The organism is Exiguobacterium sp. s34 (assembly GCF_018617435.1).
Classification (GTDB): domain Bacteria; phylum Bacillota; class Bacilli; order Exiguobacteriales; family Exiguobacteriaceae; genus Exiguobacterium; species Exiguobacterium aestuarii.
Map to the genome: position 1 here is coordinate 1 of NZ_JACSKE010000010.1, position 43829 is coordinate 43829.

Genomic DNA, 43829 nt, shown 5'->3' on the forward strand with positions numbered 1-43829 from the left:
GACGAAGCTTGCGCTTCATTCAAAAATTGTAAAACTTATTTTTGCCTCATCGTTCAGTTTTCAAAGTTCGTCTGTCGCTCTTGGCGACTCTTAAAATAATACAAGTCATCGACACAGTTGTCAACCACTTTTTTTATTTCTTTCCGCTGCCATCAGCGGCAACGTTTATTACTTTACCGCACACCTTTCATTAACGCAAGGGTTTTTTATAAAGTTTTTTCAAAAAAGTTTTTAAGTGAGAGGGTTCTTCTGTTTTAATGCCTATTCTATAAGGCTTCATATACAAAAAAGAAAAGAGGAGCCAGTTTGCACATACGTACAAACTGGCTCCTCAACCATCATTTATTGTTGGTGACGCATCGTAGGGAAAAGAAGAACGTCGCGAATCGATGGTGCATTCGTCAATAACATGACAAGCCGGTCGATCCCGATTCCAAGTCCACCTGTTGGCGGCATTCCGTACTCAAGCGCCTCAAGGAAGTCGTTATCGAGTTCATGGGCCTCGTCGTTACCTGCTTCTTTTTCAAGCAATTGCGCTTCGAAGCGTTCACGTTGGTCGATTGGATCGTTCAACTCCGTGAATGCATTCGCGTGCTCGCGACGAACGATGAACAATTCAAAACGATCTGTGAAACGCGGATCGGTTTCATTCTTCTTCGCTAACGGCGATACTTCAACCGGGTGTCCCGTCACAAATGTTGGTTGAAGCAATGTTTCTTCAACTTTTTGCTCAAAGAACTCATTGACGATATGACCGAACGTCATATGATCCTGAACTTCTACGCCATGCTCTTTTGCAAGGGCACGTGCTTCTTCGTCGGACATTTGCTGCCAGAAGTCGACACCTGTTTCTTCTTTAACAAGGTTCACCATGTGTGCACGTTTCCATCCGATCCCGAGATGGATTGTATCTTCACCATATTGGACATCCGTCGTACCGAGTACTTGTTGTGCGACATGAGCCACTAATTCTTCCGTCAAATCCATGATGTCGTTGTAATCTGCATACGCTTCATACAATTCAATCATTGTGAATTCAGGGTTGTGACGTGTCGAGATCCCTTCATTACGGAAGACGCGTCCGATTTCGTATACACGTTCAAGTCCACCAACGATCAAACGTTTTAAGTGAAGTTCAATCGCGATTCGCATGTAGAGTTCCATGTCCAACGCATTATGATGCGTCAAGAACGGACGTGCCGCTGCTCCACCCGCAATCGTGTGCAACATCGGCGTTTCCACTTCTAAATATCCTTTTTGGTTCAAGAAGTTACGGATTTCAGAAATGATACGACTACGCAAAATGAACGTCTGACGTGAATCCTGGTTTGTAATCAAATCAAGATAACGTTGGCGATAGCGCTGTTCCACATCTTTCAATCCATGATATTTATCCGGAAGCGGGCGAAGCGCCTTCGTCAAGAGTTCAAACTCTTCCACATGAATCGAGAGTTCACCCACATTTGTTTTAAAGAGTTTCCCTTTGACACCGACGATATCACCGAGGTCTGATGATTTGAACAAGTCAAACGGCTCATCCCCGACATCATTTTTCCGAACGTAAATTTGAATCTGACCCGTCACATCTTGAATGTGGGCAAAGAATACTTTCCCTTTCCCACGCTTCGTCATGATCCGACCGGCTAACGTGACTTCTACGTCCTGTTCTGCCAAAGCCTCTTTTTCAATTGATTCATACTGTTCATGTAATTCACCTGCGTGCGCAGAACGATCAAAGCGGTGACCGAATGGGTCAAGACCGCGCTCGCGCATATCGGTCATCTTCTCAAAACGAACCTGCATTTGATCATTCATTTCTAACTCGTGGCTCACTATTCCATTCACTCCTCTATCCATATTGGGTTTATCCCTAACAAAAAACTGTCGACCCGATGGCCAACAGCACAGCCGAAGCCGTTCATTCGTTGTGGTGCACTTTTTCGCCAAACAAGCTTACCATAAATTAGTTCTTTTCTCTAGTTCACACTTCTGACAGTTGTCGTTCGAGTTGATCAACAAATCCATACAGGACCGCTGCGAAAGCCTCGCGTGATTCCGTTTCATTGATTTGTTTACGAATCGGACCACTGCCTTTCAGTCCTTTCAAATACCACGCCGCATGTTGACGCATTTCACGAACAGCCGTCAGCTCACCTTTAATTGCGCTCAATCGGTCGAGGTGCAACATGCAAATATCAATTTTTTCACGAGCTGCTGGTTCCGGTGGAAGTTCTCCTGTTTCGAGGTACTGAACCGTCTGATAGAGCATCCACGGGTTCCCAAGTGCAGCGCGCCCAATCATAACGGCATCCACACCGTATTGGTCAATGACACGCTTCGCGTCTTGTGGTGTGGCGATATCACCGTTCCCGATAATCGGTACGGTTGCTACTTTCTTCGCTTCACCAATCCAGTCCCAGTTCGCAGTTCCTTCATATTGTTGAGCTCGCGTACGTCCATGAATGGCAATGGCTGCCGCCCCACCTGTCTGAGCCGCTTTGACATTGTCCAAAATAAAGATGTGATCATCGTCCCAACCAAGGCGCATTTTCACCGTGACCGGTTTTTCGACTACATTCGTGACGGCATTGACCATCTCATACACTTTATCCGGATCAAGTAACCACTTCGCACCTGCATCACATTTCGTTACTTTTGGCACAGGACAACCCATGTTGATATCGATAATGTCCGCATTCGTATTTTGATCGACGTATTGTGCCGCTTTGACGAGTGTGTCTTTAGAGCCACCAAAAATTTGCAAGCTGAGCGGTTTTTCTCGTTCATCGACATAGAGCATGCGCATCGTCCGAGCATTCTCTAGTAAAATCCCTTTATCACTAACCATTTCGGCACACACAAGCCCCGCACCAAATTCTTTTGCAATCAATCGGAATGCCGGATTGGTCACTCCAGCCATCGGTGCCAGGACCGCACGGTTTTTAATATCTATATTTCCAATCTTAAAGCCTGTCAAGACAACACATCCTTCATTTCACCAAATTCGTGAGCAACTGTAACCGAACGACATCTTGGCGGTCTACCATCGGTAAATCTACTAGCCACGATGCGACTGTTCGTCCTCGGACGACGAGTTCTGGCGCAATCTCAGCTAACGGAGCGAGTACAAACGCACGTTCCTGCATCCGTGGATGTGGAACCGTCAAGTGTTCTGATTGTATATCTTCCCCATTATAAAAGAGGATGTCAAGGTCGATGGTGCGAGGTCCGTTTTTAAAGAGACGCTCTCGACCTAGTCGTCGTTCAATTTGTTGAAGCGTATCTAACAAGTCGGTTGCGGACTGATGAGTCTCTACTTCAACCACCATATTATAAAATGACGGTTGATCGGTATAACCGACAGGGGCCGTCTCATACACCGAAGATTGCTTTGTGACCGCAACTCCCATTTTCCCCATTTCATCAATCGCGGCAGACAACTGCGAAGCCCGCTCACCAATATTCGCTCCTAGCGCGATATAAATCATGACGTTCGTCTCCTTGTCATCTCGATCGCCACCGAGTCGTAATGTCCTGGAATTGGTGGGTCCGGCTTAATTACTTTTACCGTAACACTTTGAATCAAATCATGATGTGCCAACACAGCCGTCGTGATTCGTTCTCCAAGTGTTTCGAGTAAATTGACCGGTTCCCCCGTCACGATTTCTTCTGTGACTTGATATAACCCCGCGTAGCTGACCCCATCCTGTAAATTATCTGACTTCCCAGCAGGGGCAAGGTCCAATTCACACATTAAATCCACGTGAAACCGTTGACCGAGACGGTTCTCCTCTTCAAATACACCATGGTATCCATAAAATCGCATGCCGTTCACAAAAATCTTATCCATGTCCGTTCCCCCTCATCATCGCATCCATCATCTTCGCTGCACGCATATTCTCTTTCACGTCATGGACGCGTACCCACTCGCACCCTTTCATGATGCCTAGACATGTCGTCGCAATCGTCCCTTCAACGCGTTCTTCGGTTGGTAAATCGAGCGTTTGGCCGATAAACGATTTACGAGACGTGCCCAGTAACACCGGATAACCAAGACGCGTGATCACATCGAGGTGATTCATGAGTTCTAGATTTTGCGCCACGTCTTTCGCAAATCCAATTCCTGGGTCTAGCCAAATATCCTCGTCTTTCACGCCCGCTGCGTGAGCAATCGCAATCGATTCCTTCAAATCATTAACCACGTCTTCCATAAAATGATGATAGTCCCGATTTTCTCGGTTATGCATCAAAATAATCGGAGCATGATATTCAGATGCGACACGCGCCATCGACCGATCTCCCCATTTTGAGCCCCACACATCATTAATGATTGCCGCGCCTGCTTGTAATGCCGCTCTCGCCACTGCTGGCTTATATGTGTCAATCGAGATAGGCACATCAATTTCTTGTACTAATCGTTTGATGATTGGGACGACACGCTCAATTTCTTCTTCCGCAGAAACGAGCACCGCGCCGGGTCGCGTCGATTCACCACCGACATCGATCGCATCCGCTCCTTCTCTTACGAGTTGTTTTGCATGGCGCACAGCTTCTTCGATTGCCGTATACCGCCCTCCATCTGAAAACGAGTCCGGTGTCACGTTTAAAATACCCATGATTTTCGTCATGCTTCAGCCTCCTATCCAATTGAACGAACAAGTTCCGCCCACACTTCTTTAAATCGTTCCCCATCTTTACCAGGGTATCGGAGATTTCTGTAATGCGTCACCGGTGCGACTTGTTGAATCGAATTGGTCATCCAAATCTCTTTCGCATCGTTTAATTCATCAAATGTCACCGACCGCTCCACTACAGAGAAACAATCGATCAGCCATTGTCGCGTCACCCCAGCGAGGGCCCCGCTCGAAAGGGGTGTCGTATACAACACATCATCAGACCCGATCCAAAAGATATTCGACACGAGTCCTTCCACAACGTAGCCTTGTTCATCCGCAAATAACCCTTCCGCATCCGAGTCTTGTAAAGCCCGCTTCCCGAGGATATTGTTCATGTAGTGATGCGACTTTAAGCGAAAAGCTGCTTCAGGACGACTTCTTGGGAAAGGGATTGGTTCGACTCGCTTCTCCTGTGGCACAACTTCTGAGGAGAGCGGTTTGGCAATCAACGTGACGTTCGGGGTTTCATAACGCCCGGCATACAGACCGAGCGGTGCGACTCCTGCCGATACATTCAATCGGATATACAAGTCCGGAGATTCATTTTGACGGCACAAGTGCTGAATCGCCATCTCGATTTCCTTTTTCGTGTAGGGGAAATCAATCCACAACTCGTCTAGACTTCTCATCAATCGTTCCCAATGTGCATCGAACAAGAACGGGATGGCATGATACGTTCGAAACGTCTCGAACAAACCCATCCCATATAAGAATCCGTGATCCTCGACCGGAATCAATGCATCCTCTCGCTCAACAAGGTCCCCGTTATGCCAATACCACATGACGGTACTCCTCGATAAAGTTTCGAATCATCTCTTTTCCATGCTCGGTCAAAATCGCCTCAGGATGATACTGCACCCCTTCAATCGGGAGCGTCTTATGTCGAAGCGCCATGATTTCCTTCGTTTCCGTCTCCGCCGTGACCACCAAACACTCAGGTAATGTAGAACGTTCCACGGACAACGAATGATAACGGGTCACGATTGTCTGTTGAGGAATATCTTTGAAAATCGATTTCCCGTCGTGTTGAATCTTCGATGTTTTTCCATGCATAAGCCGCTCCGCATGGACGACTTCTCCTCCGAACGCTTGTGCAATCGCTTGATGACCGAGGCAAACACCTAAAATCGGAATACGACCTGCGAACGCTTGAATCGCTTCGACGCTAATGCCCGCCTCGTTCGGTGTACAAGGTCCCGGCGAAATGACAAGGTAACTCGGCGACAATCCCTCAATGTCTTGAATCGTCACTTCATCGTTTCGATAAACGACTAGTTCTTCGCCGAGCTCCCCAAAATACTGCACTAAGTTGTATGTGAATGAGTCATAGTTGTCGATGAGTACAATCATGTTGTTTCCTCCGTCATTTGCTTCGCCGCCCATAGCGCCTTCGCTTTGGACAGGGATTCTTCATATTCCGAGACTGGGTCCGAATCGATGACGATACCAGCTCCCGCTTGGACGTATGCAACGCCATCTTTCACGACCATCGTTCGAATGGTGATGTTGAAGACGAGATCATCGTCCCAACTTAACCAGCCATATGACCCTGTGTATAATCCTCGGCGAACCGGTTCAAGTTCTTCGATGATTTCCATCGTTCGAATTTTCGGTGCACCAGTGATTGTACCACCAGGGAACATCGCCGCGAGCGCATCCGCTCCTGACACATCATCACGAATGGTTCCTCGCACATTCGAAACGATATGTTGTACGTGTGAATACTTTTCAATCACCATCAATTCATCCACATGAACACTACCGTACGCCGCGACTTTACCGAGATCGTTGCGTTCCAAGTCGACGAGCATGACGTGTTCTGCTCGCTCCTTTTCATTTTCAAGGAGTGTGTTCGCCAATTGTAAGTCTTCGACATCGTCTTTTCCACGTGGACGCGTACCCGCGATCGGGCGCGTTGAAATGTCAGATCCATGTTTCTCAAGCAATAGTTCCGGTGAAGCGGAGACCATTGTCAATGCATCGTCTACAAAATACCCCATATACGGAGATGGATTCATTTGACGGAGCGTATCGTATACACGACGTGGGTCGGCGCGTAACGGTTCGGATTGGCGAACGCTCAGGTTCACTTGGAACACGTCACCTTCCACGATATAAGACTGAATTCGTTTGACCGCCTCGACAAATTCGTCCTGAGACATCGAGCGCGATCGCTCGACAGAGAATTGTTCCGTCGGTTTGAATGCGTAGTGTGATTCGACATTCCACATGGCTGCCAATCGATCGGCCTTACGTTCGGCATCGCCTTCTGCTGTGACCATCAAGTAAAGAGTCGAACTTTCTTCGTCGAACACAGCCACTTCGTCAAACAAAAGGAAAGAAACGTCCGGCGTCGATAAATCATCTTCTGCCTGTTCAGGGAGCCGCTCAATCGTCCGGGCTACATCATAACTGACATAGCCGATCATGCCACCGAAAAACGGGGGCGCTCCTTCCGGTCGTTCGGCCTCGAACCGTTGCCGCACTTCACTGACCAAATCGAGCGGCTTTCCATACAACGTTTCAGTCGTTTCTCCTACCTGTAGGAGACCGACACCATCTTTTACATGGAAGCGACCGAACGGTTCGATTCCCGCAATCGTATATCGTCCTGCCCTCCCACTTTCTAGCCATGCATGGTACGGCTGGTCTGCTGTCAACGTCATGTATGCCTCATACATCTTTTCTTTTGTCATCCGCTTCGTTCTGAACGCTGTCGATCTCACTTGTCATTCCTCCGTCTATTCATTCATGCCTTTTATTGTACACAAGAAAAGGCAGCAACCGAAAGAGAATGTCTCTCGATTACTGCCTGAAATGTTATACGCGACTCTCGTTTGATTCTTCATCAAATTGATAGAGTGGTGTGCTCAAATAGCGTTCGCCATTTGACGGGATAATCGCTAAAACGTTTTTCCCTTTGCCGAGGCGCTTCGCCGTATCAAGCGCCGCTGCAATCGCAGCCCCTGAAGAAATCCCACCGAGGACACCGTTCGTGCGCGCCGCTTGGCGAGCGTATTCAAACGCCTGATCTGTCGTGATTTGAAGGACACCCTCATAGATTTCAGTATCAAGAATAGACGGGACGAATCCAGCACCGATGCCTTGAATCTTATGAGGTCCTGGTTTCCCACCAGACAAAACTGGTGAATCAACCGGTTCAACTGCCAAAATTTTCACGTCTGGATATTTCGCCTTCACAACTTTACCGGCACCAGTGATTGTACCACCTGTACCAACGCCTGCGATGAGAGCATCCACTGAAAGTCCTGATTCCTCAAACGCCTCTACAATCTCAGGTCCCGTCGTCATTTCATGCACGTTCGGGTTCGCTGCGTTGTTGAATTGTTGTGGAAGGAAGTAACCATTTTGTTCGGCTTCTTCAGTAGCACGACGAATGGCTCCACCCATGCCTTCAGATCCCGGTGTCAAGATCAGCTCGGCGCCATATCCACGAAGAAGGTTGCGACGCTCCATGCTCATCGTCTCAGGCATAACGAGAATAGCTTTATACCCTTTCGCGGCACTGACCATAGCTAAACCAATTCCTGTGTTTCCGCTTGTTGGCTCGATGAGTGTATCACCAGGCTTTAAGATTCCGTCTTTTTCAGCGGCTTCGATCATCGCGAGGGCGATCCGGTCTTTGACACTTGACCCTGGGTTCATATATTCAAGCTTTAGATACACATCGGCATCTTCTGGTCCAGTCATTCCGTTCAACTTCACAATCGGGGTCTTTCCAATCAAGTCTGTCACTGAGTTTACGATTCGCATTACATTTCCTCCTTCATAATTCCGACTATTCCGATATTGTTATCATACCCTATCGAATTGAAAATATGCAATTTGGAACGTTGCTTACGATTGTGCCTGTTCTTTCATTGTTTCTAACTGCTCAGCTGAGAAATGATACTTTTCACCACAGAAGTGGCAAACCGCTTCAGCTCCGCCGTCTTCTTCGATCATTTGGCGAATCTCTTCTTTGCCGAGACCGACGATGGCGCTTTCCATTCGTTCACGGCTGCATGTGCAGTTGAACTGAATCGGATTCGTGTCGAGCACATCAAGGCTATCGCCGAGGAGTAATTGAAGCATTTCTTCTGGTGTTTTTTCTTCACCAATTAATACAGATACCGATGGGAACGTTTGAAGTGCTTTTTCGAGCGCTTGTACCGTTTCTTCAGAAGCGTTCGGCAGCAATTGAACGATGACTCCACCTGCCGCAAGAATCGATTCATCTTCTGGTAAGACGAGAACACCTGCTCCAACCACTGATGGTACTTGTTCAGATGTTGCGAAGTAGTACGTGAAGTCTTCACTGATTTCACCTGTTTGAATCTCTGAAGAACCGCCGACGTAGTCTTTTAACCCTAAGTCTTTAATGACCGAGACCGTTCCTTTACCGACCGCATCGCCGACTTTCAGCTTCGTCAGTCCTTGCTCGTTGACGAACGTCCCGCCATCGACACGAGGATAAGATACGTATCCACGGACATCTCCTGCTGTATCTGCGTCTACGATGATTTTCCCGATTGGACCATCACCTTCAACTTTAAGCGTGACGCGCGCTGCACCTTTTTGCATCGCTCCGATCATCGAACCGATTGTCATCGTCCGTCCAAGAGCTGCTGAGGCAACCGGTGTCGTCTGATGACGAAGTTGTGTTTCGTACACTGTCTTTGTCGTACGTGCTGCAAATGCGCGCACTTCTCCATTAAAGCCGAGGGCTCGAACGAGATAATCGTCTTTCATTTGATCGAGTAATACTTGTTGTTCTGAATGAATCATATGTGTTAACTCCTTTAGTTTACTTTTGATTGCGCTCGTAAATGAGACGGAGACCTTCGAGTGTCAGGAACGAATCTACATGGTCAATCGTTTCTGCATGTTCACTGATCAATCGTGCCAATCCTCCAGTCGCAATGACGGTCGCTTCACCAACTTCACGCTTCATGCGATTCACGATGCCATCTACTTGGGCCACATATCCATAATATGTTCCCGACTGCATCGCTTGAATCGTATTTTTCCCGATAACCGTTGGCGGGGTTGCCAGTTCAATCCGTGGTAATTTCGCAGCACGCTGATAGAGGGCTTCCACTGAAATCATGATACCCGGTGAGATGATGCCGCCGTGGTAGCGACGCTTCTCATCGATGTAACAATACGTCGTTGCCGTTCCAAAATCAACAATTATGAGCGGACCGTCATACTTGGCGATTCCGGCAACCGCGTTGACAATGCGGTCGGCCCCGACTTCACGTGGGTTCTCGACGTGAATGTCTAACCCCGTCTTCACACCTGGACCCACAACGATTGGACGTACATTGAAGTATCGTTGTGACATTTGTTCAAGTGGGAAAATAACAGGAGGCACGACAGAAGACAAGATGACACCTTCGACTTGATCGAATGAGACGTTCGAATGATCAAACAGCGACTTCACTAGCATGCCATATTCATCAGTCGTTTTCGTCCGATCCGTAGAGATTCGCCAATGGTGCACGAGGTTGTCACCATCGTACATCCCGAGAACAATATTTGTATTTCCAACATCAATCACTAAAATCATGATATAGTTCCTCACTTTGTTGTCAATTGCAGTTCGCTCGAATTATAACACGAAAAAAGACGAATGCCTCGTCAAGGGCATTCGTCTCATTCATTAACGTGATTCGTTATTCGGACGTTCCGTTGGAGTCGCCTCTGGCTTATCGCCTTCAGGTACGACATCCGGTTGGCTGTCTTGAACAACTTCAGGTTGATCGACGACTTGTCCGTGTTGAACGGCCGCGTCATCTTTCTTCGCTGCGTCATCCGAGTCCGTTGATGCATCCACGTCTTCTTCCGGCTCATGCGGGAGATATTCGCGTGTCTTAATCAAGTGACGAATCTGTTTCGAGTCAAGCGTTTCGACATCAAGTAATGTCTTCGCAACGAGCTCGAGGTCTTCGCGACGTTCCGTCAAGATCTGCTTCGCTTTCGCATAGCAGCGGTTGATGATTTCGCGAATCTCTAAATCAATCTCTTGGGCGATCGCATCCGAGTAGTTTTGCTCCGTCTGGAAATCGCGACCAAGGAATACTTGTCCACCATGGTTTGAACCGAGCTGGAGTGGTCCGAGCTTATCGCTCATCCCGTAATCCATGACCATCTTACGCGCAATACCTGTCGCACGCTGGAAGTCGTTGCTCGCTCCTGTCGACACTTCACCAAAGATGACATCTTCGGCGACACGTCCACCAAGAAGGCCGACAATCTTGTCTTCGAGTTCAGGTTTTGTCATGAAGTAACGATCTTCTTTTGGAAGCATGACGACGTATCCTCCTGCGTTACCGCGTGGGACAATCGTCACTTTGTGTACTTCATCCGCATTCTCGAGCTCGAGACCGATGATCGTGTGACCCGCTTCGTGATAAGCGACAATGTTACGTTCTTTTTCAGAAATGATTCGGCTCTTCTTCGAAGGTCCTGCAATGACACGGTCAATTGCTTCTTCGACATCGACAACCGAGACTGCCGTACGGTTTGAACGTGCCGCAACGAGTGCCGCTTCGTTCAAGAGGTTTTCCAAGTCAGCCCCAGAGAAACCTGGTGTACGTTGTGCGATCGACTTCAAGTCTACAGTTGAATCAAGTGGTTTGTTGCGTGCATGAACTTTCAACACTTCTTCGCGTCCTTTTACATCCGGACGGTCGACCGTGATTTGACGGTCAAAACGACCTGGGCGAAGGAGGGCTGGGTCAAGGATATCCGGACGGTTTGTCGCCGCAACCATGATAATCCCTTCGTTGTCACTGAATCCATCCATCTCAACGAGCAATTGGTTCAATGTTTGCTCACGTTCATCATGACCACCGCCGAGACCGGCACCACGTTGGCGTCCGACCGCATCGATTTCATCGATGAAGATGATACATGGAGCATTCTTTTTCGCGTTTTCGAACAAGTCACGGACACGTGACGCCCCGACCCCGACGAACATCTCAACGAAGTCCGAACCTGAGATCGAGAAGAATGGTACTCCGGCTTCCCCGGCTACTGCACGGGCCAAAAGTGTTTTACCTGTCCCTGGAGGACCAACGAGCAAGACCCCTTTTGGAATACGCGCACCGAGTTTCGAGAACTTACGAGGATCTTTCAAGAATTCAACGACTTCGATGAGTTCTTGTTTCTCTTCGTCTGCTCCGGCCACATCTTGGAATGTGACACGACGTTTTTCTTGGTCGTATAGTTTCGCCTTCGATTTCCCGAAGTTCATCACACGACCACCGCCACCGCCACCTTGCGCCTGGTTCAACAAGAAGAAGAACAAGATGAAGATGATAATGAACGGTAGAATCGCGAAGACGATGCTGAACCAGCTACTGTTCGATTCAGCCTCTTCGATTTGAATATCCGTATTCGCTCGAAGCTGCGTCAATACATCCGCATATTCAGCTTCATTCGCTGGAATGTTTGTTTCGTAACGCTGGTCGTCATCTCCTGTAAGATCGCCTGTAATCGAGATAGCCCCCGGGATTTCTTGTACGGTTGCCGTCTCAATCCGATCATCTTCCACATATTCTAGGAATTTCGAATACGAGAGCGTTTCACTCTGACTATTCGGATTCTGCAAATATTGAAGGAACAAGATCAAGGCTAGGAAAATCACACCAAAAACCAATGTGTTTTTCACTGCACGATTCATTCTCTGCCTCCTATTCCGAGAAACGATGTTCTCGCCCATTCAGTATATGCCTATACTTTGGGGATTTCTTTTATCTTACCACGACACATTTTCAAAAGAAAAACGTTAGCCCCCGTAAACGCTCGGTTTGAGCACACCGACGTAAGGAAGGTTACGATATTTCTCTTCATAATCTAAACCGTAGCCGACAACGAATTCGTGTGGAATCACGAAACCGCTATAGTCTGCTGATAAACCATTTTTACGTCCTGTCGGTTTGTCGAGAAGCGTGACAATCTTCACAGATTTCGCTTTACGGTATTTGAGAAGATCGACGAGATAGCCAAGCGTCAACCCACTATCAATAATATCTTCTACAATCAAGATGTCGCGTCCTTCTACAGATGTATTTAAATCTTTTTCGATTTTCACTTCACCTGTTGAAGAAGTACCTCCGTGATACGTCGATACGTCCATGAAATCCATTTCGAGATGGATATCCATTTCTTTGACGAGATCAGACATGAACGGCATTGCGCCTTTCAATACACATACGAGAAGCGGAAACTCTTCTTTATAGTCTTCGCTAAGTGTTCCAGCGAGTTCTTTCACCTTTTCTTGAATCTCTTCACGCGAGATTAAAATTTTCTCCATATCGTTCATTAATGACATCTTGAAATCCTCCTCTTTCTGTTTCGACACAATCATCATTTTACCATTAATCGTAGGCAAATCGCATCCGACTTGTCTAGAAATTCTGAAACTCTTACCCCGACAATCGCGAGAATTCGTCCTGACGCGTCTTCAAGTAAGGGCAACGTCGGGCGAACCATCCGCTCAATCTTTTCGTCGATTAAGATGCGGGCTACTTTTTTTGTCCCTACGGCCAATCGCATCCGATCACCTGGTGCGATCGACCGAATCCTGAGGGGATAGGTGATCTCGTGTAACGGAATGCCTTCCCTTCCCTCTTCGATGGATAAAGAGATTGTCCGTCCTCCAAATTGAACCACGGTCGGCAACGAATCAATCTGAACGGGATGAAGTGAGTCTGGCGCAGAACGCTGTACAAGGTTAAGTACCCCATTCCGCTTCGTCATGAACCACTCTCCTGTCAGGTGATAGGTTCCGGTATCCTTCTGACTCTGAAGTAGCTTCTCCATCGCCTCACTGACATTCAACTCGTAACGAGAGGATAATAATCGACCGACCGTATATCGTTCCAGACATGGTAAACGCCCAAAATCCTCGAGTTTCACATGAAACGCTTTCATTTCGAGGGCCACGTATGCTTCAATCCATTGCTCACACGACTCATAACGCGCATCCCAATCGGCACGGGCCAGTTTCGCCACTTCGCTGACCTCTTCCACAATCGACGGCCATATCTGTTTCAGGCGCGGCACGATCTCATGACGGATCCGATTCCTTAAGTAGGTACGCTCTTGATTCGTAGCGTCTTCTCGCCAATCCAGTCCATTTTGTTGTGCATACTCAATCAATTGAGCTTTCGACTCTTGTAACAATGGGCGGATGAGTGTGCCGTTACCAAATTGTCGAGTCTCGGGAATACCTTTCACTTCGATCATGTTTCGATGTAGTTGAATGAGCACCGTTTCCAACTCGTCATCTGCATGGTGTGCTGTGGCTAACGTATCATATCCGTATTTGTTCATGATATCTTCGAAAAATTGATAGCGAGCTTCCCGATACCGTGCTTGCGACCCGCCCTCTTGAAAATGGAGACGCGTCCCATGAAACGGAACATGGTAGGTTTCCGCGACACGGGTGACAAATGTGTACTCTTCGTCCGACGCTTCACGTAAGCCGTGATGTACATGTGCCACCGCGACATCCCATCCCCGCTTGACGAGACGATCTAGCAAGACGATGGAATCCACCCCACCAGACACTGCGACGAGCACTTTTTTCATGAATTCCCTCCTTGATATAACAAAAGAAGCCATCTCGTTTGAGATGGCTTCTTTTCGCTTAGGCTAAGTGACCCGTACGGGATTCGAACCCGTGTTACCGCCGTGAAAGGGCGGTGTCTTAACCACTTGACCAACGGGCCTAAATAAAATGGTAGCGGCGGAGGGAGTCGAACCCACGACCTCACGGGTATGAACCGTACGCTCTAGCCAGCTGAGCTACACCGCCATGTTATTGTTGTGTCCTAAGCACATTTTCTATAATAACCAGTCACCATTCGAGTGTCAATTCTTTTTTGAAATTTTTTTAATAAAAAAATCGTGCATAGTGTCGTCTTCATCACTATACACGATTTCATTACGTTTTTACATCATGCTTCTGATGCAACTTGGCGATATTTTTTCTTCCATGCGATTCGGAAGTACGCCCACAGTAACGCGAAACATCCAGCAGCCACAAACGCTAAATACATTGTCGCTGTCTGCAAATATTGCGCACCGTCTGCCGACAAGATTTCTTTATATCCAGCAACTGTATACGTCATTGGAAGAAGCGCATTGAACGGTTGTAACGCGCGTGGAATCAATTCGAGCGGGAACGTTCCAGCAGAAGTCGTCAATTGCAAAATCAACAAGACGATTGCGACGAAACGTCCTGGGTTCCCGAGTGTCGTCACGAGTAACTGTACGATAAAGAGGAAAGTGATACTCGTCAACCAACTGAATCCGAAGAATTTCAATGGTTCGTTCACTTCGAGCCCTAATAGTTGTACCATTGCCACATCCAAAATTAACGCTTGAAGGAATCCGACAACCATGAGCACACCAGACTTCGATAATACCCATGATAGACTACGTTTCGGACGGCCCGCCGGATCATACAATGGATAGACAATTGATAAGAGGAGCGCCCCTACGAAAAGTCCGAGTGACATGAAGTATGGAGCGAATCCAGTACCGTAGTTCGGCACCTCATGAATCGAGTTGTCGACGAGCGACACCGGACCAGCCATCATCTCGACATTGTCATCTGTCAATCCGATGTCTGCATCTTTCGCACCTTTTACTAAAGCGTCACGAAGTTCATCGCTACCTGATGCGAGATCTTTCATTCCGTCCGCAAGCTCTCCACTACCATCTGAAAGCTCTTGTCCACCGTCCGCGAGCTGATTTGCACCATCCGTCAACTTGCTTGTTCCGGCTCCGGCACTCTTCGCACCATCGGCAAGTTCACGACTCCCGGTTTGAAGTTTCTGTCCACCGTCCGCTAATTGGTTAGCACCACTCGCCAACTCACTTGTTCCAGAGCTCGCACTCTTCGCACCATCAGCAAGTTTCACACTTCCTTCAGAAAGCTGTCCGGTAGCAGCTACAAGTTTGTCACTCCCTGTTGCAAGTTCGGTTGTCCCCGCTTGAAGCTGTGTCGCACCTTGATTGAGTTGCGCACTAGCTGATACGAGTTCCTGTGAGCGGTCGGCTGCCGTTTGCGTCCCTTGCTCGATTTGACTAGAGCCACTCGCTAACGCTCGAGCCCCTTCCGCCAACTTCGTCTGACCCATATTCAATTCAGAAAGTCCTGACGAAAGCTTTCCTGCACCTGCTTCTGCTTGCGAAAGACCTGCAGCTAAAGAAGTTTGTCCATCCTTCACTTGTGTCGCACCAGCAGCTAATTGATCAAATCCAGCCGCTGTCGCTTGTTTACCTTCGCTTAATTGCGCAGCGATGGCCTGAAGCATCTCAGGTGACGCGGATTGACCAGATTCGGCGAGCGCCGTCAATTGTCCAATCAACTCATCTTGTTTCGTCGTCAACTCGGATTTCATTTGTCCGATTCCGTTGATCACTTCGGTTTGACCCGCGACAAGTGCCGCATTCCCGTCTTTTGCTTTCGTCAAGGCACCCGCCAGTTGGTTTGCACCGTCAGTTAAGGCAGACGCCCCTTCACTTGAGCGCTCGATGCCTGCAGCGAGGTCTTGAACACCTTGATTCAATGTTTTCGCACCTGTGTGCAATTCATCCAATTTGGACGCGAACGTTCCTGTCCCTTCGACAAGTTGGCTCGTTCCGTCTTGTAAGGCAGATGCGCCGTCATTCACGCGATGCACCCCATCCGACAACTCGGATGACCCGTTATATACTTGCTGACTTCCATCCGCAAGTGCCGATGAACCTTCTGCCAACTGAGTCACACCGTCATTCAACTGAACTGCCCCGTTCGCGAGTTCACGCTGTTTCGAGGCGAGGAGTTTTGTTCCGTCCGCAAGCTCAGATGAGCCATCCGCCAACTGGGTTATCCCCTCATTTAACTGGACTGCCCCATCTGCGAGTTCGCGTTGCTTCGAGGCGAGTAGTTCTGTTCCATCTGCCAATTTGACGGCACCGTCTTTCGCTGAAGTTGAGCCGTCTGCAAGTTTCGTCGCACCGTCTGCAGCCTCACCGAGTCCATCTGCCACGTCGTTCAGCCCATCTTTTAACGCGCTGACATACTGTTTCGACACCTCGGTCGACAGTTCGGCTTTCACTTGTTCCATTGCGGAACCACCGATTTGTGCGGCTAAGAAGTTATACGATTCATTTGCGATATACTTCAATTCAAGCTGCTCTGGATTTTCATCTAGCGCAGTCGTCGCCTTCTCTGAGAAGTCTTTCGGAATCTCAATTGCCATGTAGTAGTCATGATCTTTCAATCCGGACTCCGCTTCTTTCTTTGTCGTCTCGACAAATTCAAATGCCTCTGAATCTAGTAACTTGTCAATCAAATCTTCCCCGATTGCAAGTGACTCCCCTTCAAAGGTTGCCCCTTTGTCTTCATTGACGATGGCGACCGGTAAGTCTTTCATCTGTCCGTACGGATCCCAGAAAGCCCACAAGAACATACCGGCATACATTAACGGTACGAGTGCGACTGCGAGAATCGGAACCAACACACGTGGGTTCTTAAAGATACTCCGCCACTCCGCCGTCCATAGTTTCCATCCATTCATTTTTTCTCTCCACCTTCACTTATAAAACATAACTATTTTTTCATGTTCCCTATTTTGCTCTCTTCCTTTAAAAAAATCAACTATATTTAGTTATTTTTTATAAATTTTTTAAAACAAAAAAAAGCCGTGAACAAAAATGTTCACGACTTGTCTTGTTACAAGACCTATATGGTTACGAGTAGAAGCTAATTGGTATCGAAGGATTACCCGCGTTTGGCTCCACGTCCACCGCGTTTCGAATCTGTTTGACGTTTCAACGTCGAAAGACGCTCATCACTATCTTTCAAAAATTTGCTCATCAACGTATCGAATGTTTCTGGTTCACGACGTTGTTCACCACGACGAGCGCCGCCACGTGGGCCGCCACCGCGTGGACCGCCACCACCGCGCGGACCGCCTTGACCTGGGCCACCTGGACGTGGGCCACGAGAGAAACGCTCACCGGCTGGACGCTCTGGACGTTCAGGGCGTTCACTTACAGGACGATCGACTGCTTTCTTGATGGATAACCCGATTTTCCCATCATTTTCGACGTTCAACACTTTTACCGTGACTTCTTGACCGACTGTCAACACTTCGTTAATGTCTTTGACGTAAGAGTCTGCCACTTCACTGATGTGTACTAATCCTGTCTTGCCGTTTGGGAGCTCGACAAACGCTCCGAAATGCGTAATCCCTGTAACCTTACCTTGTACCTTGCTTCCTACTTCAATTGACATAAAATAATGTACTCCTTTTTTGATTGATTCTTTTCAATTATACGAGTCGTTTCCTCAACGGTCAACGAACCGACTTATTCCTCAGGGGAGAAGTAGAAAATAATCTCGCCATCTTTGGAGAAGAGGAGCTCGTTTCGCGCTAAGTTCGCGATATAATCCTCATCCTGCAAACGTTCCACTTGTTCCTTCAACTCATCTTGCTCAGCTTTCTGTTCGCTTAACTCCACTTTCGCTTGCGCATAAGCTTGTTGTTGGTCCGATACATAGCCTACCTTTGAAAAGTAACTTTGTCCAATCAATACCATGACAAATAAAAATAGGAGTGAGGCTGCCGCCAAACGACGTCGAAGATGAACTCTTCGGCGATGTGTGTCTTTTTCCAGCTGTTCTCTACGCTCATCTAGCGCTCGAATGCGCCGTTGTCGATCCATCGGGTTACGTCCGTTCATCGCCTCATCCCCCTCCTCTTAATACATTAAGTATACTTTTTTTTACGAGTCGATACTACCGTCCATCTTCTCTTCTTTAAGTAAACGATACATTTCTTTCGCATCTTCTTTGCGTGCATGTTCCGCAATGGAATCAATAACGATTGTGACTAGTTTGTTTCCGAATCGAATTTGCAACTCATCTCCGACTTTGACATCGGTGCTCGCCTTCGCAACTTGTCCATTGAGCTGAATCCGCCCTTGATCCGCTACTTCCTTTGCCAGTGTACGTCGCTTGATCAAGCGAGATACTTTCAAAAATTTATCTAATCTCATAAACCTTTCTCCTTTGCCTCGTTCCAAAGAGCATCCATCTGTTCGAGTGTCATCTGCTGAAGCTCACCATTCGCTTCTATATACTCGAATCGACGTTTGAACTTTCGGTTCGTCTGTTCTAACGCCTGTTCGGCATTTAGCCCAACATATCGCGCGATATTGACGATGGAGAACAATACATCGCCAAGTTCTGATTCGTCACCAAGTTCCTCATGCCATTCGTTCAGCTCTTCTTCCAATTTTTCGAAGGCGCCCGATACGTCATCCCATTCGAATCCGATTTGGGCAGCTTTCTTTTGAAATTGTTCAGCCCGCATTAATGAGGGTTGGTCGACGAGCACACCATCGAGATGCGATTGTTTCTTTTCCCCTTTTTCGGCTTGTTTAATCGTATTCCAATTTTTCACCACGTCGGAGGCATCTTCGACCGTGACATCTCCGAAGACGTGAGGGTGACGGCGTACCATCTTCTCACTGATTGCCCCGATCACATCACGAATATCAAAATAACCTTCGTCCGCACCGATTTGGGCATGTAACATGACCTGAAGTAACACGTCACCAAGTTCTTCGATGATTGCATCATCATCTTCTGCATTGATCGCTTCGATGAGTTCATACGCTTCTTCTAGTAAGTACTTGCGAAGCGACTCATGCGTTTGCTTGCGGTCCCACGGGCAACCTTCTGGTCCACGTAGTGTAGCGATGATTTGTTTGAGCGTTGCAAAATCTTTTGCCAAATAGGCTTCATCCGTGAGTGGCGGAACATAGAGCGTCGTCAAGTTGTTCACTTCTGCCATACGGTCCATCTCGAACAACGGGATGTGTTCGATTCGCTCTTGAGTTGTCCCTGCAGCTGTCACGAGGGTAACGGGATGCTCATCCGGATAACGTTCCATCAGTTGCACTTTTACATCTCCCGCTACAAATCCATCGTACACTTGTCCAATCAAGACATGCTGTGTCACTTGAAGACGTTCGAGGTCAAGCGCAGTCGCATCCAACAACTGAAATCCATTGATTGGATCGATTTGAAGTGCCTGAAACATCGCGTCTAGAAAACTTTGCCCGCCCAGCACATGAAGATCCGCTCCGCGTTCCACCAAAAGTTCGACAGTCCGTTCGGCGACGAACGGATGACCTGGTACGGCGTACGTGATAGCCATCTCTTCACTCTTGTTCATCAACGTCTCGACAATTTGATCGTACACGTCTTCAAACGTATCACTCGATTCATAAATCGAATCAAACGACTCGAACACAAGCCCTTCTGACTCCAATTCACTTACGACTGGATGTTCTTTCGTTCGCAACCAAACGAGCGGCTGCTGTTTCAAATGGCGGTACACACCGAGCGGCAATTGATTCAGCTCACCAGATCCAAGACCGACCACTGTGATTGTATAACCCATACTAGTTCTCCTTTTTTTCGAGCAAATCGAGTAGGCGTCCTCCGAACGGGATCAATTCCCATTCCGTGAGGGACAGCATTCGAGTGCTCCATAATCTCCATATATAAAGGACGGCTCCACTACACACCATTCCGATTAACCATCCGAAGGCTGCGATTCGTGAATCGACCCACATCTGTCCAATCCAGTTTAACACGGCAATGAGGAAGAACATGGGGACCAGCGCTTTCGAAAGTGATTTGTAATGCTTCGACCGAAACGAGCCGAGCGGAATCGAACGGTCGAGCGCTCGAAAGTTATAAAACGCCATCGCCAAAAAGCCGAGTGAGGTACCGATGGCCGCCCCTTCAATCCCATAGATGGGAACAAGCCCTACGTTTACGACACCCTTTGCTAAAATCCCAACAATCATACTGCGAGCCGCAATCCATTCTCGGTCGATTGCTTGAAGGCAGGTCATGCTTGCAATCGCTAACGATGCCGCGAATGTACTCGTCGCCAAGAGCACGAGCGCCCGCGTGCCTGATCCATCTTCAAATAAGGCCACATTCAAGAAAAACATGACTCCCATCAACCCGACGGTCGCCGCACCCGCAATGGCTGTTGTGACCCGAATCATCGAACGGAGCCCTTGCGTCGTTTTTTGCAAATGTCCCGCTCGATAATGTCGGACGAGTGTTGGCACGTTAGCCATGCCGATCGTCGTTGTAAATAAGATGGCAAATTGGACAAGTGGGTACCCTCGATCGAATACACCTTTGCTCACCTTCGCCTCGTACGTCCCCCCCATCAAATTAACAATGGTAAAGGAATCCACTAGCTGCATCCATAAAATCCCGAGCGAGGCAAACCCGACCGCAAATCCCGTCGTCAACAATAGGCGCAACCCATTTTGAAAAGTGGTGCGCCGTACTTTTACAGTTCGTAAGCCACGCGCCTGATAGATTAAAAAGGCAATCGCCACAACTCCACCGACGAGCGTCGCGCCATATGCGTATTGACTGAGGACGTAGGCATCTTTCCCAAGACGTACCCCGACCCATAATAGCGATAGCATGACCGTCACGCGTACGAAATTTTCTAACACTTGCGACCATGCGCTCGGTCGTAAATCGTCTCTCGATTGAAAAGCACCTCGTAATACAGCAGACGCCGGCATGAGCAAATAACTCAAACTAATGACGCGAAGTGCCGGGGCCAACTGTTCATCCCCTAGTAATCTGGCAAGTGTCGGTGCGAACAGCCACACGGTTATAACAAGTGTTATCGATAGAAGAAGCAACGCATAAAAACTGCCCCATAACACTTCTAATTTCTGGTTCGACCCCTTCGCGCCCACACCGATTTTCGCAATGACGACCGGCATCGCATAAATTCCGAGTGATGCTACGATCGCAGCGAACGGATAGACGGTTTGATACGCATAGAGTCCGAAGTCACCCGCCAAGTTTTGATACGGGACACGATAAGCGAAACTGATCAGCTTCGATACGTAACCGGCAAGAGCGAACAGGACGACACCTTGCGCAAACTTACTTGGCGACCGCATCGCCCACCAACCGCTTCATCAGTTCTTCTAATACAGTATCGGCATCATTCAAGAGCTCTGTTAATGGCATTCGACCGCTGAGTGACAATTTCAGGGCACCGTCTTCTTGACCGATTCCTAGTTTACGACCGAGCGGCATCGTCCATTCCATGAAGGACGGTACATCAAGGGCAGTCGTCGAGTCTTTCGATAAGACAATTTCAATGCGCCCAGATGTTTGCTTGATTCGACTCACTTTCGCCAGTTCTCCATAAATCCGTAGACGCGTCAGTTGAATGAGAAGCGCGACCGGCTCTGGGAATTCGCCGAACCGCTCAATCAATTCGTCTTGTAAGGCAAACAGTGCATTTGGTGTATCTACATATTTGAAACGCTTGTACATCTCAATCTTCAATTCGCTATCCGACAAATAGTCATCCGGGATATAGGCATCCGCTTGGAAGGAGATTTCTGGCTTGAAGACAACTTGTTTCGCTTGTCCACGCATCCGATCTTTCCGTTCTTCAATCGCTTCGGAGAGCATTTGTGAGTAGAGATCGAAACCGACCGAATCGATGAATCCAGATTGTTGCGCACCTAGCAAGTTACCAGCACCTCGAATTGACAAGTCGCGCATCGCAATCTTGAAGCCGCTCCCGAGTTCCGTGAACTCTTTAATGGCTTGAAGACGACTTTCTGCCACTTCGGTCAAGCGCTTATCTTTCCGATATGTGAAGTAAGCATAAGCGATGCGATTCGAACGTCCGACGCGACCCCGGAGTTGATACAGTTGGGATAGCCCCATCTTGTCAGCATCATGAACGATGAGCGTGTTGACGTTTGGAATATCAATCCCTGTCTCGATAATCGTGGTCGACACTAAAATATCTGCCTCCCCTTCTAGGAAGCTGATCAACTGGCTCTCGAGTTCACTCTCGGTCATACGTCCGTGTGCTGTCGCGATACGTGCTTCCGGTAACAAGGCCCGAATCTCCTCCGCTTTCCGTTCGATACCTTCGACACGGTTGTAAAGGAAGAAAGCCTGTCCTCCACGAGCGAGTTCACGCTCTAACGCTTCACGTAGGACAATGCCGTCATATTCCATGACATACGTCTGGACCGGGTATCGGTTCTCTGGCGGGGTTTCCAACACAGACAAATCGCGGATTCCAATCATCGACATATGAAGTGTTCGCGGAATCGGTGTGGCCGTCAACGTGAGCACGTCGATATTCGTCTTCAGCTGTTTTAGACGTTCTTTATGTTTGACGCCAAATCGTTGCTCTTCATCGACGATGACGAGGCCGAGATTTGCGAATGCCACGTCTTTTGACAACACTCGGTGTGTTCCGACAACAATATCAATCGTGCCTTCCTTCAAACCTTTCTTCGTCGCCGCCATTTCACTCTTCGAGCGGAAGCGACTCATGACAGACACGTTGATTGGAAATTCACTGAACCGCTCGAGCATCGTTTCATAATGCTGTTGAGCGAGGACGGTCGTCGGGACGAGAAACGCGACTTGTTTCCCAGCGAGCACTGCTTTGAATGCCGCCCGGATCGCCACTTCTGTTTTTCCATACCCGACATCTCCACATAAAAGACGATCCATCGGACGCGAGCGTTCCATGTCTGCTTTAATCTCAGCAATCGAGCGGACCTGGTCTTCTGTCTCAGCATAAGGGAATGAGGATTCAAACTGACCCATCTCCTCATCATCCGGCGGAAACGCAAAACCGACTGAAGCTTCTCGTGCCGCGTACAATTTAATGAGTTCATCGGCAATGTCTTCAACCGACTTGGCGACTTTCGATTTAACTTTCTTCCACTCAGTGCCCCCAAGTTTATAAATCTTCGGTTCTTTGCCTTCAGCACCGACGTATTTTTGGACAAGGTCGATTTGATCGACCGGTACGTAGAGTGCATCATCCCCGGCATAAACAAGGTGAAGATAGTCCTGGTGAATACCTCCGACCTCGATCGTCTTAATGCCTAAGTACTTCCCGATTCCATGATGTACATGGACGACATAGTCGTTCGGCTTCAACTCTTGATAGCTCTTAATTCGTTCTGCGTTCGTTAAATTCTTCGTCTGACGCTTCCGTTTCGTCACACGTTTGAACAATTCTTCTTCCGATACGACGACGAGACGACTCGTCGACAATTCGAACCCACCCTCGATTTGACCGATGATGACCGATACACGTCTCGGCTCTAATTCACCGTCTACATTCGTGAACGTTGAATGAATGCCGTAGTCTGAAAGGAGCGCCTCAATCTTGTCAGCACGCGACTTGTCTCCCGCAAGCACGACAATCCGTTGGTCCCCTTGTTGCCATCGCTCTACTTCCTGCTTTAACAGGTGCATCTGTCCATGAAACGCCGGTAGTGGACGACAGCTCAAATGGACCGTCGCGGTTTCTGGAATCCCAGAGCGACGAGATGGAAGTAGCGAGAACGCCACTTGTTTCAAGTCACGAAACACTTTGTGCATCGGGACAGCAAGCGTGTAATTGCTGACGGCCTCCCCTTTTTCGATGAGTGAAGAGAACCATTCTGCCTCTTCCCGGTCTTGCACGTCCGCAGCATCATCGATTCGTGCCACTTCGTCTAGAATGAGTACGGCGTCTTTGCCTACGTAGTCTAAGAGAGTGGATGTATAAAGTAATGGTGAATACTTTCCAACCTTGTTCGGGAAATCGCCACGTTCTAAGCGCTCGATGTCGGTTACGACGCCCTCCTCAAGTGCTTGACGAATCACTTCGTTCTCAATCAACTCCACAGTTCGGTCATATTGTTTCCGGAGTGAACGTCCGGCTTGTTTCAACTGATCTTCGGTGGCGATGAACTCGGTAGCAGGCGTAATACACACTTCCCCTACCACACCGAGCGAACGTTGCGTTTCGGCATCGAATGTAAAAATCGAATCGATTTCGGTATCAAATAAATCAATCCGATACGGACGCGCTTCCGTGAGCGGGTAGACGTCTAAAATACTGCCTCGTACCGAAAATTCGCCAGGTGTCGTCACGGTCGCGGTTCGCTCATATCCCATGTCCGTCAATTGCTTCGCAAAGTCTGCCAATTCAAGGTCACTTCCCGGCTTCAACATGACGCGACTATGTTGCCATGCTTCCGGACTCGGCATATAGCGTCGTAATCCACCGAGCGGCACGACAACGACGCCTCCTGTTTGGTCAAGGAGACGAGTACGGGCATCGATTCGAGCGGCCAACAGCTCAGGACTAGATGTCAGCGACAGTTCACCGGCCAGCGTTTCATCAATCGGATAAAGTAATGTTTTTTCCGGTCCGATGAGTGATTCGAGTTGATCGAACATTTTTTGTGCTTGATACATATTATGCGTCACGACGACGAGACGTCTCGATGACGATTTAACAAGTCCTGCGAGGACGAGAGCTTTCGCACTTGTCGTCAGTCCTGTTACTAGTTGACGGTCTACTTTTTGTAGCCGCTCACGAATCACGTTCGTCTCCGGGAGCGCCACCATAAATCTCTCTAAAGCATTCATTTGTTTTCCTCCAACTCATACGACAAAAAAGGGTGCTATGACCCTTTAGTTGTATCGATTCATCAGCGCTAGCCAATCTGTGTCTACAAAATCAGTGGCTGCGGTTACGGCTTTGTCGAGTGTTTCGTTCAATTCCAGCAAGTCCTCTTTCCGATAGTTCATCAACACCCAGTCGACGACTTTAATCGGATGAGGAGGACGACCAATTCCAAGCTTCAAGCGCTTGAATTCGGCGGTCCCTAAGTGCTGAATGAGCGATTTGATTCCGTTGTGACCACCCGCACTCCCTTTTGGACGGAAGCGGAGTTTTCCTGGCACCATATCCAAATCGTCATAAATCACAAGTAAATCGTCAATCTCAATTTTATAATAATCTAAAATTGGACGAACGGCTTCACCCGACAAATTCATATACGTAAGGGGTTTAACAAGTACAACGCGTTCACCATTGATTCTTCCCGTTCCCATAAGGGCATTAAACTTCGCTTCATTCAACGAGATCCCATGTTTTTCAGCAAGACGATCAATCGCCAAAAAACCAACATTATGTCGGGTCATCTCAAACTTTTTCCCAGGGTTTCCAAGACCGACGATGCATTTCATATTCTTTCCTCCTGAACAAAAAAGCCCAAAGGCGAATGCCTCCGGGCCTCGTTTTTTAATCGAATAGGGTACTGACCGATTTGTGCTCGTGGACACGCATGATCGCTTCCCCAAGCAAATGGGCAACCGACATCTGCTTGATCTTGCTCGAGCAAGGACGACCCGTCAAATCGATTGTATTTAAGACAACCAACTCTTTGATCGATGAGTTGTCGATACGCTCCATCGCTGGACCAGAAAGGACTGGATGCGTACAAGACGCATACACTTCTTTCGCGCCCGCTTCGACGATTGCATCCGCTGCAAGTGTGATCGTTCCAGCTGTATCGATGATATCATCAATCAAAATTGCTGTTTTCCCTTCAACGCTTCCGACGATGTTCATTACTTCAGCGACGTTCGCTTTCGGACGACGCTTATCGATGATGGCGATCGGAGCTTTCAAACGTTCTGCCAATTTACGTGCACGTGTCACGCCACCGTGATCCGGAGAGACAACCACGATATCTTTCGCTTGAAACTCTTCAGTTTCAAAGTAAGTCGAGATGAGCGGTACACCGAGTAATTGGTCCACCGGAATATTGAAGAATCCTTGGATTTGCGCTGCATGCAAGTCCATTGTGATGACGCGTGTCGCACCTGCTACCGTCAAAAGGTCAGCGACAAGCTTCGCTGTGATCGGCTCACGTGAGCGCGCTTTACGGTCTTGACGTGCATACCCGTAATAAGGCATCACGATATTGATTGTCCGGACAGAAGCACGTTTGAGTGCATCGATCATGACGAGCAATTCCATGAGCGTTTCGTTTACAGGTGAGCTTGTTGATTGGATGACATACACATCATCTCCACGAACACTTTCCTCGATGTTGATATAGAGTTCACCGTCGCTGAAACGTTTGACTTGGCAATCACTGAGCGGGACACCGATTTCTTTCGCGATTTCTTCAGCAAGCGGGCGGTTCGAGTTTAAGCTAAATAGACGAATTTCTCGTTCGTATACAGTAGACATGTTTAGGATTCTCCTCCATCGTTTTCCATAATGATTGGCAGCTAGTTATCGTTTTGTGTAACCTTCTTTATTCGTTTGGCGTTCACGTGCAATCGCGAGCGCCTCTTCCGGTACGTCATTCGTAATCGTCGAACCAGCTGCGACAATCGCACCTTTTCCGACTTTTACCGGGGCAATCAAGTTTACGTTGCAGCCGACGAACGCATCGTCCTCTACAACTGTCTCGAACTTGTTCTTGCCGTCATAGTTTACCGTGATTGATCCACAACCTAAGTTGACACGTTCACCGATTGACGCATCCCCAATGTAGCTCAAGTGCGAAGCTTTCGCACCGTCACCGAACGACGATTTTTTAATCTCAACGAAGTTTCCGACGCGTGTATTCGCACCAAGTACAGCTTGTTGACGCAAGTGAGCGAACGGTCCGACCTGAGCCGCTTCACCGATTTTGCTATCTGTCACAACAGACTGGCGCACGACAGCATGATCTTCAATCACACTATTGCGGATGTCTGAGTTCGGTCCGATGACACATTCTGAACCAATCGTAGTTTTCCCGAGGATGACCGTACCCGGATAAATGACCGTATCCGAACCAATCACCACATCTGGAGAAATGTACGTTGATGCAGGATCCATGAACGTGACTCCTTCACGCATGAGACGTTCGTTCGTGCGTTTACGCATGATTGCTTCTGCCTGTGACAAGGCAACGCGATCATTGACTCCGATTGTCTCATCGAACGTAGGTGCCGTATGTGCCGCGACGACTTCGCCAGCTTCTTTTGCAATCGAGATGACGTCAGGCAAATAGTATTCGCCTTGTGCGTTATTGTTTCCGACTTGTTTGAGCGCGTCGAACAATAACTCGTTATCGAACACGTACGTTCCCGTATTGATTTCGTTGATGGCAAGTTCGGTCTCGGAAGCATCTTTATGCTCAACGACTTTCGTCACGTTCCCATCTTCGCCACGAATGACACGACCGTATCCTGTCGCATCGTCTGCAATCGCAGTCAGTACAGTAACTTTCGCTTGTTGCGCTTCATGATGAGCGAGAAGGGCTTCTAACGTCTCTGCCGTCAGTAACGGTGTATCTCCACAGACGACAAGTGTCGCTCCTGATTTACCCGCAAGCTCTGCTTCTGCCATTTGAACAGCATGCCCTGTGCCAAGTTGTTGTTCTTGGACTGCATACTCTACCCGTGTGCCGAGCGTATCTTGTACCGCTTCCGCCCCATGGCCAACGATTACGATTTGACGACTGACACCGATTTGGTCTAATTGATCGACAACATGCTCGACCATTGGTTTTCCTAGAACCGGATGAAGTACTTTATAAAGCTTCGACTTCATTCGCGTTCCTTTTCCTGCTGCCAAAATGACTGCAAAACGCTCCATTCTTGATTCGCTCCTATCTCACAACAGCTGTGATTGGTCTGTATAGTTCGGCTTTTCTGCAACTAAATCCTATTTACACCGTTTCTACTATATCGAAACCATGCCTTCGTTTCAATAGTTGTACCATTCCTTAACCATTGAAACGCAAAAAAACAGCGGTAGGCAACCTAACCGCTGTTTGCTGTCATTCATTCGTGCCGTAAGACACGTGCTGGGGATCCAGCACATCCACTTCCATATTGGAATAGGTTTCCAATACAGCCGCTTCAACTTTCTGTCGCATCTCCCCATTGATTGGATGCGCAATATCCCGAAAGATCCCTTCTGGTGTCCGTTTGCTCGGCATGGCGACAAATAGACCGCTACTTCCTTCGATGATTCGAAGGTCATGTACAACGAATTCATGGTCAAGTGTGATTGAGGCCAACGCTTTCATTCTGCCTTCTGTCGCGACTTTGCGAATTTTTACGTCTGTGATCTGCATGTTTCGCATCCCCTTTTTCATCGTTGTCTATGCCATGGTGTGGTCTTCTGTAAGGTTCAGTTGGTTTCGAACGAACGTCATGACTCGATATTGATAACTCTATACCCTCTAATCATAAAACGAAATCAAAATTTTGCCAATCATTTTAGGAACTGTTCCACATTCCCCCGTGAAATGGTGACGAGACCTTCATCCGGGTCAACGTTCGTCAATTTCATTAAGCTAACATATTCGCTGACCATCTTTTTCTCGGCACCTTCTGCTTCCATCAAGACACCGACACCTGCAAGATTCGCCTCGAATTCGTTCAAGAGACTCATCATCCCCCGAATCGTTCCCCCCGCTTTCATGAAGTCATCGATTAAGAGCACATTCGCCCCACGTGGCAGACTACGACGTGCGAGCGCCATTGTGCGAATCGCTTTCGAAGAACCTGACACATAATTGATACTGACGGTTGACCCTTCTGTTACACGACTATCTGAACGGACGATGACAAATGGAACGCCTAATTGTTCTGCGACAGCATAGGCAATAGGAATCCCTTTCGTCGCAATCGTCATGACCACATCCACTTTACGGTCAGCGAACACGGACGCAAAGACTTGGCCCATCGGTTTTACCTGACTCGGATTGCCGAGTACATCCGTTAGGTAGAGGTACCCTCCTGGTAAGAGACGTTCAGGCTTTGATAGTTGCTCACAGAGCGTATCAATCATCTCAAGCGACTTTTCTTTACTCCATCCTGGAATAAACATCACACCACCCGCTGCACCAGGGACGGTAACAAGCTTTCCAATCCCATCATGGGACAGCATCTCACTCACAATGACTAAGTCCTCACTAATGGACGACTTGGCAGCTTTATAGCGACTTGAAAACATCGACAACGAGACAAGCTGATGCGGATGGTCAAGCAAATAACGGGTCATATCAACGAGACGACCACTTCTACGAATTTTCATACGGATTCTCCTTCACATCTTCAATAATAAACGAATGTTCTAATGAGAATATATCACTTTCATTCGTTTTTGTTCAATGTCTTTTGCCGAGAATCCGAACGACGAATACTTCTGGGCAAAATCCTTTTAGACCGTTATAGATTCGATGCGCCTTTTGCTCATGTTCAATGAGTGCAAAGACAGTCGGTCCACTACCGCTCATCAGTACACCTTCTGCCCCACAATGCCGCATCGTTTCTTTGATTTGGTTCACTTCTGGGTGAAGCTTGAGTGTCACACTCTCGAGTGAGTTTCCAAGATTTTCGCAAATTCCATGAAAGTCTTTTTGACGGATTGCCTCGACCATCGCACTTGTGTTCGGATGATGAACTTCATCCATACGCACGGCGCGATACACATCGGCGGTCGATACCCCTAGTTTCGGTTTTCCAAGTACGACATAGCATGGAGGCGGTGCCGGAATCATCTCTAACTGCTCACCGCGCCCTCTAGCAATGGCTGTTCCGCCGATGACGCAGAATGAAACGTCCGATCCGATTTCCGCACCGAGCTCTGCTAGTTCCTCTAGCGACAAGTTTAACGAGAATAATTCGTTCATCCCGCGAAGCGTCGCAGCCGCATCACTCGAGCCACCAGCAAGTCCAGCTGCTACCGGAATTTGTTTATCGAGTACAATCTCAACGCCTTGTTGAATATTAAACCGTTCACGCAACAACTCTGCAGCCCGATACGCCAAGTTCCGATGATCATTTGGCACATAGGCGTGCTCCGATTGAATCCGAATTTCATCCGAATCTAAAACCGTTAACTCTAAGCGGTCTGCTAAATCGACTGTCGTCATTACCATTTCTACTTCATGATAGCCGTCCGGACGCTTCCCGAGGACATCGAGCGTCAAATTAATTTTTGCCGGCGCTTTCACACTAATCGTGCGCATCACGTTCACCCTTCCCATTTGTCTCCTGTTCGACATTGTACCGTAAACAGGCGCACAAAAAAAGAAGCAGCTGCCAATGCATCCGCCCCTCATTTATAAATCAATTGCCGAATTCAATTTTAACTGTATCCGTTAGGACATCAGCGTAGCTATACGAGACACGTTCCACATTGTGCAGGTCTTCATCCAATTTCACAACGAACACCGCAGGATATGTCTCAACGAGCGTTCCAAACCGAGTAACGACTTTCTTACGACCGCCGTTTGCTTTCAACGTCAATCGTTCACCAACATGCGATTCGAGTTTCTGTCTGATTTCTTGTAACGTCTTTGGCATACGCTTCACCTCACTGTTACAAGTATAGCATAATTGAATATGAAAATAAAGTTTAATATTATAACGACTCGTTTTAAGGTCGTCAACTATTTTTAAGTGGTAAAATTGTGTCAGACAATCGTGCGAATTCTTCTAGGCTTAGCGTCTCTCCTCGACGTTTCGGGTCAATTCCTGCCTCGTGAAGCGCACGCTCAAGCTCGACTTTGTGTTCTTTTCCAATATAATTTGTTAAGTTGTTTAGGATGGTTTTACGGCGTTGCGCGAAGCTTGCTCGTGCAACATCAAAGAAAAAGCCCTCATCTTTCACTTGTACGGCAGGTTCTTTGCGCATCCGAAGTGTAATGACTGCCGAATCGACGTTCGGAGCTGGAATAAACACATTTTTAGGTACGACAAAGCTGACTTGCGCCTCGGCATAATACTGAATCGCAATCGATAGCGAACCGTATGCTTTCGTTCCCGGTTTTGCCCCGATGCGCTCTGCCACTTCTTTTTGAATCATCATGACGAGCGAACGGAATTTCACACCACTCTCAAGCAATCGCATGATAATCGGTGTTGTGACATAGTATGGTAAGTTGGCGACAACCGAGATGTCTTCAATGCCTTCTTTTAAAAATTCTTGTTCGACAATCTCGCGTAAATTCATTTCTAAAGCGTCACCGTGGATGACTTTAACATGAGGATATGGGGACATCGTATCTTCAAGAATCGGTAAAAGACGCTGATCAATCTCAAGTGCTACGACTTTCTTGGCGCGCTTGGCTGATTGCTCAGTCAACGACCCGATTCCTGGTCCGATTTCGAGGACACCACTCGATTCACTAAGTTCTGCCGCTCCGACAATCTTACTTAAAATATTTAAATCGATTAAAAAGTTTTGACCGAGCGATTTTTTGAATGAAAAACCATGTCGCTCTAAAATCGCTTTTGTTCGTTGAATTGTTGCAATATCTTTCAACCCTGTTCCTCCTCTAATTGAGCAAGTGCTTGCTCCCACTCTTCGACCGTGACACCGAGCGCCTCGACTCGTTTCACAAATTGTTTCGCATTCGGCTCGCCGATGCGAAGCAATACACCGAGTCGTTTCCGACGTATCGCCGCTGCGGCCCCACCGATTAAATCCGCATCTAATACCATTTTTCGCGTGACGATCGGTTGATTCGTTTCAACACGTGGTTCAAATACGGCGCGCAAGACGCGACGAAGCGATTCCGGGCTCGCATGTTCTACCCCAATCTTCCCACGTTTGCCTTTTGCCTCGGCCCGTGGCAGGTGAGCATGTTTACACCCTTTGACCCGCTCTTCGACGATTGATCGAATACGATCTCCCGGATAATCCGGATCGGTTAAAATGATAACTCCACGCTTCTCTTGCGCACGGCGAATCCGTTCGATTGTCTGATCAGATACGGCAGAGCCGTTCGTCTCAATCGTATCGACCTCAAACACTTCCTGAAGTCGTGCCGTATCGTCACGTCCTTCTACGACAATAATTTCTTGTATTTTCTCACGCATTGTCTGTTCCTTCTTTCTCTTCTTCCTGCTTCGGAATGACCCAGATGGTAAGTGGTTTGCGACCAAACGTCACAGCCTCCTCCAACTCATCCATCATGATGTCGATTTTTTGACCTTTGATTGCGCTACCCGTATCTAGAGCAATCGCCATGCCAATTCCTTCAACATACACGCGAGTACCGAGAGGAATGATGGCCGGGTCGACGGCGATGATGCGCATGCCTTCAAAGAGAATCGTGTCCGTTACATCATAACCGCTTCTTGTCAGCACGCGTCCGTCATACGTCACCGTATCTTCTGGATTGTTCGTATAAGCCGTCGCTTCCACGAGTAACTGCTTCGCGGATGAGAAATCTAATACGTCGTCCGTTTTCGGCGGTTCCACAATCTCGACTTCAGCTTCTGGAATGAACGGGCTCGATTCGTCCGCTGTCGTAGGTTCTGTAACGGGCTCTGTGACTTTCTTCGTACCTACTTTGATCACCTGTGGTATCGCTTTACGTAACGTCTCGACATCCGTTTTCGTACGATTCGTAATTGTACCATTTTCCACCGTAAGTGCATACCTTGTTCGTTCGAGTCCAGGAACTCCGACCTGCACGGTTTGCTTCACACCTTCTTCAAGCGTGTCATCCTCTTCCTCGACCATATCGTATGGAATCAACTGACTTTCATATTGGACGACATCACGATTCGTATTGACTGTAACCGTCATGCCTTCTCGTATCGGGGTCGATGCGTCTGGTAATACGGTATCACGCTCTGTCACATCAATTTTCTCTTCTCTTAGTAATTGCTCCACATTCGTTGCCATCGTATAGATGGTCGACGCATCTTCCCCGACAATGAGATTGACTGCAACAACGGGTTGATAGCGAATCGTCATTCCATTCGTCACGGGTGTGCGTACAGACGGATAGATCGTGTCTCCATCCCGTACGGTCACCCCATACCGTAATAACACGTCTTCCACGGTCCGTTCTCTCGTTTGAATCGATTCGGTTTGTCCGTACCCGATTTGGAGTGAGACCTCATGTGAACGTTCGATTCGAATGAGACGATCTTCCGGAACGTCCTCACTCAGTGCCGGTGTGACGTAATCCGTTTCATCCAATGTGATATTCAATTCCTCGAGTACCTCGAGAACGGAATCGGCTCGTGTCTCATGCTCAATCATCACACCATCATCGATGACCTGAATCGTTTCAGGTTGCAACATCACGTATGCGACAGACGCAGTTACAATCACGCCTATACTGGCGAATACGCGCTTGATCATGGGAGACGGAACAGCTTCTTCGCATTGGCCGTCGTTGCTTCTTCTAGTTCCTCGTATGGCATATCTCGAAGTGACGCAATTTCTTCCGCGACGTATTTCACATATGCCGGTTCGTTGCGTTTTCCGCGGAACGGAGTCGGCGTCAAGTAAGGGCAGTCCGTTTCGACAAGAAGACGATCTAACGGTACTTCTTGTGCGACTTGTTTTGGAACTTTTGCATTTTTGAACGTGACCGGTCCTCCTAAGGAAATATAGAAGTTCAAGTCTAGGCAGCGAGGGAGAAGTTCTACAGACATGCTGTAACTATGGAACACCCCACCGACTTCCTCCGCATGTTCCTCTTCTAAAATATCGAGCACATCTGCCGTCGCTTCGCGGTTATGGATAACGATTGGCATGTTTGTCCGCTTCGCGATGGCAATTTGTTGACGGAATAAACGCTGTTGCACGTCTTTCGGTGACTTGTCCCAGTGATAGTCAAGACCAATTTCACCGAGTGCCATCACTTTCGGATGACTCATGAGCGTCTCGATCCGCTCTAAATCAGCATCCGTACAATCGATCGCATCGACAGGGTGCCATCCTACGATGGCATAGATGTCTTCATGTGCCTCGGCTAGCTCGATGGCTCGGTCAATCGTCGGCGTATCAAATCCGACGACAAGTAGCGGAGAAACGCCTGCTTCTCTCGCCCGCTCAATCGTCTCTTCCACATCTTCATTGAACTGTTCCGCGTTAATATGCGTGTGTGTATCAATCAACATCTTGTTTCCTCCTTAGAAAAAGAGAGGGAGACCGTGGTCTCCCCCATTTCATTATTTGACGATGGCACCGTTCGGCATCTGATCAGAGACTGTCGCGAGTTCTAGCTTCCCATCACGGTCCGCAGCTAAAATCATCCCTTGTGACAATTCTCCACGAAGCTTGACTGGTTTCAAGTTTGCGACAACGATGACTTTTTTGCCAACTAAATCTTCAGGCGCATACCATTCAGCGATGCCCGACACAATTTGACGTGTCTCTTTTCCGAGATCGACTTGAAGTTTCAACAGTTTCTTCGCTTTTTTGATCTTATCGGCTTCTACGATTTGACCGACACGGAATTCGACTTGGTCAAAAACGTCGATTGTGATTTCAGGACGAACATCTTCATCGACTTCCTCAGTCGTTGTTTCTGTTTCTTCGATACGTGCTTTCGACGCTTGACGCATCATTTCTTGAATCGCATCCACTTCTTCCTTCACATCGCGACGTGGGAAGATTGGTGTACCATCCGTTACGACAGCGTCATTGAAGTCGGCGAACGTATCTAGTGCCTCCCACGACATGTCTTCCCCTTCGAGTCCGAGTTGACGGAACATCTCTTTCGGGGCACGTGTCATGAACGGTTGAATCATAATCGCAACATGACGAAGTACGCCCGCAAGGTGTGTCATGACAGATGCTAACTCTTCCCGTTTCGATTCATCTTTCACGAGAACCCATGGTTGTGTCTCATCGATATATTTATTCGCGCGACTGACGAGTTGCCAGATGTTTGTGAGGGCGACCGAAAACTCCATGTGCTCCATGGCTTCTTCTGTTTTGCGAGTCGTTTCCTTCACCATGCTTAACAAGGCATCGTCAAACGCTGTGACATTTCCGTTATAAGCCGGAATATTCCCGTCGAAATACTTTTTAATCATTGCGATCGTACGATTCAATAAGTTTCCAAGATCGTTCGCTAAATCAAAGTTCAAGCGATCGACGAACGCTTCTGGTGTGAATGTACCGTCTGCTCCGAACGGCACTTCACGAAGAAGGTAGTAACGAACAGAATCGAGTCCGTAGCGGTCAATCAATGGAATTGGATCTACTACGTTTCCTTTTGATTTGGACATCTTCCCGTCCTTCATGAGCAACCAACCGTGCGCAAATACTTGTTTTGGTAACGGAAGGTCAAGCGCCATTAAGAGCGCTGGCCAAATAATCGTGTGGAAACGAACGATCTCCTTCCCGACTAAATGGACATCAGCTGGCCAGTAGCGATTGAAGAGCTCGTCGTTGTCTGTCCCGTACCCGAGTGACGAGATGTAGTTCGTGAGGGCGTCGACCCACACATAAACAACGTGCTTCGGATTCGACGGGACTTGTACGCCCCAATCAAACGTCGTACGCGACACCGCCAAATCTTGGAGACCTGGCTTCAAGAAGTTGTTAATCATCTCGGTCTTACGAGATTCCGGCAAGATGAATTCAGGATGTGACTCGAAATATTCAATCAAGCGATCCGCGTATTTGCTGAGGCGGAAGAAATAACACTCTTCACGCACGAGCTCGACCGGATGTCCGCTGTCAGGACTTTTTCCATCAACGAGTTGTGATTCCGTATAGTACGTCTCATCAGGTACGGAATACCATCCTTCGTATTCACCAAGATAGATATCTCCATTTTTAAGTAACGTCTCAAAGACGTGTTCGACAACCTTCTTATGACGATCTTCTGTCGTACGGATGTAGTCATCGTATGAGATTTCAAGGCGGTCCCATAAAACTTTGATTTCTTCCACGACTTCATCGACGAAGGCTTGTGGCGTCACGCCTGCTTCTTTTGCCTTTTCTTGAATCTTTTGACCATGCTCATCCGTCCCTGTTAAATAACGGACATCAAATCCTTTTAAACGTTTGTAGCGAGCAACCGCATCACCTGCTACCGTGGTATATGCGTGACCGATGTGCAATTTCGCACTCGGATAATAAATTGGGGTTGTAATATAAAAAGTCGGCTTCGCCATGATTTATTCTCCATCCTTTCGACATATGCAATTCTCATTATACACGGTTCGACAAAAGAATTTCCAAAACTAATTGTTTGGAATTTTTTTGCGTTTTATACGTCATAAATGTTCCAAAAATACCCTTTCTTTGTTTCAAGTTCAAACTATCGGGGAAATTTAGGTATATATCGCTCTTGATTCGACAAATTTCGAAAAATTGCTTTTCCAGATAGTAAGCAGTTGACTGCAATTGGAAAGTTTAGTATGCTTTTTGCTGTAGTCACATTGTCGAATTTTGACGATTCATGTCACCATGAGATTTCGACACCATTGGAGGAGGAAACACAAATGAAATCTACAGGTATTGTTCGTAAGGTTGATGAGCTTGGTCGTGTCGTTATTCCAATCGAATTGCGCCGTACACTTGGGATCGCAGAGAAAGATGCTCTCGAGATTTACGTCGACAACGATCAAATCGTTTTGAAAAAATATAAGCCAAACATGACTTGCCAAGTTACAGGTGAAGTATCAGACGATAACTTCAAATTGGCTGACGGCAAACTCATCTTGTCACCAGAAGGTGCACAACGTGTTCTCGTTGAGTTGAAGAACATGCTCGAAAACTACTACAGCGAAGAGTAAGCAAGGATTTCCTTGCTTACTCTTTTTTGTGGAGTTGATGGTACGCATCATACACATCGTTTCGAGACTCACCACGGTCTTTCGCCGTCTGTTTGATAGCCGCATTCGGCTTCAATCCTTCTTCTATATAGTGAACGACGTGTTCATAGACAGAGAGTGCCTCCCACCACGTCGTCGTAGGAGCCGCTTCTGTCGCACCGCTCACCAGGACGACAAACTCCCCACGTACTTCACCTTCGCACCAATGTAACGCTTCATCAACGGTCCCTCTCAAAAACTCTTCGAACGTTTTTGTTAACTCTCGGCCCAAAACAATTTGCCGATTCCCGAACACTTGTCGAATCGCCGTTAACATCTCTTTCAATCGATGAGGAGCTTCATAAAAAACAATCGTGCCCGGCTCATATTGAATGGATTCGAGAACATCGACACGATCTTTCTTTTTACGTGGCAAAAAACCGTAATAGAGAAAACGCTCTGTCGGAAGACCTGAGGCAACCAACGCCGTAAGGGCGGCATTGGCACCAGGTAAAACGACCACCGGAATATTCGCCTTGATGGCTAACCGAACGAGATCACTCCCGGGGTCTGAAATACCAGGCATTCCAGCATCTGAAACGATGGCAATCGACTTTCCGGCAAGAAGATCTTCAATCAGTCTCGGTCCACTCACTTCTTTATTATGTTCATGATAGCTAATCAGCTTGGTCGGAATCTCAAAGTGACGACAAAGCTTCATCGTTTGGCGAGTATCTTCCGCTGCAATTAAATCCACTTCTTGAAGCGTTCGCACCGCTCGATATGTCATGTCTTCCAAGTTTCCGATTGGCGTCGGTACGACATACAACGTCGGTTGTTCAGTTTGATAACTCTTCTGTGAATTCATTAGTCGTCCCCTCCATCAACTTCTCTTTTTGCCCACGGGTCAATTGTTTGATTGACCATTCATACTGCATGGCCTCACGCTTCGTATCAAACGATTGCACATACCGAAGTCGTACGGGCAGTCGCGCTTTCGTATACTTCGCCCCTTTTCCGGCATTATGTGCAAGAACCCGTTTTTCCACGTCCGTTGTATAGCCTGTATAATACGTCCCGTCCTTACATTCTACGATATACGTATAATGTTTAGGCATCGAGAATGACTCGCATCTCTTCCGTATACGTATCGTCTTCTTCATATACAACAAATGGTGGTAAAATTTTAAGACCTGCTTTTCCATCTTTCGATCCCTCGATTAATAACGTATTCGCTTCGCGTCCAGCTTTCGGATATACGAGCTGCATTCGCTTCGGTTCAATTCGGTAGGCACGCATCAATGTCAGGATATCGAGTAAACGTTCTGGCCGATGCACGAACGCCACTTTCCCTCCCGGTTTGACGAGTTGACTTGCCGTTTTAATACAATCTTCTAGCGTGCACAATACCTCATGGCGGGCAATCGTATGATGTTCGTTTTGATTCCGCAGTGATGTTTCATTCGCTAGAAAATATGGCGGATTGCATGTGACCACATCATAACGTGCATGTCCGAGTTGGGTTGCTGCCGTTTTGACGTCCCCTTCTACAACTTGAATTCGCTCCTCGAGACGATTGACCGCCATGCTTCGATTCGCCATATCGACGAGTTTCGATTGAATCTCTACACCCGTAATCGTTCCTTTTGTACGATATGACAAGAAAAGCGGAATTGCTCCCGTACCGGCGCACAAGTCGACCAACTGACCTTTTTGAATCGGTACCCATACAAACTCTGCAAGTAGCACCGCATCTAATGAAAATGAGAACACATCGTCACTTTGAATAATCTTGCCTGGGCGTCCTAGCAAATCATCGAGGCGTTCTCCATCCTTTACCGTTACCATTGTTTCCTCCTTGTATAAAAGAAAGGCGACGGATAGGGAGTCCCTATCTATCGCCCCGTATTAATGTTTATTGAGCATCGACAAACAGAAGAGACAATCCCCATCTTTTCGTACCTGTCCGTAATGGAGGTTACAAATATGGAATCCTTCTTGATACAGCGCAGCTAAATTATTCTGCCCTTTTCCAGACAATGCGATTTGTGAATCACCATTTGTCGTATCAACTTCTGCCAATTGTTCGACTTTTTCACGCAAGTGATGATTCTCTAGATACATATGCTGGTTCTCTTCAAGCAAATAGGCAAGCTGCTCTTTTAGCACGCCCAAATGCTCCGTTAAAAGTTGCATCTGTTGCTCGATTGCATCTACACGCATCATCACTTCTTTTTTGTCCATTCTTTCCACTGCTCAGCACCCCATCACTGTTTTGACGGTTTTCGTTTAATCGCACCCACTTCAACAAGTTCATCAATCGTATATGTGACGACACGCGTCCGATCGTGGAGTTCAACTTGAATAAGTTGGTCCAAAATGTTGAGACCGATTACACGACCATCACCTTCTGGAATTTTGATTCGCTTGCCGACGTCTGGTAAATCGCGTTTTAGTTCTTCGTACGTGTCATTCTCATATTTCAAACAGCACATCAGACGGCCACAAACGCCAGAAATCTTATTCGGATTTAACGAAAGGTTCTGGTCTTTTGCCATTTTGATGGAGACTGGTTCAAACTCCCCAAGAAATGACGAACAACAAAGAACTCGACCACATGGTCCAATCCCACTTAGTAGCTTTGCTTCGTCACGAACACCGATTTGTCGGAGTTCAATTCGCGTCCGAAACACACTAGCTAAGTCCTTTACCAATTCTCGAAAGTCGACGCGACCCTCGGCAGTAAAATAAAAGATCACTTTATTGCGATCAAATGTATACTCAACATCGACTAACTTCATGTCTAATTGATGTTCTCGAATTTTTTCTTCACAGACGGCGTGAGCATCAACGGCTGCCAGTCGATTATCGCGTACGATATCCGCATCCTTTTGGTCCGCGACGCGAAGGATCGTCTTCAACGGCATGACGACTTCATCTTCGCCGAGTTGTTTATCGACTTGGACGACTTCACCATACTCAATGCCACGTACTGTTTCAACGATGACATGATCCCCACGTTTAAGTGTTGCATCGCCTGGTGAAAAGTAATAGATTTTTCCCGCTTCTTTAAAGCGGACTCCAACTACTTCAAGCACGCGCTTCTATCCTTTCTGCAAATCGAACGAAAGTCGTTCGAAAGTTAATTGAGGATTGACGTTTGCCTCGAGTCGTCGAATCGCCGCATGCACACTTTCAATTGCATGTGTGAGCTTAGAAACAGATCGGTTTTGGATAAATGCGTGATATAAAGCAGCCTCATTCTTAAACAGTTTCAGAGTATACGTATCTCGCACTTTTAAATGAAGTGCCTCCTCTAACCAATGTTCGAATAATTCAAGGCCAACTCGCAATTCATTCCGTCCTTTGAAATGCCCTAACCATTTTTCTTGCGCGAACAAGAGCAACTCTTGAGGTCGTTTCGTCAATACTTCAATTAATTGTACCACTAGCCCGTACGCCTGTACAAACCACTCCTGCTCAAGCGCTTCTTTCGCATCATCCCATTTCGGATAAACGGTCAAGGCGAGGTACGCCAAATCATACGTACATGATCGTTCTTCTGACATCGTCTGTGCCAACTTCGCACGGTCAATCGGTCGGAACGCAAGTTGTTGAGCACGTGAACGAATCGTCGGAAGAAGCAACTGTGGCTGTGTTGTCACTAAAATAGCGAGCTTCCCAACACCTGGTTCTTCAAAGAACTTCAATAAACTATTTGCCGCTTGAGTCGTCATCTTATGGGCTTGATGAATGACATATACTTGACGGTCTCCTTCAGCTCCTCGCAATGATAGGTCACTGAGTAATTGTTGAATCTGTTCTTTTTTAATACTAGCTCCATCCGGTTCCACTTCGATGTAGTCGACGAGATTTTTTGAATCTATGCGTCGACAGTTTCGACACACTCCACAGGGCTCTGCCCCTTGTGGTGATTCACAAAATAAGGCTTTCGCAAACAATGTGGCTGTTTCAATCAAGTATGGCTCATAATCTCCTGAGAAAATGTACGCATGTCCTACTTTATTCGAAACGATTGAATTTTGGATGATTCGAGCGACCACTGTTTGAGACTCATTTAACTCCTGAAAACGCATATGCCCAACTCCCATTAAAACTGATGGAATCCTTCAATCGGCAAGACAAATACAGTCGCGCCTCCGACTTGTACTTCGACCGGATAAGGAATGTAAGAGTCAGCATGTCCTCCCATTGGTGAGATTGGCGTAATCATTTGATCGCGACTCGAACAGTTTGATTGAATCACATCCATTAAATCATCGAGACGCTCTTGTGGAATACCCATCATAAACGTCGTATTCCCCTCTTTTAAAAAGCCACCTGTTGTAGCTAATTTCGTCGCACGAAAATCTTGTTCGACTAATGCGTCAGACAAACGTGCGCTATCCTTATCGTGTACGATTGCAATCACCATTTTCATCATCGTTGTACGCCTCCTTGTTGTAATCGTTCTATCGTATAATCGAGTACCTCGTCTTGAATGCATTCAATTGGTTGATCGCCATCAATCCGGATGATTCGTTCTGGGTACTGTTTGAGTAATGTTTGGAATCCTTCGTAGACCCGCTCATGAAATGCTTGGTCACGACTTTCGATCCGATCGAGTTGTCCTCGATCTTTCATGCGCGCACTCGCTCTTTCGGGACTCAAATCAAATAAAAAGGTTAAATCGGGTGTCAAACCGTTCGTTGCCCATTCATTTAGCGACTGAATTTGATCAAGGTCATATTGTAGACCGTAGCCCTGATAGGCGATGGATGCATCAATGAATCGATCACAAAGGACAATTGCTCCTCGCTCTAATGCCGGACGAATCACTTGTTCCACATTCTGTGCTCGTGAAGCAGCGTAGAGCATCATTTCCACTCGCGGTGTCATCTCATGATGATCTGGGGACAATAAGACTTCGCGGATTTGATTGCCCACAGTTGTTCCTCCAGGTTCGCGTGTTACCACGATGTCATATCCTTTTTGCGTTAGACTTTCAACTAATAGCTGAAGTTGCGTGGACTTACCTGATCCATCCGGTCCTTCAACCGTAATAAACATTCCGCTCACTTTTTAAAACTCCTCTACAATAACATCAATTTGCTCTATCATAACATGCTTACTTGCTTGAAGCTTCCTCCCTAAAGAAATCCACTCTAGGAGCACACGTATTTTTTCCTCAGTGATCCGCTCTCCTTTTAGAATCCACGGAATGCCTGGCGGATACGGAATCACGGTTTCTGCTGAGACAGATCCTATTGCCTGCTTGAAGGATACACGTTGTACTTGCTCATCACCTATCAACGTATATAGTTCAGATACGCGTTGTGTTTGAGGGAACGGAAAAATTGTTTCGTCCTCATCAATAATTGGAACGTGCGTAGCGGCTTTTTTGATTAATTTGATCCAGTGCTCAATTTCCTGTTTCTTTATTTCCCTTAATGGTAAACAGAATAACACATGATCCACAGCCGCTAATTCAATATCGATTCCGATTGATGCAAGATGTTCACTAAAAACCAACCCATTTTTCGGATAAGTCATGACCGTTACTTTCGTAAAGTCATCCCCAACTTTGACAGTAAAACCGGCACGTTTCAGCTCTAGAACAAAGTGGGCATGACTTTTTTGAATAGAAGACCATGCTTCATCCGTTAAGCTTTCTAAATAGGATCGTGCATAGTCTAATGAAGCCATAATAAGATAGGAAGGACTCGATGTCTGAAAGGAAGACAATGCGTGTTTTAACCGAACTTCATCGATATCTTCTTTATAATGAATCCAAGCTCCCATCGTCAATGCAGGTAGTGTTTTATGTGCAGACTGTACGACTGCACTCGCTCCCTCAAAAATTGCAGAACGCTGAAGCAATTTAGGATGAATCAAATGCGCACCATGTGCTTCATCGACGAGTAAGGGGATTTTCAAAGACAACAAAAAATTTGATATCGCACGAATATCCGCCATATCTCCATAGTACGTAGGAGATGTTAACATAACGGCTCGTCCTCCCGGAAATTTTTGAACAGCCTGCTCAATTGTTTCTAATGTCACCACTGTCGGAATTCCTGTACCTCGTTCAATTGTAGGTGTTAATAAGATAGGTTTTAATCCTAGCCATTCAATTGCATTCCATACAGATTTATGTGAATTTCGTTGAACATATACTCGTTCCCCACGTTTTACTGTGGCTGCGAGCATACTCCAGTTTCCAACAGTTGAACCGTTGACAAGCCACTTACTTTTACTCGCATACAGATTCCCTAATGCTTTTTCAGCTTGATCAATAATTCCAGAAGCATCATGCAAATCATCTAAATGTGCTAGTTCTGTAAGATCATATGGCATTACTTTAGCAAATGCATTCGGTAACGTATTATCAATCACGGTGCCATTATGATGTCCTGGGACGTGAAAAGATACGCGATGTTCACTCACATGCTGTTCTAGAGTCTCTAGAAATGTAAAAGGATTTTTCCGAGAAGGAGCCATCTGTTATCCCTCCTAAACTATTGACTATTAAAAAAAGACGATCAAGCATATGCTTGATCGTCTTCTGCGTTGGCCTGGCAACGTCCTATCCTCACAGGGGGAGATCCCCCAACTACTTTCGGCGCTGAGACGCTTAACTTCCGTGTTCGGCATGGGAACGG

At 47.3% G+C, this 43829-nt stretch carries 43 protein-coding genes, 2 tRNA genes and 1 rRNA gene; 1 reads left to right on the plus strand and 45 read right to left on the minus strand.

Translation table 11 applies throughout. The features are described from left to right. Window positions 1–342 precede the first annotated feature (342 nt). From lysS to metG, 35 genes are all read right to left on the minus strand, one after another. Complete coding sequence (gene lysS, locus KNO87_RS14875) at window positions 343–1833, minus strand: lysine--tRNA ligase (RefSeq protein WP_214796684.1); 1491 nt, start codon at window positions 1831–1833, stop codon at window positions 343–345. Between the two features lie 148 nt (window positions 1834–1981). Further along, on the minus strand, window positions 1982–2920 hold the full coding sequence (gene dusB / locus KNO87_RS14880; RefSeq protein ID WP_243834802.1) for a tRNA dihydrouridine synthase DusB: 939 nt from the start codon (window positions 2918–2920) through the stop codon (window positions 1982–1984). A 70-nt stretch (window positions 2921–2990) separates the two neighbouring features. Further along, complete coding sequence (folK, locus tag KNO87_RS14885) at window positions 2991–3488, minus strand: 2-amino-4-hydroxy-6-hydroxymethyldihydropteridine diphosphokinase (protein ID WP_214796682.1); 498 nt, start codon at window positions 3486–3488, stop codon at window positions 2991–2993. Continuing rightward, entirely contained in the window at window positions 3485–3850 is a 366-nt protein-coding gene (folB, locus tag KNO87_RS14890; RefSeq protein WP_214796680.1) for a dihydroneopterin aldolase, read from the minus strand. The genes folK and folB overlap by 4 nt, the downstream gene beginning before the upstream one ends. Continuing rightward, on the minus strand, window positions 3843–4628 hold the full coding sequence (gene folP / locus KNO87_RS14895) for a dihydropteroate synthase (RefSeq protein ID WP_214796677.1): 786 nt from the start codon (window positions 4626–4628) through the stop codon (window positions 3843–3845). The genes folB and folP overlap by 8 nt, the downstream gene beginning before the upstream one ends. A gap of 11 nt (window positions 4629–4639) precedes the next feature. Further along, window positions 4640–5458 carry an aminotransferase class IV gene (locus KNO87_RS14900; protein WP_214796675.1) on the minus strand — a complete coding sequence of 273 codons (819 nt, stop codon included), beginning with the start codon at window positions 5456–5458 and terminating at the stop codon, window positions 4640–4642. Beyond that, window positions 5442–6026 (minus strand): aminodeoxychorismate/anthranilate synthase component II, encoded by a 585-nt coding sequence (gene pabA, locus KNO87_RS14905; protein ID WP_214791125.1) that lies wholly within the window; start codon window positions 6024–6026, stop codon window positions 5442–5444. Before pabA ends, KNO87_RS14900 begins: the two co-directional genes overlap by 17 nt. After that, window positions 6023–7402, minus strand: coding sequence for an anthranilate synthase component I family protein (locus KNO87_RS14910; RefSeq protein WP_353047467.1), 1380 nt, complete (start codon window positions 7400–7402; stop codon window positions 6023–6025). Before KNO87_RS14910 ends, pabA begins: the two co-directional genes overlap by 4 nt. Window positions 7403–7496: 94 nt before the next feature. Beyond that, window positions 7497–8450 carry a cysteine synthase A gene (cysK, locus tag KNO87_RS14915; RefSeq protein WP_214791126.1) on the minus strand — a complete coding sequence of 318 codons (954 nt, stop codon included), beginning with the start codon at window positions 8448–8450 and terminating at the stop codon, window positions 7497–7499. Between the two features lie 84 nt (window positions 8451–8534). Continuing rightward, the gene (gene hslO, locus KNO87_RS14920) at window positions 8535–9464 is read right to left on the minus strand and encodes an Hsp33 family molecular chaperone HslO (RefSeq protein ID WP_285800652.1); all 930 of its coding nucleotides are present in this window, start codon (window positions 9462–9464) and stop codon (window positions 8535–8537) included. Window positions 9465–9483: 19 nt separating this feature from the next. Continuing rightward, window positions 9484–10248, minus strand: coding sequence for a type III pantothenate kinase (locus KNO87_RS14925; protein ID WP_214738347.1), 765 nt, complete (start codon window positions 10246–10248; stop codon window positions 9484–9486). A 93-nt stretch (window positions 10249–10341) separates the two neighbouring features. Beyond that, window positions 10342–12366 (minus strand): ATP-dependent zinc metalloprotease FtsH, encoded by a 2025-nt coding sequence (gene ftsH / locus KNO87_RS14930; RefSeq protein WP_214791134.1) that lies wholly within the window; start codon window positions 12364–12366, stop codon window positions 10342–10344. 105 nt (window positions 12367–12471) lie between these two features. Further along, window positions 12472–13017 (minus strand): hypoxanthine phosphoribosyltransferase, encoded by a 546-nt coding sequence (gene hpt, locus KNO87_RS14935; protein WP_012727721.1) that lies wholly within the window; start codon window positions 13015–13017, stop codon window positions 12472–12474. A gap of 35 nt (window positions 13018–13052) precedes the next feature. Next, entirely contained in the window at window positions 13053–14279 is a 1227-nt protein-coding gene (tilS, locus tag KNO87_RS14940; RefSeq protein ID WP_214796673.1) for a tRNA lysidine(34) synthetase TilS, read from the minus strand. A 68-nt stretch (window positions 14280–14347) separates the two neighbouring features. Then, a tRNA-Glu gene (locus KNO87_RS14945) sits at window positions 14348–14419 on the minus strand. Window positions 14420–14428: 9 nt separating this feature from the next. Further along, window positions 14429–14505, minus strand: a tRNA-Met gene (locus KNO87_RS14950). 142 nt (window positions 14506–14647) lie between these two features. Continuing rightward, the gene (locus KNO87_RS14955) at window positions 14648–17260 is read right to left on the minus strand and encodes a YhgE/Pip domain-containing protein (RefSeq protein ID WP_214796670.1); all 2613 of its coding nucleotides are present in this window, start codon (window positions 17258–17260) and stop codon (window positions 14648–14650) included. 203 nt (window positions 17261–17463) lie between these two features. Continuing rightward, window positions 17464–17979 carry a S1 domain-containing RNA-binding protein gene (locus KNO87_RS14960; RefSeq protein WP_214791141.1) on the minus strand — a complete coding sequence of 172 codons (516 nt, stop codon included), beginning with the start codon at window positions 17977–17979 and terminating at the stop codon, window positions 17464–17466. A 74-nt stretch (window positions 17980–18053) separates the two neighbouring features. Beyond that, window positions 18054–18428, minus strand: coding sequence for an FtsB family cell division protein (locus KNO87_RS14965; RefSeq protein ID WP_214791143.1), 375 nt, complete (start codon window positions 18426–18428; stop codon window positions 18054–18056). Window positions 18429–18470: 42 nt separating this feature from the next. Continuing rightward, window positions 18471–18743, minus strand: a complete 273-nt coding sequence (locus tag KNO87_RS14970) for an RNA-binding S4 domain-containing protein (RefSeq protein WP_214791145.1) — start codon at window positions 18741–18743, stop codon at window positions 18471–18473. Continuing rightward, entirely contained in the window at window positions 18740–20155 is a 1416-nt protein-coding gene (yabN, locus tag KNO87_RS14975) for a bifunctional methyltransferase/pyrophosphohydrolase YabN (protein ID WP_214796668.1), read from the minus strand. Before yabN ends, KNO87_RS14970 begins: the two co-directional genes overlap by 4 nt. A 1-nt stretch (window position 20156) precedes the next feature. Continuing rightward, window positions 20157–21704 (minus strand): polysaccharide biosynthesis protein, encoded by a 1548-nt coding sequence (locus KNO87_RS14980; protein ID WP_214796666.1) that lies wholly within the window; start codon window positions 21702–21704, stop codon window positions 20157–20159. Next, window positions 21688–25215: a transcription-repair coupling factor gene (gene mfd, locus KNO87_RS14985; RefSeq protein ID WP_214796664.1), complete on the minus strand. Its 3528-nt coding sequence runs from the start codon at window positions 25213–25215 to the stop codon at window positions 21688–21690. The genes KNO87_RS14980 and mfd overlap by 17 nt, the downstream gene beginning before the upstream one ends. A 45-nt stretch (window positions 25216–25260) precedes the next feature. After that, window positions 25261–25818 carry an aminoacyl-tRNA hydrolase gene (gene pth, locus KNO87_RS14990; RefSeq protein ID WP_214796662.1) on the minus strand — a complete coding sequence of 186 codons (558 nt, stop codon included), beginning with the start codon at window positions 25816–25818 and terminating at the stop codon, window positions 25261–25263. Between the two features lie 55 nt (window positions 25819–25873). Further along, the gene (locus KNO87_RS14995) at window positions 25874–26830 is read right to left on the minus strand and encodes a ribose-phosphate diphosphokinase (RefSeq protein ID WP_012727731.1); all 957 of its coding nucleotides are present in this window, start codon (window positions 26828–26830) and stop codon (window positions 25874–25876) included. A 45-nt stretch (window positions 26831–26875) separates the two neighbouring features. Continuing rightward, window positions 26876–28231, minus strand: coding sequence for a bifunctional UDP-N-acetylglucosamine diphosphorylase/glucosamine-1-phosphate N-acetyltransferase GlmU (glmU, locus tag KNO87_RS15000; protein WP_214791155.1), 1356 nt, complete (start codon window positions 28229–28231; stop codon window positions 26876–26878). 184 nt (window positions 28232–28415) lie between these two features. Beyond that, window positions 28416–28715: a septation regulator SpoVG gene (gene spoVG, locus KNO87_RS15005; protein ID WP_214761672.1), complete on the minus strand. Its 300-nt coding sequence runs from the start codon at window positions 28713–28715 to the stop codon at window positions 28416–28418. 140 nt (window positions 28716–28855) lie between these two features. Further along, on the minus strand, window positions 28856–29680 hold the full coding sequence (gene purR, locus KNO87_RS15010; RefSeq protein ID WP_214791159.1) for a pur operon repressor: 825 nt from the start codon (window positions 29678–29680) through the stop codon (window positions 28856–28858). Between the two features lie 73 nt (window positions 29681–29753). Beyond that, complete coding sequence (ispE, locus tag KNO87_RS15015; RefSeq protein WP_214796660.1) at window positions 29754–30617, minus strand: 4-(cytidine 5'-diphospho)-2-C-methyl-D-erythritol kinase; 864 nt, start codon at window positions 30615–30617, stop codon at window positions 29754–29756. Window positions 30618–30717: 100 nt separating this feature from the next. Further along, window positions 30718–30954: a Veg family protein gene (locus tag KNO87_RS15020; RefSeq protein ID WP_012727736.1), complete on the minus strand. Its 237-nt coding sequence runs from the start codon at window positions 30952–30954 to the stop codon at window positions 30718–30720. Between the two features lie 82 nt (window positions 30955–31036). Continuing rightward, on the minus strand, window positions 31037–31915 hold the full coding sequence (rsmA, locus tag KNO87_RS15025; protein ID WP_214791163.1) for a 16S rRNA (adenine(1518)-N(6)/adenine(1519)-N(6))-dimethyltransferase RsmA: 879 nt from the start codon (window positions 31913–31915) through the stop codon (window positions 31037–31039). Next, a complete protein-coding gene (gene rnmV, locus KNO87_RS15030) occupies window positions 31912–32472 on the minus strand; it encodes a ribonuclease M5 (RefSeq protein ID WP_214791164.1) in 561 nt (186 codons plus the stop codon). The genes rsmA and rnmV overlap by 4 nt, the downstream gene beginning before the upstream one ends. Beyond that, the gene (locus KNO87_RS15035; RefSeq protein ID WP_214796657.1) at window positions 32465–33751 is read right to left on the minus strand and encodes a 3D domain-containing protein; all 1287 of its coding nucleotides are present in this window, start codon (window positions 33749–33751) and stop codon (window positions 32465–32467) included. Before KNO87_RS15035 ends, rnmV begins: the two co-directional genes overlap by 8 nt. Then, window positions 33748–34515 carry a TatD family hydrolase gene (locus KNO87_RS15040; RefSeq protein ID WP_214791168.1) on the minus strand — a complete coding sequence of 256 codons (768 nt, stop codon included), beginning with the start codon at window positions 34513–34515 and terminating at the stop codon, window positions 33748–33750. The genes KNO87_RS15035 and KNO87_RS15040 overlap by 4 nt, the downstream gene beginning before the upstream one ends. Before the next feature lie 51 nt (window positions 34516–34566). Next, a complete protein-coding gene (metG, locus tag KNO87_RS15045) occupies window positions 34567–36525 on the minus strand; it encodes a methionine--tRNA ligase (RefSeq protein WP_214791170.1) in 1959 nt (652 codons plus the stop codon). 330 nt (window positions 36526–36855) lie between these two features. On the opposite strand from metG, the gene KNO87_RS15050 reads away from it, so the two are divergent. Continuing rightward, entirely contained in the window at window positions 36856–37149 is a 294-nt protein-coding gene (locus KNO87_RS15050) for a transition state genes transcriptional regulator AbrB (protein WP_012727742.1), read from the plus strand. A 16-nt stretch (window positions 37150–37165) separates the two neighbouring features. On the opposite strand, the gene rsmI is transcribed toward KNO87_RS15050, so the two are convergent. The 10 genes from rsmI to rrf form a co-directional block, all read right to left on the minus strand. After that, on the minus strand, window positions 37166–38035 hold the full coding sequence (gene rsmI / locus KNO87_RS15055) for a 16S rRNA (cytidine(1402)-2'-O)-methyltransferase (protein WP_214796655.1): 870 nt from the start codon (window positions 38033–38035) through the stop codon (window positions 37166–37168). Further along, window positions 38007–38285, minus strand: a complete 279-nt coding sequence (locus KNO87_RS15060; RefSeq protein WP_214796653.1) for a GIY-YIG nuclease family protein — start codon at window positions 38283–38285, stop codon at window positions 38007–38009. Before KNO87_RS15060 ends, rsmI begins: the two co-directional genes overlap by 29 nt. Continuing rightward, window positions 38278–39015 carry a tRNA1(Val) (adenine(37)-N6)-methyltransferase gene (locus KNO87_RS15065; protein ID WP_214791176.1) on the minus strand — a complete coding sequence of 246 codons (738 nt, stop codon included), beginning with the start codon at window positions 39013–39015 and terminating at the stop codon, window positions 38278–38280. The genes KNO87_RS15060 and KNO87_RS15065 overlap by 8 nt, the downstream gene beginning before the upstream one ends. 60 nt (window positions 39016–39075) lie before the next feature. Continuing rightward, window positions 39076–39411: a DNA replication initiation control protein YabA gene (gene yabA, locus KNO87_RS15070; RefSeq protein WP_012727746.1), complete on the minus strand. Its 336-nt coding sequence runs from the start codon at window positions 39409–39411 to the stop codon at window positions 39076–39078. Window positions 39412–39434: 23 nt separating this feature from the next. Next, on the minus strand, window positions 39435–40265 hold the full coding sequence (locus KNO87_RS15075; RefSeq protein WP_214791178.1) for a PSP1 domain-containing protein: 831 nt from the start codon (window positions 40263–40265) through the stop codon (window positions 39435–39437). Between the two features lie 6 nt (window positions 40266–40271). Then, entirely contained in the window at window positions 40272–41264 is a 993-nt protein-coding gene (locus tag KNO87_RS15080) for a DNA polymerase III subunit delta' (RefSeq protein WP_214791180.1), read from the minus strand. A 14-nt stretch (window positions 41265–41278) separates the two neighbouring features. Next, window positions 41279–41608: a cyclic-di-AMP receptor gene (locus tag KNO87_RS15085; protein ID WP_031421800.1), complete on the minus strand. Its 330-nt coding sequence runs from the start codon at window positions 41606–41608 to the stop codon at window positions 41279–41281. Beyond that, window positions 41608–42246, minus strand: a complete 639-nt coding sequence (tmk, locus tag KNO87_RS15090) for a dTMP kinase (protein WP_214796651.1) — start codon at window positions 42244–42246, stop codon at window positions 41608–41610. The genes KNO87_RS15085 and tmk overlap by 1 nt, the downstream gene beginning before the upstream one ends. A gap of 3 nt (window positions 42247–42249) precedes the next feature. Then, window positions 42250–43668, minus strand: coding sequence for an aminotransferase class I/II-fold pyridoxal phosphate-dependent enzyme (locus KNO87_RS15095; protein ID WP_214796649.1), 1419 nt, complete (start codon window positions 43666–43668; stop codon window positions 42250–42252). A gap of 72 nt (window positions 43669–43740) precedes the next feature. Then, a 5S ribosomal RNA gene (gene rrf, locus KNO87_RS15100) occupies window positions 43741–43829 on the minus strand; the annotation flags it as partial.

Coding starts and splice junctions, on each gene's coding strand:
- KNO87_RS14995 (WP_012727731.1), bottom strand. CDS start 26,830: ATGTCTACTGTATACGAACGAGAAATTCGTCTATTTAGCTTAAACTCG.
- folB (WP_214796680.1), bottom strand. CDS start 3,850: ATGGATAAGATTTTTGTGAACGGCATGCGATTTTATGGATACCATGGT.
- cysK (WP_214791126.1), bottom strand. CDS start 8,450: ATGCGAATCGTAAACTCAGTGACAGACTTGATTGGAAAGACCCCGATT.
- KNO87_RS15085 (WP_031421800.1), bottom strand. CDS start 41,608: ATGAAAATGGTGATTGCAATCGTACACGATAAGGATAGCGCACGTTTG.
- KNO87_RS14970 (WP_214791145.1), bottom strand. CDS start 18,743: ATGAGATTAGATAAATTTTTGAAAGTATCTCGCTTGATCAAGCGACGT.
- ftsH (WP_214791134.1), bottom strand. CDS start 12,366: ATGAATCGTGCAGTGAAAAACACATTGGTTTTTGGTGTGATTTTCCTA.
- KNO87_RS14965 (WP_214791143.1), bottom strand. CDS start 18,428: ATGAACGGACGTAACCCGATGGATCGACAACGGCGCATTCGAGCGCTA.
- mfd (WP_214796664.1), bottom strand. CDS start 25,215: ATGAATGCTTTAGAGAGATTTATGGTGGCGCTCCCGGAGACGAACGTG.
- ispE (WP_214796660.1), bottom strand. CDS start 30,617: ATGCGCACGATTAGTGTGAAAGCGCCGGCAAAAATTAATTTGACGCTC.
- folP (WP_214796677.1), bottom strand. CDS start 4,628: ATGACGAAAATCATGGGTATTTTAAACGTGACACCGGACTCGTTTTCA.
- KNO87_RS14955 (WP_214796670.1), bottom strand. CDS start 17,260: ATGAATGGATGGAAACTATGGACGGCGGAGTGGCGGAGTATCTTTAAG.
- tilS (WP_214796673.1), bottom strand. CDS start 14,279: ATGAAAAAAGTGCTCGTCGCAGTGTCTGGTGGGGTGGATTCCATCGTC.
- dusB (WP_243834802.1), bottom strand. CDS start 2,920: ATGGCTGGAGTGACCAATCCGGCATTCCGATTGATTGCAAAAGAATTT.
- spoVG (WP_214761672.1), bottom strand. CDS start 28,715: ATGCAGATCACAGACGTAAAAATTCGCAAAGTCGCGACAGAAGGCAGA.
- rnmV (WP_214791164.1), bottom strand. CDS start 32,472: ATGCGTGAGAAAATACAAGAAATTATTGTCGTAGAAGGACGTGACGAT.
- KNO87_RS14925 (WP_214738347.1), bottom strand. CDS start 10,248: ATGATTTTAGTGATTGATGTTGGAAATACAAATATTGTTCTCGGGATG.
- KNO87_RS15065 (WP_214791176.1), bottom strand. CDS start 39,015: ATGGTAACGGTAAAGGATGGAGAACGCCTCGATGATTTGCTAGGACGC.
- rsmI (WP_214796655.1), bottom strand. CDS start 38,035: ATGAATTCACAGAAGAGTTATCAAACTGAACAACCGACGTTGTATGTC.
- purR (WP_214791159.1), bottom strand. CDS start 29,680: ATGAAAATTCGTAGAAGTGGTCGTCTCGTTGATATGACCCGTTATTTG.
- KNO87_RS15035 (WP_214796657.1), bottom strand. CDS start 33,751: ATGATCAAGCGCGTATTCGCCAGTATAGGCGTGATTGTAACTGCGTCT.
- KNO87_RS15095 (WP_214796649.1), bottom strand. CDS start 43,668: ATGGCTCCTTCTCGGAAAAATCCTTTTACATTTCTAGAGACTCTAGAA.
- metG (WP_214791170.1), bottom strand. CDS start 36,525: ATGGCGAAGCCGACTTTTTATATTACAACCCCAATTTATTATCCGAGT.
- yabA (WP_012727746.1), bottom strand. CDS start 39,411: ATGGACAAAAAAGAAGTGATGATGCGTGTAGATGCAATCGAGCAACAG.
- KNO87_RS14900 (WP_214796675.1), bottom strand. CDS start 5,458: ATGTGGTATTGGCATAACGGGGACCTTGTTGAGCGAGAGGATGCATTG.
- hpt (WP_012727721.1), bottom strand. CDS start 13,017: ATGTCATTAATGAACGATATGGAGAAAATTTTAATCTCGCGTGAAGAG.
- pabA (WP_214791125.1), bottom strand. CDS start 6,026: ATGATTGTACTCATCGACAACTATGACTCATTCACATACAACTTAGTG.
- KNO87_RS15050 (WP_012727742.1), top strand. CDS start 36,856: ATGAAATCTACAGGTATTGTTCGTAAGGTTGATGAGCTTGGTCGTGTC.
- KNO87_RS14960 (WP_214791141.1), bottom strand. CDS start 17,979: ATGTCAATTGAAGTAGGAAGCAAGGTACAAGGTAAGGTTACAGGGATT.
- KNO87_RS15040 (WP_214791168.1), bottom strand. CDS start 34,515: ATGTTGATTGATACACACACGCATATTAACGCGGAACAGTTCAATGAA.
- pth (WP_214796662.1), bottom strand. CDS start 25,818: ATGAAATGCATCGTCGGTCTTGGAAACCCTGGGAAAAAGTTTGAGATG.
- yabN (WP_214796668.1), bottom strand. CDS start 20,155: ATGGGTTATACAATCACAGTGGTCGGTCTTGGATCTGGTGAGCTGAAT.
- glmU (WP_214791155.1), bottom strand. CDS start 28,231: ATGGAGCGTTTTGCAGTCATTTTGGCAGCAGGAAAAGGAACGCGAATG.
- KNO87_RS15080 (WP_214791180.1), bottom strand. CDS start 41,264: ATGCGTTTTCAGGAGTTAAATGAGTCTCAAACAGTGGTCGCTCGAATC.
- KNO87_RS15060 (WP_214796653.1), bottom strand. CDS start 38,285: ATGCCTAAACATTATACGTATATCGTAGAATGTAAGGACGGGACGTAT.
- KNO87_RS14980 (WP_214796666.1), bottom strand. CDS start 21,704: ATGCGGTCGCCAAGTAAGTTTGCGCAAGGTGTCGTCCTGTTCGCTCTT.
- KNO87_RS15020 (WP_012727736.1), bottom strand. CDS start 30,954: ATGCCAAAGACGTTACAAGAAATCAGACAGAAACTCGAATCGCATGTT.
- folK (WP_214796682.1), bottom strand. CDS start 3,488: ATGATTTATATCGCGCTAGGAGCGAATATTGGTGAGCGGGCTTCGCAG.
- hslO (WP_285800652.1), bottom strand. CDS start 9,464: ATGATTCATTCAGAACAACAAGTATTACTCGATCAAATGAAAGACGAT.